This is a genomic window from Sphingomonas sp. PP-CE-3A-406, from assembly GCF_003688625.1.
GTDB lineage: Bacteria > Pseudomonadota > Alphaproteobacteria > Sphingomonadales > Sphingomonadaceae > Sphingomonas.
In genome coordinates, this window is sequence record NZ_RCWY01000001.1 from 115,343 (window position 1) to 172,615 (window position 57,273).

50 protein-coding genes and 3 pseudogenes (2 of these 53 only partly in view) are annotated in these 57,273 nt (G+C 65.0%); 24 read left to right on the forward strand and 29 right to left on the reverse strand.

Annotated elements, in window-relative coordinates:
- On the reverse strand, window positions 1–188 hold the start of the coding sequence (locus C8J44_RS00435) for a TonB-dependent receptor domain-containing protein (RefSeq protein WP_259466625.1). Its footprint begins 2,878 nt before the window's first position; the window shows 188 of its 3,066 coding nt (coding positions 1–188); it begins with the start codon at window positions 186–188; the stop codon falls past the left edge of the window.
- Window positions 185–1,228 (reverse strand): LacI family DNA-binding transcriptional regulator, encoded by a 1,044-nt coding sequence (locus C8J44_RS00440; RefSeq protein ID WP_121902934.1) that lies wholly within the window; start codon window positions 1,226–1,228, stop codon window positions 185–187. The genes C8J44_RS00435 and C8J44_RS00440 overlap by 4 nt, the downstream gene beginning before the upstream one ends.
- A gap of 167 nt (window positions 1,229–1,395) precedes the next feature.
- On the opposite strand from C8J44_RS00440, the gene C8J44_RS00445 reads away from it, so the two are divergent.
- Window positions 1,396–3,690, forward strand: coding sequence for a glycoside hydrolase family 3 N-terminal domain-containing protein (locus C8J44_RS00445; protein WP_056049808.1), 2,295 nt, complete (start codon window positions 1,396–1,398; stop codon window positions 3,688–3,690).
- Here C8J44_RS00445 and C8J44_RS00450 read toward each other — a convergent pair.
- The gene (locus C8J44_RS00450; RefSeq protein ID WP_259466626.1) at window positions 3,677–4,930 is read right to left on the reverse strand and encodes an MFS transporter; all 1,254 of its coding nucleotides are present in this window, start codon (window positions 4,928–4,930) and stop codon (window positions 3,677–3,679) included. The genes C8J44_RS00445 and C8J44_RS00450 overlap by 14 nt on opposite strands.
- A gap of 1,073 nt (window positions 4,931–6,003) precedes the next feature.
- Here C8J44_RS00450 and C8J44_RS18090 point away from each other — a divergent pair.
- The 4 genes from C8J44_RS18090 (at window position 6,004) to C8J44_RS00470 (ending at window position 14,818) form a co-directional block, all read left to right on the forward strand.
- A complete protein-coding gene (locus tag C8J44_RS18090; protein WP_147453101.1) occupies window positions 6,004–6,213 on the forward strand; it encodes a hypothetical protein in 210 nt (69 codons plus the stop codon).
- Window positions 6,214–6,375: 162 nt separating this feature from the next.
- The gene (locus C8J44_RS00460; protein ID WP_121903734.1) at window positions 6,376–8,460 is read left to right on the forward strand and encodes a beta-galactosidase; all 2,085 of its coding nucleotides are present in this window, start codon (window positions 6,376–6,378) and stop codon (window positions 8,458–8,460) included.
- Between the two features lie 39 nt (window positions 8,461–8,499).
- Window positions 8,500–11,166: a TIM-barrel domain-containing protein gene (locus C8J44_RS00465; RefSeq protein WP_220683064.1), complete on the forward strand. Its 2,667-nt coding sequence runs from the start codon at window positions 8,500–8,502 to the stop codon at window positions 11,164–11,166.
- A 424-nt stretch (window positions 11,167–11,590) separates the two neighbouring features.
- Window positions 11,591–14,818 (forward strand): family 43 glycosylhydrolase, encoded by a 3,228-nt coding sequence (locus C8J44_RS00470; RefSeq protein WP_220683065.1) that lies wholly within the window; start codon window positions 11,591–11,593, stop codon window positions 14,816–14,818.
- Window positions 14,819–15,301: 483 nt separating this feature from the next.
- Here C8J44_RS00470 and C8J44_RS00475 read toward each other — a convergent pair whose 3' ends face one another.
- Entirely contained in the window at window positions 15,302–15,772 is a 471-nt protein-coding gene (locus tag C8J44_RS00475) for a group 1 truncated hemoglobin (RefSeq protein ID WP_121902938.1), read from the reverse strand.
- Between the two features lie 12 nt (window positions 15,773–15,784).
- Window positions 15,785–16,669 carry a DUF3034 family protein gene (locus C8J44_RS00480; RefSeq protein WP_121903736.1) on the reverse strand — a complete coding sequence of 295 codons (885 nt, stop codon included), beginning with the start codon at window positions 16,667–16,669 and terminating at the stop codon, window positions 15,785–15,787.
- A 138-nt stretch (window positions 16,670–16,807) separates the two neighbouring features.
- Between C8J44_RS00480 and C8J44_RS00485 the strand changes: the two genes are divergently transcribed.
- Both C8J44_RS00485 and C8J44_RS00490 read left to right on the forward strand, forming a co-directional pair.
- Window positions 16,808–17,407 carry a methylamine utilization protein gene (locus tag C8J44_RS00485; RefSeq protein ID WP_259466627.1) on the forward strand — a complete coding sequence of 200 codons (600 nt, stop codon included), beginning with the start codon at window positions 16,808–16,810 and terminating at the stop codon, window positions 17,405–17,407.
- Window positions 17,407–19,746 (forward strand): bifunctional diguanylate cyclase/phosphodiesterase, encoded by a 2,340-nt coding sequence (locus tag C8J44_RS00490; protein WP_121902939.1) that lies wholly within the window; start codon window positions 17,407–17,409, stop codon window positions 19,744–19,746. The genes C8J44_RS00485 and C8J44_RS00490 overlap by 1 nt, the downstream gene beginning before the upstream one ends.
- On the opposite strand, the gene C8J44_RS00495 is transcribed toward C8J44_RS00490, so the two are convergent.
- The 8 genes and pseudogenes from C8J44_RS00495 to C8J44_RS00525 form a co-directional block, all read right to left on the reverse strand.
- The gene (locus C8J44_RS00495) at window positions 19,730–19,969 is read right to left on the reverse strand and encodes an ATP-binding cassette domain-containing protein (protein WP_259466628.1); all 240 of its coding nucleotides are present in this window, start codon (window positions 19,967–19,969) and stop codon (window positions 19,730–19,732) included. The two genes, C8J44_RS00490 and C8J44_RS00495, sit on opposite strands and share 17 nt — an antisense overlap.
- A 185-nt stretch (window positions 19,970–20,154) precedes the next feature.
- The gene (locus tag C8J44_RS00500; RefSeq protein ID WP_121902940.1) at window positions 20,155–20,544 is read right to left on the reverse strand and encodes a hypothetical protein; all 390 of its coding nucleotides are present in this window, start codon (window positions 20,542–20,544) and stop codon (window positions 20,155–20,157) included.
- Window positions 20,545–20,727: 183 nt separating this feature from the next.
- Window positions 20,728–21,300, reverse strand: coding sequence for a hypothetical protein (locus tag C8J44_RS00505; protein WP_121902941.1), 573 nt, complete (start codon window positions 21,298–21,300; stop codon window positions 20,728–20,730).
- A gap of 62 nt (window positions 21,301–21,362) precedes the next feature.
- A complete protein-coding gene (locus C8J44_RS00510; protein WP_121902942.1) occupies window positions 21,363–21,635 on the reverse strand; it encodes a PadR family transcriptional regulator in 273 nt (90 codons plus the stop codon).
- 310 nt (window positions 21,636–21,945) lie between these two features.
- Window positions 21,946–23,763, reverse strand: coding sequence for a TonB-dependent receptor (locus C8J44_RS00515; RefSeq protein WP_259466733.1), 1,818 nt, complete (start codon window positions 23,761–23,763; stop codon window positions 21,946–21,948).
- A gap of 9 nt (window positions 23,764–23,772) precedes the next feature.
- Window positions 23,773–23,982 (reverse strand): annotated as a pseudogene (locus C8J44_RS18660) (TonB-dependent receptor plug domain-containing protein); the annotation flags it as partial.
- Window positions 23,983–24,028: 46 nt separating this feature from the next.
- Window positions 24,029–24,514 carry a DUF4142 domain-containing protein gene (locus C8J44_RS00520; protein ID WP_259466629.1) on the reverse strand — a complete coding sequence of 162 codons (486 nt, stop codon included), beginning with the start codon at window positions 24,512–24,514 and terminating at the stop codon, window positions 24,029–24,031.
- Window positions 24,515–24,536: 22 nt separating this feature from the next.
- Window positions 24,537–25,625: an alpha/beta hydrolase gene (locus C8J44_RS00525; RefSeq protein WP_121902944.1), complete on the reverse strand. Its 1,089-nt coding sequence runs from the start codon at window positions 25,623–25,625 to the stop codon at window positions 24,537–24,539.
- A gap of 235 nt (window positions 25,626–25,860) precedes the next feature.
- Between C8J44_RS00525 and C8J44_RS00530 the strand changes: the two genes are divergently transcribed.
- From C8J44_RS00530 to C8J44_RS00545, 4 genes are read left to right on the forward strand one after another with little or no spacing between them, the layout of a single operon-like run.
- Window positions 25,861–26,745, forward strand: coding sequence for a ubiquinol oxidase subunit II (locus tag C8J44_RS00530; RefSeq protein WP_121902945.1), 885 nt, complete (start codon window positions 25,861–25,863; stop codon window positions 26,743–26,745).
- Window positions 26,742–28,841, forward strand: a complete 2,100-nt coding sequence (locus tag C8J44_RS00535; RefSeq protein ID WP_121902946.1) for a cbb3-type cytochrome c oxidase subunit I — start codon at window positions 26,742–26,744, stop codon at window positions 28,839–28,841. Before C8J44_RS00530 ends, C8J44_RS00535 begins: the two co-directional genes overlap by 4 nt.
- On the forward strand, window positions 28,838–29,464 hold the full coding sequence (locus C8J44_RS00540) for a cytochrome c oxidase subunit 3 (protein ID WP_121902947.1): 627 nt from the start codon (window positions 28,838–28,840) through the stop codon (window positions 29,462–29,464). Before C8J44_RS00535 ends, C8J44_RS00540 begins: the two co-directional genes overlap by 4 nt.
- On the forward strand, window positions 29,461–29,766 hold the full coding sequence (locus tag C8J44_RS00545) for a cytochrome o ubiquinol/quinol oxidase subunit IV (protein ID WP_121902948.1): 306 nt from the start codon (window positions 29,461–29,463) through the stop codon (window positions 29,764–29,766). The genes C8J44_RS00540 and C8J44_RS00545 overlap by 4 nt, the downstream gene beginning before the upstream one ends.
- 60 nt (window positions 29,767–29,826) lie before the next feature.
- On the opposite strand, the gene C8J44_RS00550 is transcribed toward C8J44_RS00545, so the two are convergent.
- The 5 genes from C8J44_RS00550 to C8J44_RS00570 form a co-directional block, all read right to left on the reverse strand.
- On the reverse strand, window positions 29,827–31,014 hold the full coding sequence (locus C8J44_RS00550) for a DUF2252 family protein (protein WP_121902949.1): 1,188 nt from the start codon (window positions 31,012–31,014) through the stop codon (window positions 29,827–29,829).
- Window positions 31,015–31,200: 186 nt separating this feature from the next.
- On the reverse strand, window positions 31,201–31,494 hold the full coding sequence (locus tag C8J44_RS00555) for a hypothetical protein (protein ID WP_121902950.1): 294 nt from the start codon (window positions 31,492–31,494) through the stop codon (window positions 31,201–31,203).
- A gap of 54 nt (window positions 31,495–31,548) precedes the next feature.
- A complete protein-coding gene (locus C8J44_RS00560; protein WP_121902951.1) occupies window positions 31,549–32,052 on the reverse strand; it encodes a ferritin-like domain-containing protein in 504 nt (167 codons plus the stop codon).
- Between the two features lie 83 nt (window positions 32,053–32,135).
- Complete coding sequence (locus tag C8J44_RS18360) at window positions 32,136–32,594, reverse strand: hypothetical protein (RefSeq protein WP_183128656.1); 459 nt, start codon at window positions 32,592–32,594, stop codon at window positions 32,136–32,138.
- A gap of 80 nt (window positions 32,595–32,674) precedes the next feature.
- A complete protein-coding gene (locus C8J44_RS00570; protein WP_056486803.1) occupies window positions 32,675–33,847 on the reverse strand; it encodes a zinc-dependent alcohol dehydrogenase in 1,173 nt (390 codons plus the stop codon).
- A gap of 547 nt (window positions 33,848–34,394) precedes the next feature.
- On the opposite strand from C8J44_RS00570, the gene C8J44_RS00575 reads away from it, so the two are divergent.
- From C8J44_RS00575 to C8J44_RS00605, 7 genes are all read left to right on the forward strand, one after another.
- Entirely contained in the window at window positions 34,395–35,060 is a 666-nt protein-coding gene (locus C8J44_RS00575; RefSeq protein WP_121902952.1) for an HAD family hydrolase, read from the forward strand.
- A gap of 5 nt (window positions 35,061–35,065) precedes the next feature.
- Window positions 35,066–36,079 (forward strand): SDR family oxidoreductase, encoded by a 1,014-nt coding sequence (locus C8J44_RS00580; protein ID WP_121902953.1) that lies wholly within the window; start codon window positions 35,066–35,068, stop codon window positions 36,077–36,079.
- A 309-nt stretch (window positions 36,080–36,388) separates the two neighbouring features.
- Entirely contained in the window at window positions 36,389–37,180 is a 792-nt protein-coding gene (locus C8J44_RS00585) for an RMD1 family protein (protein ID WP_259466630.1), read from the forward strand.
- Between the two features lie 251 nt (window positions 37,181–37,431).
- A complete protein-coding gene (locus tag C8J44_RS00590; protein ID WP_259466631.1) occupies window positions 37,432–37,839 on the forward strand; it encodes a DUF4126 domain-containing protein in 408 nt (135 codons plus the stop codon).
- The gene (locus C8J44_RS00595) at window positions 37,839–39,221 is read left to right on the forward strand and encodes an FAD-containing oxidoreductase (protein ID WP_121902956.1); all 1,383 of its coding nucleotides are present in this window, start codon (window positions 37,839–37,841) and stop codon (window positions 39,219–39,221) included. Before C8J44_RS00590 ends, C8J44_RS00595 begins: the two co-directional genes overlap by 1 nt.
- The gene (locus C8J44_RS00600) at window positions 39,218–40,873 is read left to right on the forward strand and encodes an FAD-dependent oxidoreductase (protein ID WP_121902957.1); all 1,656 of its coding nucleotides are present in this window, start codon (window positions 39,218–39,220) and stop codon (window positions 40,871–40,873) included. Before C8J44_RS00595 ends, C8J44_RS00600 begins: the two co-directional genes overlap by 4 nt.
- Window positions 40,873–41,178 carry a UBP-type zinc finger domain-containing protein gene (locus C8J44_RS00605; protein ID WP_121902958.1) on the forward strand — a complete coding sequence of 102 codons (306 nt, stop codon included), beginning with the start codon at window positions 40,873–40,875 and terminating at the stop codon, window positions 41,176–41,178. The genes C8J44_RS00600 and C8J44_RS00605 overlap by 1 nt, the downstream gene beginning before the upstream one ends.
- Here C8J44_RS00605 and C8J44_RS00610 read toward each other — a convergent pair.
- Window positions 41,169–42,392, reverse strand: a complete 1,224-nt coding sequence (locus tag C8J44_RS00610) for an MFS transporter (protein WP_121902959.1) — start codon at window positions 42,390–42,392, stop codon at window positions 41,169–41,171. The genes C8J44_RS00605 and C8J44_RS00610 overlap by 10 nt on opposite strands.
- A 10-nt stretch (window positions 42,393–42,402) precedes the next feature.
- Window positions 42,403–43,437: an aldo/keto reductase gene (locus C8J44_RS00615; protein WP_121902960.1), complete on the reverse strand. Its 1,035-nt coding sequence runs from the start codon at window positions 43,435–43,437 to the stop codon at window positions 42,403–42,405.
- 87 nt (window positions 43,438–43,524) lie between these two features.
- Here C8J44_RS00615 and C8J44_RS00620 point away from each other — a divergent pair, with 87 nt between their 5' ends.
- A complete protein-coding gene (locus C8J44_RS00620) occupies window positions 43,525–44,445 on the forward strand; it encodes a LysR family transcriptional regulator (protein WP_121902961.1) in 921 nt (306 codons plus the stop codon).
- Window positions 44,446–44,644: 199 nt separating this feature from the next.
- Here the strand turns inward: C8J44_RS00620 and C8J44_RS00625 are convergent, their stop codons facing one another.
- The 3 genes from C8J44_RS00625 to C8J44_RS00635 all read right to left on the reverse strand — a co-directional run bounded on the left by C8J44_RS00625 (window position 44,645) and on the right by C8J44_RS00635 (window position 46,652).
- A complete protein-coding gene (locus tag C8J44_RS00625; RefSeq protein ID WP_183128658.1) occupies window positions 44,645–45,223 on the reverse strand; it encodes a helix-turn-helix domain-containing protein in 579 nt (192 codons plus the stop codon).
- 116 nt (window positions 45,224–45,339) lie between these two features.
- Window positions 45,340–46,047, reverse strand: a complete 708-nt coding sequence (locus C8J44_RS00630; RefSeq protein ID WP_121902963.1) for a response regulator — start codon at window positions 46,045–46,047, stop codon at window positions 45,340–45,342.
- The gene (locus tag C8J44_RS00635; RefSeq protein ID WP_183128659.1) at window positions 46,047–46,652 is read right to left on the reverse strand and encodes a M17 family peptidase N-terminal domain-containing protein; all 606 of its coding nucleotides are present in this window, start codon (window positions 46,650–46,652) and stop codon (window positions 46,047–46,049) included. Before C8J44_RS00635 ends, C8J44_RS00630 begins: the two co-directional genes overlap by 1 nt.
- Before the next feature lie 205 nt (window positions 46,653–46,857).
- On the opposite strand from C8J44_RS00635, the gene C8J44_RS00640 reads away from it, so the two are divergent.
- Window positions 46,858–49,863 carry a sensor histidine kinase gene (locus C8J44_RS00640; protein WP_259466633.1) on the forward strand — a complete coding sequence of 1,002 codons (3,006 nt, stop codon included), beginning with the start codon at window positions 46,858–46,860 and terminating at the stop codon, window positions 49,861–49,863.
- 44 nt (window positions 49,864–49,907) lie between these two features.
- Here C8J44_RS00640 and C8J44_RS00645 read toward each other — a convergent pair whose 3' ends face one another.
- Together C8J44_RS00645 and C8J44_RS00650 are read right to left on the reverse strand one after the other, a co-directional pair.
- Window positions 49,908–50,750 (reverse strand): alpha/beta fold hydrolase, encoded by an 843-nt coding sequence (locus C8J44_RS00645; RefSeq protein ID WP_220683066.1) that lies wholly within the window; start codon window positions 50,748–50,750, stop codon window positions 49,908–49,910.
- A 179-nt stretch (window positions 50,751–50,929) separates the two neighbouring features.
- On the reverse strand, window positions 50,930–51,715 hold the full coding sequence (locus C8J44_RS00650; protein WP_121902966.1) for an alpha/beta fold hydrolase: 786 nt from the start codon (window positions 51,713–51,715) through the stop codon (window positions 50,930–50,932).
- Between the two features lie 179 nt (window positions 51,716–51,894).
- On the opposite strand from C8J44_RS00650, the gene C8J44_RS00655 reads away from it, so the two are divergent.
- On the forward strand, window positions 51,895–52,491 hold the full coding sequence (locus C8J44_RS00655; RefSeq protein WP_259466634.1) for a TMEM175 family protein: 597 nt from the start codon (window positions 51,895–51,897) through the stop codon (window positions 52,489–52,491).
- 46 nt (window positions 52,492–52,537) lie between these two features.
- Here the strand turns inward: C8J44_RS00655 and C8J44_RS00660 are convergent, their stop codons facing one another.
- Window positions 52,538–53,077 carry a TetR/AcrR family transcriptional regulator gene (locus C8J44_RS00660; RefSeq protein ID WP_259466635.1) on the reverse strand — a complete coding sequence of 180 codons (540 nt, stop codon included), beginning with the start codon at window positions 53,075–53,077 and terminating at the stop codon, window positions 52,538–52,540.
- A gap of 162 nt (window positions 53,078–53,239) precedes the next feature.
- On the opposite strand from C8J44_RS00660, the gene C8J44_RS00665 reads away from it, so the two are divergent.
- The gene (locus C8J44_RS00665; RefSeq protein WP_259466636.1) at window positions 53,240–54,442 is read left to right on the forward strand and encodes an MFS transporter; all 1,203 of its coding nucleotides are present in this window, start codon (window positions 53,240–53,242) and stop codon (window positions 54,440–54,442) included.
- A 34-nt stretch (window positions 54,443–54,476) separates the two neighbouring features.
- Window positions 54,477–55,490: an NAD(P)-dependent alcohol dehydrogenase gene (locus C8J44_RS00670; RefSeq protein ID WP_121902968.1), complete on the forward strand. Its 1,014-nt coding sequence runs from the start codon at window positions 54,477–54,479 to the stop codon at window positions 55,488–55,490.
- 121 nt (window positions 55,491–55,611) lie between these two features.
- On the opposite strand, the pseudogene C8J44_RS18900 reads toward C8J44_RS00670, so the two are convergent.
- Window positions 55,612–55,692, reverse strand: a pseudogene (locus tag C8J44_RS18900) (glutathione S-transferase family protein); the annotation flags it as partial.
- 648 nt (window positions 55,693–56,340) lie between these two features.
- Here C8J44_RS18900 and C8J44_RS00680 point away from each other — a divergent pair.
- Window positions 56,341–56,562, forward strand: coding sequence for a hypothetical protein (locus tag C8J44_RS00680; protein WP_121903742.1), 222 nt, complete (start codon window positions 56,341–56,343; stop codon window positions 56,560–56,562).
- 85 nt (window positions 56,563–56,647) lie between these two features.
- Here C8J44_RS00680 and C8J44_RS18665 read toward each other — a convergent pair.
- Window positions 56,648–56,818: pseudogene (locus tag C8J44_RS18665) on the reverse strand (hypothetical protein); the annotation flags it as partial.
- A gap of 127 nt (window positions 56,819–56,945) precedes the next feature.
- Window positions 56,946–57,273: the end of a tryptophan halogenase family protein gene (locus tag C8J44_RS00690; RefSeq protein WP_121902969.1), read on the reverse strand. It continues 1,178 nt past the right edge of the window; only the last 328 of its 1,506 coding nucleotides appear in the window; the start codon falls outside the window, past its right edge; its stop codon occupies window positions 56,946–56,948.

A 57,273-nucleotide genomic window follows, 5' to 3' on the forward strand; every position in this document is an offset into this window, starting at 1 on the left:
ACCCGGCGGATGCCGGTCGAAATCTCGACCGCGGCGACTTCGATCACCGGATTGTCGGCCGGCGCCGTGAGTGTGCCGCGCAACGACGCCTGGCCGACCTGTGCCGACGCGGGCGCGGGCGCGAACAGCAGCCCGCTGGACAGCGCCGTCAGCGATACCACCGCCGCACGCAACATCATCTTGTTCATCGTAGTTCCCCTTTTCCCGATTGTTCGGGTGTCTTGTTGTGGACATTGAAAAGCATTGGACCGGTCGACTCGCGGACGACCACGACCGGGACGCGGTGCTCGATCAGGCCGTCGTCTTCGCCCGCGATCGCCTTCACCAGCCGCGCGACGGCACCCGCTCCGAAACTGGCGATGTCGATGCTGGCGCTGGTCAGCGACGGCGAGATGAGGCGGGTCAGCGGAACGTCGTCGAAGCCGCAGATCGCCACCTGGTCGGGGACCGCGACGCCGGCGCGCTTCAGCGCCATCATCGCGCCGATCGCCATCATGTCGTTGGCCGCGAAGATCGCGTCGAATTCGGTGCCGTCGTCGAGCAGCGTCGCCACCGCGCTAGCCCCGGCGGGTTCGCGGAAATCACCCGGGAGGACGTGCAGCGCGAGTCCGGCGCGGGCGCAGGCATCGCGCGCGCCGCGCAGCCGCTCCTCGGCGTCGATGTTGCCCTCAGGGCCGGCGATGTGGACCAGCCGCCGCCGGCCGCCCGCGATCAGATGCTCGACCAGCGTGGTCGCGCCCGCGACATTGTCGATGCGCAGCTCCGAACGCCCGACTTGGCCGGGCGCGCAATTGACCAGGATGGCCGGCATGCCCTGCGGCAGGTGCGCGAGCAACTCGCCGGCTGATACCTGCGGCGCCATGACCACCAGCCCGTCGACCCGGCCACGCATCGCGTGCAATGCCGCGACGCCGCGCTGCGCATCGCCGTGCATGACCATCATCATGAGGTAGAGGCCGAGCTCCGACGCCTCGCGGTCCATGCCGCGCAACAGTTCGGAGAAGAATTCGCCATGCAGGTCGGGGACCACGACGCCGATCATCCCCGACCGCGCCGAACTCAGATGTCGGGCCGCGGCGTGAGGAACGTAGCCGAGTCGCGTGGCGACGCTTTCGATGTGCGCGCGGACTTCCGGACGGACGTTGCTGTGCCCGTTCAGCGCCCGCGACACGGTCGCCACCGACACCGCAGCTTCGCGGGCAATATCACGGACGGTGGCGTACGGCATGAAGCGTCAGGGTCCCCTCTGGCACCGGTCTTACGTGTTGCGACCGGCATCTTGTTCTTGATGTAACCGGTTACATGATCCAGAAACATGGATCAAGAACCTTGCGACGATTGCCGTTCCGACACGCCGGGACGGGATTGCAGCAGGCATAGGCAAGGGATGAGCGAATGACGGCAACAACGATTTCGCGACGTGCGATTCTGATGGGTGCAGGTGCGGTGGCAGCCTGGGCTGCGAGCCCAGCGCGCGCCCTGTTGCAGCAGACGAAGGCGGGTACGGCGGCGCTGCCCACCTCCGTCGAAGCGCTGATCGGGCGCATGACCGTGATGGAAAAGGCGGGGCAGTTGACGCTGATGGCCGCGGCTTGGGCGGGGGGCGCGGCGACGTCGCTCAATCCGGCCGGCGGCGCGGCGAGCTTCGACGGGCAATTGGCGGATGTCCGGGCCGGCAAGCTTGGGGGTGTGTTCAACGGCAATGGCGCGGTCATGGCCAAGCGGATGCAGACGGTCGCGATGCGCGAATCGCGGTTGAAGATCCCGCTGATCTTTGCCGCCGACGTGATCCACGGTCTGCGTACGGTGTTCCCGGTGCCGCTGGCCGAAGCGGCAAGCTTCGATCCCGAGCTGGCACGGCGGACCGCGCGAGCGGCAGGTGCCGAAGCCGCGGCGGCGGGAATCGACTGGACGTTCGCACCGATGGTCGACATCGCCCGCGACGCACGCTGGGGGCGCGGTGTCGAGGGATCGGGTGAGGACGTGCTGCTTGGCCGGATGATGGCGGCCGCGCGCGTTCGTGGTTTCCAAGGCGAGCGTGGGTTGGCCGCGGCCGATGCGGTCGCTGCCTGTGCCAAGCATTTCGCCGCCTATGGAGCGGCCGAAGCGGGGCTTGATTACAGCACGGTCGACATCTCCGAGCGGACGCTGCGCGAGACCTATTTCCCGCCGTTCGAGTCCGCCTTCGGGGCCGGCGCACCGACCGTGATGGCATCGTTCAACGAGATCAACGGCATCCCGGCGACCGCGAACGACTGGTTGCTGACCGATGTGTTGCGCCGCGAATGGGGGTTCGGCGGGCTGGTCGTCTCCGACTATACCGGCGACGAGGAACTGATCGCGCATGGTTTCGCCGCCGATGCGCGCGAGGCGACCAAGCTTGCCTTCATGGCCGGCGTCGACATGAGCATGCAGAGCGGTTTCTATATCGAGCATCTGCCCGATCTGGTCGCTGCGGGCGAGGTGCCGATGGCGCGGCTCGACGAGGCGGTGCGCCGCGTGCTGGCGCTGAAGGTGCAGCTTGGTCTGTTCGACGATCCGTTCCGCCGTATCGACCCGCGTCGCGAGCGGACGCGTATCCGCACGCGCGAGACGCTGGCGCTGGCGCGGGAGGCGGGCGCCAAATCGATCGTGATGCTCAAGAACGACGGCGGCCTGCTGCCGTTGCCGCGACAGGGTAAGGGAATCGCGCTGATCGGTCCGTTCGCGGCGGGGCAGCACGACCTGATCGGGCCGTGGAACGTGTACGGCACCGACGCCGAGGCGGTCGACCTCGCGACCGGCGTTCGCGCCACGGTCGCCGATCCGTCGCGCGTCAGCGTCACGCTCGGATCGGGTGTCGATGCGCCGCTGGCCGGTGGGATCGCTGCGGCGGTTGCCGCGGCGCGCGCGGCCGATGTGGTGGTGCTGGCGATCGGTGAGAGCCAGCGGATGTCGGGCGAGGCGCAGTCGCGCGTCGACATCGTCATGCCGCCCGCGCAGATCGCGCTGGTCGAGGCGGTCGCGGCGACCGGCAAGCCGATCGTCGTGTTGCTCCGCACCGGCCGCGCCCTGGTGCTGAGCGGCGCGGTGCTGGCCGCGCCCGCGATCCTCGTGACCTGGTTTCTCGGGTCGCAGGACGGCCTGGCGATCGCGGACGTGCTGTTCGGCAAGACCGGGCCCTCGGCGCGTTTGCCCGTCTCGTTCCCGCACGCGACGGGGCAGGAGCCGTATCATTACGATCACAAGAGCACGGGGCGTCCGAACCCGCCCGGACCGCTGCTCGAATACAAGGCGCATTACCGCGAGTTCGCCAACGAAGCGCTGTTCCCGTTCGGTCACGGGCTGACATACGGCACGATAGAGTATGCCAGGCTCGATCTCGGCACCGGACAGATCGCCGGGGACGGGGCACTGACGGTCCGCGCGACGATCGTTAATTCGGGCACGCGGGCCGCCGAGGAAACGGTGCAGCTCTACATCCACGATCTCGCCGCGAGCATCACGCGGCCGGTCCGCGAATTGAAGGTGTTCCGGAAGATCATGCTGAAGCCCGGCGAGCGACAGATCGTCTCGTTCACGCTGCGCAAGGCGGACCTTCTGTTTGTCGGGAGGGACCTGAAGCCGACGGTCGAGTCCGGCCGCTTCCGTATCTGGATCGCACCGTCCGCACAGGCCGAGGGGGTGTCGGGCGAGTTTATGCTCGCCTGAGGCTGGCCATCGTATCGCGGCGAAGCGGGATGGCGAGGACCGCCGCCAGCATTGCCGCGATCAGCAGCGCAGGGCCCGCCAGCATCAGCCAGCGGATCGCGTACAGGCTGGCCGAGCCCTGGACTGCACCGGCGACGAAGCCGTTCGCCTGATAGATCATGCCGATCGCGAAGCCCGTGCCCGCCAGCGCGATCTTCTGCATCAGAGCGTAGGTGCCGAACGCGAGCGCCTCGACCCGCTTGCCGCTCTGCGCTTCGCCCCAATCGACGGTATCGGGCAGCAGCGTCCAGGCGGCGAGCGCGAAGCCGACGAACGCCGCCTGCATCGACAGCAGGAACGCCGCCGTCGCCGTGCTGCCGGGCGAACCGGTTAGCGCGAACACAGCGGGCACGATCAGCGCGAGCACCCCGGCGCCCAACCATGCGGTGCGTGCGCCGCGGGTACGCGCGAGCGCCGTCCAGAGCGGTACCGCGACGAGGCTGCTGACCGCCATCGCCGCCAGAGCGCGGGGACCGCCCGGCGCGTCCTGCAGAACGTAGCGGAAGAAATAGAGCACCGACTGGCTGGTCAGCGCGGTCGCGGCCCCGCCGGCGGCCGACGCGACATTGAGCACGATGAAGGCCCGGTTGCGCGCCAGTACCGCCAGTCCGGACCAGATCGCGAGCCGCTCTGCCGGTGCGGCACTCGGTGTCGGCTCGGGCACGCGCCACGCCATGATCGCGAGCAGGGGCACCGCGACGACGGCGAGGATGGCGGAGGCCACGCCGTAGCTTCCGGTTCGCGCCACCAGCCAGGGCAGCAGCAGCGCGACGAGGGCTCCCGCTGCCGAGCCGAACCCCATGCGCAACCCGGCGACCAGCGAGCGATCCCGACTGGTCTGCGCCACGCGTGTCGTCCACGCCGCATAGGGGATGTTGGTGAATGCGTAGAGCGTGCGGAACATCATCTGCGTCGCCAGTGCGAAGGCGGCGGCGCCGGTCGGCACCGAGAACATCGCGACGAACGCCAGCCCGAGCGGCAGCGCACCCCATCCGACCAGCCGACGGTACGAAAGCCGCATCCGCTCCGCTGCCGCCCCGGCGAGGAAATCGGCGGCACCGTCCCAGATCGCGCCGATCATGAACACCAGCCCGGCGGTCGCGGGCGGCAACGCCAGCGCATCGATATAGTAGAATAACAGGTACAGGCTGATCGCCTGCCAATAGAGGTTGAACGCGAAATCGCCGGCGCTGAAGATCACCAGCGTGCCGTTCGCGCCTGCCCTATTGCCGCGCTCAGCGCGTATCGCAGATTTTCGCGTGGATATTCGGTTCATAGGCTGCGGAGTCGTGGTACTGGTTTTGACCACGAGTTTCGTGGCGGAGCGTGACTTGCTTGAGAACGTCGTAGACGCCCCGCAAGACGTCTACCAGCAGTTCGACCGCGCGGTGGCCAATCCTGCACTTGGGTTGGGCGATCGTTGTGAGCGGCGGCTTGAATGGCGCGCGGCCTCTTCGCCGCCGCGGAGGACTCTGGCGCTATATGTCTGGAGTAATCATATCCGACGTACTCATTTATGTTACAGACCAGCGGCATGGGACAGCGAACGCCGCCCGCTACGTGACAGGGCTGGGCCGAGTCCAGTCGGGGATGCCGGCACCGCAGCCCCAGAAGTGGGTGGGTACGGGTTTGCCTCGGTGCTGTGGCGGGAATGGCCAGTTTATGAGCGCTTGCGCTGCGACCGAGCATCGACGGCCTGGCATGCAGTTGATCTGGGTCCGGGCGATGAGACCGGCGTCACTTTCCCAGGAATACAGCGTCGCCTCGCCGCGAAGCTCAAATCCTTCGAAGTTCCAGTCCCCGCGGCATCGTTTGACGAAGCTCGCAATCATGCGTTCGCGCCCGAGTTCCGGCCACGGCGTCGAGGCGGCCGCGCTCGCTAGCGAGGCGCTGGGTACGTAGCGAGGGGTTAGGTAGCCAATGATTATCAAAGGCGCGAGCAGCGGAAGGCCAAACATCCCGGCGAAGAAAGAGACCCTGCCCATCCTTCGCACACTACGAGCAGGAGCTTGGCAATCGCTTAACGCGGAACGGATCGACTGCTAATATGCTTTTCTCCTTGTTGGCAGGAATGTCGGCCGACCTCTCCCTTCACGACATTCATGACGTACGAACAGGCGCCAAAAGCGGTCAGCGCGGCAATGAACGAGTGTTTGAAGTCGGGAAGCGGGGAAGGGGGCGCGAATGGCCGACTATGGATATCTGGCGAAACGCGTCGTCGTCGATGCCATCCCGCATTGACGGCATCCGGTTTCTAAGACCATCGCGTCGTCCATGACCAAAAGCAAAGGACGCACCGGTGCACACGCGCGCGCCAATATCCAACCTGCTCCGACAGCCACCGAGCTCGATGCCGCCAAGCGAGAGGCTGCGCAGATCGAAGGGCGGCTTGCCGGCCTGGCTTCGGGGCACCCATCGGTTAAAATATGGAAGGCCCGTCTTCGTTCGGCCCAAGCGGTGATCGCTCGCGCGCCACGCGATTGAAAGATGGGCGGCTCGGCCATCGCGATTGATCACCGGTGCATGGCGGTCACGGTGCCGCTCCCGTATCGACCGCTTGCGCTCGCCTGCCGAGCCGGCGAGGATCGCGCCGATAGCGTGGAAACGATACGGCTTGGGGAGGACTTGGCGATGGGAGGCAGGAACATGCAACGGTTCGTGAAAATACTCGCATTGGCCACGGTGGCGCTGCCGACGGTTACACAAGCGCAGGTGCCCGATACCATCCTTTACGGCGTCGCCTATTACGACGAGTACACCCCGGTCGACCGCGTCGACGAGGACGCGCGGATGATGAAGGCGGCGGGGATCAGTGTCGTCCGCATCGCGGAGTCGACTTGGGGCACGCTGGAACCGCATCCCGGGGTGTTCGATTTCAGCCATGTCGATCGCATGCTCGCCGCGATGCACAAGCAAGGCATCAAGGTGATCGTCGGAACCCCGACCTATGCGATACCGACCTGGCTCGCGCGCCAGCATCCCAATGTCCTCGTCGTCGGTCGGGACGGCGTACGTGCGCAATACGGCACCCGGCAGAACATGGACATCACCGATCCCGACTACCGGGCGGCGGCCGAGCGGGTGATCGTGGCGCTGGTGGACCATGTGAAGGATCATCCCGCGGTGATCGGCTATCAGCTCGACAACGAGACCAAGCCTTATGACACCAGCGGTCCTGCGGTGCAGGCGGGGTTTGTTCGGTCGTTGAGGACGAAATGGCCGAGCCTCGATGCGCTGAACCAGGCGTGGGGTCTGAATTACTGGTCGAACCGCATCAACCGGTGGGAGGACTTCCCGTCGACCACCGGCTCGATCAACGCCAGCATGTCCAACGCCTTCGCCGCCTACCAGCGCAGCCTCGTCACCGATTTCCTCGCGTGGCAGGCCAAGCTTGTGCGCGCCCATGCCCGGCCGCGCCAGTTCATGACGCAGAACTTCGATCTGGGCTGGCGTGATGGCTCCTACGGCATCCAGCCGGAAGTCGACCATTGGAAGGCGGCAAGGTCGCTCGATATCGCCGGCATCGACATCTATCATCCAACGCAGGACAAACTGACCGGCGCGGAGATCGCCTTTGGTGGCGACGAAGCCCGCTCGATCCGCAACGGACAGAATTATCTGGTGCTGGAAACCGAGGCGCAGGGCTTCCCGCAATGGACGCCCTATCCGGGCCAGCTTCGCCTGCAGGCGTTCAGCCATCTCGCCTCGGGCGCGCAGATGGTCGAATATTGGCACTGGGCGACCACCGCCAACGCGGTCGAGACCTATTGGCGCGGGCTGCTGTCGCAGGACTACAAGCCCAATGCGGAGTATGCGGCGGCAAAGGTGATCGGTGCCGAGATCGCGCGGCTCGGTCCGAAGCTGGCAGGCATGACGAAGCACAATCAGGTCGCCGTCTATGTCAGCAACGCCGCCCAGACCGCGTTCAATTCGTTCAAGCCGACGGGCATCGAGTATAACCAGGTGATGCGGCCCTTCTACGATGCGCTCTACCGGATGAACGTCGAGGCCGACATCGTGTCGCCCGACAGCACGCGGAAGCTCGATGATTACAAGCTCATCGTCGTGCCGGCGCTTTACGCGGCGAGTGACGCCGAGATCGCGCGGCTGAACGACTATGCCAAGCGCGGTGGACATCTGCTCTACACGTTCAAGAGCGGGTTTTCGGACGAGAACACGAAGGTCCGCTATGCGTCACAGCCGGGTGCGATCGCCGAAGCGGCTGGCGTCACCTACCAGGAGTTCACTATCCCCGAGGGGGTCACGCTGGCGGGCAATCCGTTCGGGGTTTCCGATGCCGACAACGCGCCGCGCTGGTGGATGGAGATGTTGAAGCCCACCACCGCCAAGGTCGTGGCACGCTATCAGCATCCGTCATGGCCGGCCGCCGCCGCGATGACCCGCAACCGCTGGGGCAAGGGCGAGGTCAGCTATGTCGGCTTCATGCCGAGCGACGGGCTGGTCGAGAAGATCGTCGCCGCCGAGGTTGCGCGTGCAGGCGTCGTGCCATCGGTCGCGGGCGTGCGTTTCCCGCTGATCGTGCGCGGCGGCATTTTGAAGAACGGCCATACCGTTCGTTACGTGCTCAACTATTCGGCGGTGCCACAGCACATGGCGGCCCCGGCTGCGGGCATCGAACTGTTGCAGGGGCGCAAGGTGAAGCGTGGCGGACCGATCGAGCTTGCCGCGTGGGACGTGGCCATCATCGAGGAAGATGGACGATCCGAATGACGGCCGCGTCATGCGGAAACAAAGCAGGGGGGAGGTTGCGTGACCGATCAGAAAACGCCGCGTAGCGCCGCCATCAGCCGGCGCGCGCTGCTGGGAAGCGGCGCGGGGGCGGCGATGGTGTCGAGCGGCCTGCTACACGCCGCGACCAGAAGTGCTTCCACCGATTTCGTGATCCGCACCGGCGACCTGTCGATTGCCGTCACCGCCCTGAGCGATCGTGCGTTCCGCGTCCGTGTCGCACCCGTGGGAGCGCCGCCGGCCGTGCCAGGCGAAATGCTGGCGCCCATCGCGAAGCCGCCGATCCTCAAGAGGACAAGGGAGGGCCGCCGAACGCGGCTGACGCTCCCGCAGGCACAATGCGTATGGGATGAAGCGACCGGATGCCTGTCATTCCATGACGGCGCCGGCAACCTGCTCCTCAGCGAAACCTCTGGATCGCGCCATGTCGCGCAATCGACGATCGGAAACGAGCCGACCCTGGCCGTAGCGCAAGGCTTCGCCAGCCCGGCCGACGAACGCCTCTTCGGCACGGGCTGCTTTCAGGACGGCCATCTCGATATTCGGGGCCTGCCGCGACGCCTGACGCAGGTGAACACGCAGATCAGTCAGCCGTTCGTGCTGTCGAGCAAAGGCTATGGCCTGCTGTGGCATAATCCCGGGATGGCGGAGCTGAACCAGCCGGACCGGCCTATCGTGCTAACCCGGCAGGCGGCAGCGGGCGACGCGCGCATGGCCGATGTCACCACATCCACCGGTAATGCCCGCGTCGAGCGCCGCGATGCCGTGTTCACGGGCACGTTCACGGTCCCGCAGGGCGCGCGCTATGCGTTCCTGCTCGATCTCGGTCGCAGGATGTCGTCGCGCCATTATGTCGAGATCGACGGCAAGCCCATGACGGATCACACCAATCTATGGCTGCCGCCGACCGCCAGCTTCATCGGCGAGCTCGCCGCCGGAGAGCACAGCGTGCTGGTGCGGGCGGGTGACGAGGACATGCCGGTGCTCCACTTCGCACCGGTCGAAGATCGCACGACCTGGTCGTCGCCCGTATCCGAAGGGATCGATTATGTCGTGATCGCCGGGCCGAACGCGGCGGACGTCATGGCCGGCTATCACGCGTTGCTGGGGCCGCAGCCGATGATGCCGCTATGGGCGCTCGGCTACATCCATTGCCGCGAGCGGTTTCACTCGTCGGACGAGATCATGGCGACGGCACGCGAATTTCGCGCGCGAAAACTTCCTTGCGACATGATGGTGCAGGATTGGCAATATTGGGGACAATACGGCTGGAACGCCATGCGTTTCGACGAGGAGCATTATCCCGACCCCGCAGGCCTCGTTCGCGATCTGCATGCGACGGACATGCGCCTGATGCTGTCGGTCTGGTCCAAGGTCGGCAAGGAAACGGCGCTGGGCAAGGACGTAGCCGCGAAGGGCTTCTACATTCCGGGCACCGAGTGGATCGATTTCTTCAATCCGGTCGCCGCGCGCTTTTATGCCCGGCAGCAGAACCAGAAGCTCGCCTCGCTCGGTATCGACGCTTGGTGGCAGGACGCGACAGAGCCAGAGAATGACGATCTCGTCGGACGGCCGATCTATGCGGCACCGGGCAGGACCCAGCCCGGCGAGAAGCGCCGTAACCTCTATCCGCTGCAAGTCAGCCGAACGGTGTATGAGGAGCAGCGGCGCGCCTATCCGGACAAACGAGTGATGATCCTCACCCGATCGGCCGCACCGGGCCAGCAACGCTATGGTGCCGCGACATGGTCGGGTGACATCGGCCACGACTGGGAGACGCTTAAACGGCAGATCCCGGCCGGACTCAACATGGCGGCGGCGGGCCAAGCTTGGTGGACCGTCGATGCAGGCGGCTTCTTCCGGCCGGGCAAGGGGCAATATACGGACCCTGCCTATCAGGAACGGTTCCTCCGCTGGTTCCAGTTCGCGACGTTCCTGCCGTTGACGCGCGTCCACGGCTACATGACCGATACCGAGTTCTGGCGATATGGTGAGACGGTGGAGCGCATCGCCCGCTTGTACCTCGAACTCCGCTATCGCTTGCTGCCCTACACCTATGCTCTGGCAGCCGAGGCGTCGGCGGCTGGCATGCCGCTCATCCGACCGCTGGTGTTCGACTTTTCACACGACCCGAAGGCGCTCGATCAGGTTCATGCGTACATGTTCGGTAGCGCGATTCATGTCGCGCCGGTGCTGGCGGCCGGCGTGAGGACCTGGGACGTCTACTTGCCGGTTTCGGAGGGCGGCTGGCACGATTTCTGGACAGGCGAGCATCGTGAGGGTGGGCGGACGCACACCGTTCCGGTGACATTGGACCATATTCCGCTTCACGTGCGGGCGGGTAGCATTTTGCCGCTGGGGCCGGTTGGCCAGTCGACGGCCGGGCTGCTTGGCGGGGCGCTCGATCTCCTGGTTTATCCGGGTCGGAACGGCACCGCGTCGTTGTACGAGGATGACGGGCTTACCTATCGCTACGAGCAAGGCGCCGCGGCGCGGACGCCGCTGGAGTGGAAGCAGGCAACGGGTGTGCTCACCTTGGGGGCGCGGCGGGGCACGTATCACGGCATGACGAACAGTCGGGTGATCCGCGCTCACCTGATGCGCCCTGGGATCTCTGCGCTGTCAGTAAGCCCGGGCGTGGCAGTCGATTATGCCGGACGGGCTGAGCAAATGATCCTTGGCGCTTAGGCTATCATGAGAACCGGTTTGTTTCACAGGGTCCGCCCCTTTCTGCGGGATCTGGTCGTCGCAATGACTGCTAATGGCTGGACAACCTCGCCGGGAACGGTTGTCGGTCGGGAGGCGGCGGCTGATTAGAAGTACACGAGGCCCATGCTGCGCGCCCGGCCTTCCACAAGTCGAGATATTCACCCAATTCAACCAAGCTTCTCTTGCTGCAATAGGCCGAGGAGCGACGCTCCTCACTTCGGCTTTAGTGAAGCAGGGGACAGGACGGGAACGCGCCACCACGGCAAGGACGATGCTTTCCGATTAACCTTGCGGCCGGTTAATTGTCGGACATATTATGGTTGGTAAGGGAACCTGCAAACTCGCCGGCCCGGTGGTGATTGGGGGGACCCGAATGAATCAGGCACTTCGTTTCTTACTGCTCATGATTGCGGGTACTCCCCTGATCGGCGCCGCGCTCGCCCCGCTGCCGCCGCTATCGGCCTATGTCTTCGTCTACTTCACCGGCAATACGATCGACGGCGAGAAGCTGCGCTTCGCGATCTCCGATGGCAACAATGCCTTGCAGTGGAAGACGTTGAACGATGCCCAGCCGATCCTCGAATCGACCAAGGGCACACGGGGCCTGCGCGACCCGTTCATCATGCGCTCGGCAGAGGGTGACCGATTCTTCCTGCTCGCTACCGATCTTTCGACCGGCCGCACCGGCTGGGGCGGGGCGACCAACCACGGCAGCCGCCATCTGGAAATCTGGGAAACGACCGACCTGATCCACTGGGGCAAGCAGCGCCACGTTCGCGTGAACGTGCCTGCCGCGGGCATGACCTGGGCGCCCGAGGCCACCTATGATCCCACCATTGGCGCCTACGTCGTCTATTGGACGTCGACGCTCTATAAGGATGCAGCGCACAAGCGCGAGGACGGCAACGGGCCGCAGATCCTGACTGCGATGACCCGGGATTTTAGAACGTTCACCGCCCCGAAGCCGTGGTTCAAGGCCGCCGACGTTCCGGGAGCGGTCAAGGCGAAGGGCATGATCGACGCTACCGTCATGAAAGTTGGCGATCAATATTATCGCTTCACCAAAGTCAGCGACGCCAGCGGCTGCCAGTCGAGCGATATCCTGGCTCAGGTCTCCCCATCGCTGCGCGCGTCCGGTGCCTCGGGCGCGTGGAAGATCGTCGACCGCTGCGTCGGCCGGCGCTCCGGCACACCGGAGGTGGAGGGGCCGAGCGCGTTCGTCGCCAATCCGGGTGACACCAGCGGATTCAAATACTTCTTGTGGGTCGATGACTATGGTGGCGTCGGCTACATTCCGCTGGCGACGAATGATCTCAGCGGCAAGATCGCCTGGACTTACCCGCGCGCGTTCAGCCTGCCGGCATCGCCGCGGCACGGTACGGTCATGGCGATCACCGCGTCGGAACGCGATAGGCTCGTCGCGCACTGGAACCGCCCCGCGCCCGCGCCCGCGCCCGCCGCCGATAGCTGGGTGGTTCCTCCCGTGCTGGCATCCGGTACGCGCCTGCCGGTACCAGACGGCCATCTCGTCACATGGCGCGTCGACGGTCGCGCGCTGCCCGACGGTGTTCTCCTCAACCGTGACGCGATGGCGCGCGTCGTCCATCTTGACGGAACCCTGAAGCGTTTGGACGGAACGACGCTCGCCAAGTACTTCACCGTCCGCCTGCTCGGCACTGCGTCGCGCCGCCTCAAGTCCTATGCGCGCGTTCCAACGACCGCGCACGACGCGAACCAGTCGACCGTGGCACGGAGCGTTCACCTCGCGCTTACCGGCACTGACGGCGGCACCGTCCCTCTGAACGACGATTACGGCGTCCTATTCGCGCGCGGCAAGTATGTTGGGGTGGATCGCGTCGCGCTACGCGGGGTTGCCGACCCGTCGTTGTTCTACTTCGTCGACGGGGCGCTCGGCGTTATCGCGACGCGTGTCGACATGGCCGGCACGCCAGACCCCGATCCTACCGCGACGATCGTCTTCCGCAGCGGTTTGAAGCACCCGGGCGACTTCGTCGAACTGGGCTCTCTTGACCTGCACACCGCCGACGGCGTCGCGAAGCCGCACGCGCGCTACGATTCCGCCGCCCGCCGCTACGTCCTGTCGTGGACCGATCGCTTCGGGCAGCCGCGCTGGACGACAGCCGCCGATCTGACGCGCACCGAATGGCGCGATACGCCCTTCGAGCCTGGCGGTCGTCGCCAGCAGATCGTCTCTGCCGGCAACGTCGGCGACGCCCGCAACGGCCGCATCGTTACCACCGACGACGATACGCTCCCGATCGACGCCACCCTAGCCACCGTGCTCACCCAACGCTTTGGCCGCACCGTCAACACCACCGCCGCGGTGGCGCCGCAGGTGATCGCCGCTCACCAAGCCGCTACGCTGCGCGACGCACGTGTGACTCTTGGGTATTCGGACGGCTCCACTGCCACCCGCGCCGTCGACTGGGACGCCGCCGATCTCGCGCGCCTTACCCATCGAGGCCGCTACGTCGTCCACGGCACCGTCCGTCAGCGCAGCTATCCGACAATCTTCGCCTATAATCGCGCCGACCCCGATATCTATTGCTGGGAGCACAATGGCCAAGTCCGCTACCTCTTCGTCGCGACCGACGACACGAACAACGACAATGTCGGCTCCGCGCACCTGCCCATCCGGGTCGCCGGCACGATCGCTGACCTCGCCGACGACAATGGCGGCCGCGCGCGCGAGGTCGACTTGCTCAACCGCCGCACCCGCCGCGACCGCACCGCGGAGGGCCGCGTCATCGCCGGCTGCTATTGGGCGCCGGAGCTGCACGAGATTGGCGGCAAGCTTTCGATCCTGTTTGCGCCCTGCTTCAACCCGACGGACACGACGGCGAACGAGGGCGGTGCATGGTTCACGGTCGAATCGCACATCATGCAACTGCGCGACGATGGCGACCCCGCCAACCCTGCCGACTGGTCGAGACCAGCGGCGATCCGCAAGGCCGACGGCGCACCGCTCGGCCGCGCCGAGATGCCGAGCAACATCAGTCTCGATATGTCCTATGTCGAAGTCGCTGGTCAGAGTTATTACATGTGGTCGCAACGCTATCTGCCGACCGCTGGCGCGCTGGGCGACCCGCTGACGTGGATCGCCAAGGTCGACCCTACGCATCCGACGCGCCTTGCGAGCAAACCAGCCCCGATCATCGCGCCCGAGACCTCGGTCGAAGAGAACCTTGCCGAAGGCGCGTTCGCACTCCAACACGATGGACGGCTGACGCTCGTCTATTCCAGCTCCGGTGTCAGTCCGACCTATGTCGTCAACGGCATCTCCGCGCCGCTGGACGCCGATTTGACGAGGGCGAGTTCGTGGCGCAAATGGTCGGCACCGCTCCAGAAAAGCGTGCCGATGCCCGCAATGGTCACCGATTATCGCCGCTACGAACAGGGGCCGGGCCACGGTGCCTTCACCACTGACGAGGACGGCAATGACCTCTACGTCTACCACAGCTGGGGCAATGGTGTCGGCGGTGACGGCCGAGACGCGCGCGTGCGCCGCACGCACTGGAGCGCGGACGGCCGACCACTGCTCGACATGACCGCCAACGAGGAAGTCGCCCCCGTCAACCGCCGCGTCACAATGAAGGTCACAATCCGCTGACGCTTGAGCGTGAATACAACGCGGCGATAACCCCGATGGCGAACCATCTCGCGGGGCCGAAAGTCGCTTGTCCGCTACCTTCCTGCTGAAGCCTAACGAACATTGGATCAACGCGTCGCTACCGGCGTGGCGATGATTATGGCATGTCTGCCCCGTTGGCGGTGTCGCTTGCCGCTTGGGCGTACATGTGCGCATGCCGGGTTAGGATCGATGTCCGTCCGCTGTTTGTGCAGACCGCACGGTATGCTTATCAACGCATTGGGTTGTACCTGACATTCGGAAAACGCGATCCTTTGTGGCAAAAGCAGCAGCCCCGGAATGTCGGCTATTGCCACCCGCCTTATCGATAGCCGTCCTCCGCTTTCCTGTCCTTTCAAGCCGTCCAGACAACGGATCGGTCGTCGAGCGCTACCCTCCGGCCCGACGAACGAATGGCTGAAGATGGAGGCGGGGAAGGGCCCCGAACTTCCGCTTGTGGGTCTTCTAACGGGTGACCACGTACGGCTTCATAGCGGCAAGCTTGCCGAGGAACGCGTTTTGAGCTGGAAACGTCACACCCTCGCTACGCATGGCGGCCTGGAGGTTTTCGACCAGCGCGTTCATGTCCTTGGCCTGGATGCCGAGGTTCCTGTGCGTGGTCGCCATGTCGCGGCCGGTGTAGTGGCAGCCGCCGTTCAACAGAACGCAGAACTGCTCCTTCAGCGTGCGGCGGAGGCGGACCATGTCCTGCCCCTTGAAGATGTCACCGATCCGCGGATCGGCCTGGCTTGTCGTCACCAGATCGTCGACGATCCGGCCGATGCCGGCCACGCCGTGAAACGCCTCGAGCATGGCAACGCCCTTGAACGGACCGCCGCCGGCATTGGCATCGCTCATCGCATAGGGCGCGACCGGGTCCTCGCCCGGCGGCGCGGGCGCGGTCTGGAGGAGGACGAGCAAGGCGAGCACGAGCATCAGAAACGTCCCCTAAAAGGCAGTCTGGAGCGACAGAAAGCCGCCGCGCTGGCGCTTGGCCGTCGCGATCGATCCCAGGTCGACATAGGCTGCGGTCGCGGTCAGATTCTTGTTGATCGCATAGGCGGCATAGGCGGACTTCCAGTCATTTTCCTTGGCGAACCCGAGATTGTCGGGCTTCGACCGGTATTCGCCGCCGACGACCAAATGGCGCGAGATCTGATAGCCGAGCGTGCTCTCGACCTGGACGGTGCGAGGTGCGCCGCGATCGCCGCCGAACCCGAGCAGGCCGTTCTGGTTGGCCTTGGTGTAGCGGATCGTGGCGCCGAGCAGGATGCTCTGCCGCAGCAGGAGCTTGGTGGCAGCCACGTAGATATCGGTACCGCTGGCGTGGCGGCCACCGACCGCAGCGACGATCTGCGGATCGAGATTGTGCTTGTACTGCACGCCGATCGCGATCTGCGGCAGGTAGGTGCTGTCATAGACGGCATCACCGGCAACCCGCAGCTTGGCACCGAACACGTCCTGGTTGAGCGTATAACCGCGCCCGATACCGAGCTTTGCACCGACGTCGCGCGTGTCGAGATTCTGTCGGGCGTAGCTCAGTTCCAGTCGGTCGTGGACCCCGATAGCTACGCCGTGGCTTTCCCATCGATAGTCCGGCAGCAGGATAACCGAGACATGCCCGGACCCGCCGATCCCGTCGACGGTCTCGTTGCCGGCAATCAGCGCCCAGGTGGAGATCCCGCCGCCCGAACTGCCCTCGATCGTGGTAACGCCGTTGGTCAGCATCAGCTTACCGCCTGCGCGACCCTCGCGCGCTGCGGCGGGAGACGCTGTCACGACGGTGATCGCCACCACGAAGTTGGCGATGCATCCGGCGACGGTCGATGGCATGCGAATCATCCGGTATCTCATGGAGACCATTGGTTAAATCTCGGTTTCCCTAGCCCGGCTTTCCACGCGGAGCCGGGGCGAAAAAGACATGAGCGGCATTTACGGGTTGGCAATCTTCCGACCGTTAGAAGTCGCTCTATGTCCGCATCCGTCCTCCGCCTGAGTTCGATGATCGTCGCGTTTGCGCTGCCCATGGCCGCGCATGCCGCCACGGTGGCGATCGATGTCCGCGGCTTCGACGGCAAGCCACTGCCGGGCGCGGTGGTCACGATCGAGACGCCCAGGGCGCCGGGGGTGACGGTGCGCGGGCCGTACATGATCGAACAGCGCGACATCGCGTTTCAGCCACACGTGCTGATCGTCCCGGTCGGCGCGACGGTCGGCTTCCCCAATCGCGACCGGGTGCGTCACCACGTCTATTCGTTTTCGAAGGTCAAGAAGTTCGACCTGAAACTCTACGGGCAGGAGGATGCGCGGACCGTCCTGTTCGACCGTCCGGGCGTGGTCCCGCTCGGCTGCAACATCCATGACTCGATGAGCGGGTTCGTGTTCGTGACTGCCACTCCGTTTGCCGCGCTGACCGACCAGGCGGGGCATGTCAGCATCACCGGCGTGCCGGCAGGGACAGGTACGGTCCGCGTCTGGCACCCCTCGATCCGCGCGCCCGGCAGCACCGCCTCGCAGCCGATCGATGTCGCCGCCACCGGCTTTGCCACGACCTTCGTGCTGCACCGGTGATGCGTCTCCGCACGCCGCGATTCCGCCATCTCCGGACCAAGCTGTCGGTGCTGTACGCGAGCCTGTTCGCGGTAACGATGGTGCTGCTCGCGATCGTCGCGCAGGCGATGATCTGGACGCACGCGCGCGAGTCCGTGCGCCAGGAGCTTATCGCCAGCGGCAGCGTCTACGACCGGGTCTGGACGCTCAGGTCGCAGTCGCTGATCGCGTCGGCCGACCTGCTGTCGCGAGATTTCGGATTCCGCGCTGCGGTGGCCAGTGGGGATCGGCCGACGATCACATCCGCGCTCGCCAATATCAGCCACCGGGCCGAGGTTACCGCCGCGTTCGTGGTCGATCAGGACGGCCGGGTCACCGGCCCCTCGGGCGCGCTTGCGGCGACGGTCGCTCGGTTTCCCTTCGCGGTTCCGGACGATCGGCGCGACGCGGTCGTGGTGGTGGCTGGGCAGGTATACCGACTGATCCTGTCGCCGGTGATGGCGCCGGCACAGGTCGGCTGGGTGGTCTTTGCTGTACGTCTCGACGGCACGGAGATGCATGCGCTTGAGCGCCTGTCCGCGATCCCGCTGATCGCGACGATCATGCGCAGCGACGACGCAGGCCGCTGGCATGTGGCGGACCGGTCGATCGGATCGGATCCCGACGTCGATCGCCTGGTCGGCGCATCGCAGTCGACCCGGACGCTCGCCATGTTAAATCTCTCGACCGGCCGCGCTTTCGCGATCGCCAAGCCGCTGGCCGGTCTGACGCGTCGACCGCAGGCGGCGATCCTGATCCGCTATCCGCTCAACGCTGCACTGACACCGTATCTGCCATTGCAGGCGGGCATCGCGCTCGCCGGGCTTGCGGGACTGATCCTCGTTGTGCTGGGCAGCCGGCGGCTGGCGCTGGGGATCGCCGGACCGCTCGCGGCGCTGGACGCCGCAGCGCGAGCGCTGGAGGAGGGGAGCCGCGCGCATATCGTCGTGAAGGGGCGCGACGAGATCAGCAGGCTCGCCGCCAGTTTCGACCGGATGTCGGCCGGCATTCTCGAACGCGAGAACCGGATCACCCATCTCGCGTTCCACGATGTCCTAACCGGCCTGCCGAACCGCACCTTTTTTCGCCAGTCGCTCGACCAGGCAATCCTCCAGGTGGGGCGCACCGGCGGGGCGATCGCGGTGCTGTGTCTCGATCTCGATCGCTTCAAGAGCGTGAACGACACGCTTGGCCATCCGGTCGGCGATGCGTTGCTGAAAGCGATCGGCACGATGCTGAGCGAGGTCGCACCCGATGGGCTGGTCTCGCGGCTCGGCGGCGACGAATATGCGGTGATCCTGTCGGGGCAGTTCGATGCCGATCGCCCGCGCGTCCTCGCACAGAGCATCCTCGATATGATGCGCCAGCCGGTCGTGGCCGATGGCCACCACATCGCGACCGCGGTCAGCATCGGCATCGCGATCGGCCCGATCGACGGCGAGGACGCCGACGAACTGCTCAAGAATGCCGATCTCGCTCTGTATCTTGCGAAGGAAGACGGTCGCGGGGTGTTCCGGTTTTTCGAACCCGCGCTCGACGCCGCGGCACGCTGGCGGCGGCAGGTCGAACTCGACCTTCGCGAGGCGATCCAGGCAGGCCAGTTCGTGCTCAACTACCAGCCGGTGTTCGACCTGAAGGCGGACCGGATCGGCGGGTTCGAAGCGCTGGTGCGCTGGCATCACCCGGAGCGCGGCATCGTTCCACCGGCCGAATTCATCCCAATCGCCGAGGATACCGGGCTGATCATCGCGATCGGCGAATGGGTGATGCAGGAGGCCTGTCGACAGGCGATGCACTGGCCCGAGCATATCCGCGTCGCGGTCAATGTTTCGCCGCTGCAGTTCCGCAACAGCGGGTTGCAGGCGATCATTCTCCAGGCGCTCGCACATAGTGGCTTGGCGCCCGACAGGCTCGAGATCGAGATCACGGAATCGGTCTTTCTCGACGGCGAGGGCCCGGTCATCGCATTGCTCCACACGCTGCGCGCGATGGGCATCCGCGTCGCGCTCGACGATTTCGGCACCGGCTATTCGTCGCTCAGCTACCTGCGCAGCTTCCCGTTCGACAAGATCAAGATCGACCGCTCGTTCATCACCAGCATCGCCACCGATCCAAGCGCCGCAGCGATCGTCCGCGCAATCGTCGACCTGGCGACCGCGCTGAACATGGAAACGACCGCCGAGGGCGTCGAGGATACCGGGCAGCTCGACCTGCTGCGCGGTGAGGGCTGCGGTAACATTCAGGGCTATCTATTCAGTCGCCCCGTCGAGAGTGGCCGTATCGCCGGGTTGCTCGATAATAAATTCAGCCAGGCAGCCTAGCGGGTGGAAGAGGGAGCATCGCGTCCGGGCGGTGCACGACAAGGGTCGGATAGACGCCAAATTCCTGCGGCAGATAGCCGAGTGTCCAGCGCAGCGCCCCCGGTTTTTCGAGGACATCGGTACCTTCGAACGCAACGCTGCCGCACGTGGGCAATTGCAGGGTCGAGACGATCCTCATCAGCGTCGACTTGACCGCCTCGTTGGGGCCCAGGAGGCCGAACATGCCCGCAGGGATGAGAGGGGCACGCGATCGAGCGCGCGCGTGCGGTTGGCGTAGACATGGCTCAGGTCTGTGATCGGGAGCATAGCCGTCTCCTCTAGGCAGGCATTACGACATCTGTAGATTTAAGAGTCAATTGACGGTGGCTCTGACCAGATCACTCAAGCTGATGAACCCTCGCTTCGAGATTAGTTGCGAAGATGTGGCGTCAGCCTTTTGAAGACATAGGGGGTCAAGCCCTCATGTAACGTAAGCTTTGTCGCTGAAGGTAGCCTGTCGAGGCGCAGCTTGCGCACCGAGCGGGTTCCATCTACGTCGAGCCCCTGATCGGATACGACGCCGACGTCAAAGCGGGGCAGGATGTACGGCCCATCTGCATCTCTAGCGACAATGTAGGCGATGGACTGCTTATCGTTGAGCAGCATCTCGCCGTCCGCGAGCTTTACCGTGCCGCAGCAGTCGTTGGCGAATAGGCCGTTCGCACCGGCGTCAACGACAGGCTTACGCAGGAAGACGAGAAAAGCGATGAGCAAAACAGCGCCGGCCGCAACGACGCCTATGCCGATAATACGCCGCATCTTCGTTCCCCTTCGCCAAGTCGGACGCTGTTCCCCCTCGGCCCGCAGTCGCCTCGCCGGCGTTCGTCGACCTTCAGCGTTGAACCTCGCCACCCTCATCTCAAAAATAGAACAACATATGTAGATTTAAAAGTCAAGTAGATCGCAAAGCTTCAGTCGGTCGCCTGGATCATTGAAGTGCGCCTAGAAGCACCGGGCAGGCATTTCGGGCGAGGCGTTTAAAAAAAACCGAATATGCCACCGCGAGATGAGTACCACGGCTGCAAATTCGATCGCCAGCTCCGCGACTTGCGCCCTCAATGGCGACAAATTGAGCATCAATACGCCCATGAACAGCGACAACGTGATCATTGCCGCCCCAATCAGCGTGCCGCACTTTACGATGCGTGGCCAATCCCCCTCGACGAGCATCCACGCAAGACAAAGGTGCGCCATGCCGAGCAGAAGCCACGTGATCAGCAATATCGGGATGGCGCTATTCTGAGACCAGATCAGGTAGAGATTCGGTCCGGCGCCTGTCATGTCGAAAGGCGGACCTTCTGCCGAGGATAGGAAGCCGGCCGCCTGCTGGAATTGCAGAGCTGCCATCGGGATAAGTAACCCTAGTGCGAGCGCGTAGTTCGCAAGGATCAGGCGTCCTTCGCTGTGCTTCCCGATCTCGCGCCACGCTGCGAACAGGCAGCCGAGAGCGAAGAGGAATGGACGCCGATCTTCGACTGCCTCTTCGAACTCCGCTTCCATGGCCATCGCCCACATTCGGCGATCCGGGCCGAGAGACCGACTGGCCAATGACAGCAAAGCCCGCGACACAGCAGCTGTCATGCGAAGGAGGCCTTGGTGAAGGTGATCGGACCGGAAGGTATCGCCGCCCGCGCAAATGCCACACCAGCATTCGTTAAACGGTACGCATGGCGCGCAGGGCGGCCGGGGTGTTCCGGCTCGCGCCACTCGGCCTCGACGAGCCCTTGGTCGGTCATGCGGATCAGTAACGGGTACAGCGTCCCCGACAGGAGCCCGGTTTCTTTCATCAGATCGTAGCCGTGGCGCCATTGCTGGGTGCGCGCAGACAGCGCCTCCAACAGGAGGAGCATCTGCTTCGATGGTCGACGATTACGGCCCATGCTCCGACTCAACCTAAGTAGAGTTATCTGTCAACTGCGGAGCAAGTAGTATCCCCGTGCTATCCGCCTTTTCGACTTTGGTGCCGCCTACCGGCGGTCAGCGAGCGCGAGGGGCCTGTGGACCGGACTTCACGCAACGCCCAAGTCCGGGACGGCCGAAGTTGGGAGACGGGCAGCGCACGATAAATGACCGATAGGGGGTCTCATCCTTCGGCCGACGGAGTGAACAATCGGTCTGCAACTATAGACGGAACGCCTCCGAACCAAAAAGTGCTGCAAGTCAGAAGTTGACTCGCAGCGTAGCACCTGCGGTGCGCGGCGAACCCAATTGTCCGGCATAGGCGAACGGCGATGCACCGACGATCGCGGTCGTGCTCAGGTTCTGGAAATACTGTTTGTCGAACGCGTTGTTGATCCAGGCGGAGAGGTCGTAGCGTCCGTTGCCGAGCACCGCGCCGATCCGGAAATTGGCCAGCGCGTAAGCTTCAATGCGGCTATAGGGTCCGGCATCGGCGGTACCGAAAACGCTCGAGCGATAGCTGATTTGCGCGAGCGCGTATGGGCGTGTGCCGTTTCCCAGATCGACATGGTAATCGACCGTGCCGTTGCCGATCCATCGGGGCGCCTGAAACAGCGGTCGGCCGGTCAGGTCGCAGACGCCGCTCACGCCGACAGGGCAGGGCGCGTTTGCGTAGCGCTTATAGACCGCGTCGTTGTACGATCCGTTGCCGCTGAGGGTCAGCGTGTCGGTGACGCGAAGAAAGGCGTCGAACTCGACACCGCGAGACCGAACGTCGCCGACGTTTGCGAGATACGAGCGGTTGCCGTTCGTCGGGACGATGTTCGCCTGCAGGCCGGACAGGTCGGTCGCGAACGCGCTGAGATTGATCGTGACACGACAATCGAAGAACTGGCTCTTCAAACCGAGTTCCCAATTCTTCACCTTCTCGGGCGACAGGACCAGCGGAGTCCCAGCGGACACCGCGGAGTTCAGGTTCAAGCCCGATCCCTTATACCCGGTCGAATACGAGGCATAGGCGAGCACGTCGTCGGCCAGCTTGTACGATGCGCTCGCGAGGTAGGAGACATTGTCGTCCTTCACCGACACGTTGTAGTGAAAGGGGATCGACGTCGCCGCGTAGGGCGTGCCGACGATCGAGGTGTCCGACACCCCCGAGCGCTTGTCGCGGGTATAGCGGATGCCGCCCGTGACCGTCAGCCGCTCCGTGATATCGAAGTTCGCCTGCCCGAACGCGGCGACACTGTCGACGCTGGTATCGACATCGTCGAGATATTGCGATCCCGGCGCGATCACCACGGCTGCCGCAGCCGGATTGGCGAGGCGCAGATAGGTCGTGTAGAACGCGCTCGCATCGGTACCGAACTGGTTGAGGATGAAGTGATCCTTCAGCCGCTGGTGAAACAGGTAGGCGCCGACCTGCCAGTTGAACCGCCCCGGCCGCGACGCGAGCCTGAATTCCTGTGAATATTGATCGTCCTTGGTCTGCGCGACGTTGACCTGGATGACGTCGAGCGGCGTGCCATCGCTGTCCTGCAAGGGATTGAAATGCCAATAGCGCCAGGCGGAAATCGACGTGGCGGTCGCAAAGCCGAGATCCCAGTCGACCTGCAGCGATACCCCTTTCTGGTCGGTCTTCATGTTCTGCGGCGAATTGTTCTGCGTGAAGTCGAGACTGCGTTGCGGCACATAGCCGAGCGACGCGAGCGCGCGGAGCGTCCGGCTTGTCGTTGCGCTGAGTGATGCTGGCAGCACGAGCTTCGTGGCGCTGACGCAGCACGTGTCGTCTTCCTGCGAATAATCACCCGACAGGCGGATCGTCAGGTTGCTCGCGGGGGTGGCGAGCAACTGGACCCGGCCGCCGCTGCGCCCGACGCTGTTGGCGTCGATCCCGGTCTTGATGTTGTCGAGTACGCCGTTCCGGTGGGTGTTGAACCCGGTGACGCGGAACGCGAGCAGGCCGTCGATAACCGGGCCGGTCACGCTGATCCGCTCCTGATTGTAACCATAGGTGCCGAGCGAAACTTCGGCGGTGCCGCCGAACGTGAATTCGGGTTTGCGGGTCGTGATGTTGAGCACGCCGGCCGAGTTGTTGCGTCCGAACAACGTACCTTGCGGCCCTCGCAACACCTCGACGCGATCGACGTCGATCAGATCCGCCAACGCCATGCCGGGGCGCCCGAGATAGACGTTGTCGATATAGACGCCGACCGACGTATCCAGCCCGTCGGAGGCCGAAGACACGCCGATCCCGCGGATGCCGATCGAGCTGTTGCGCGGGTTCGAGTTGAACGCGGTGAGGCTGGGCGTCTGAGGGTGGCTCGTTTGCCCTGATTACCCCGGCTTACATCGCCTTCAGCATCATGATGTGATGCTCGACGACCGGTACGATCGCGGCGGCCGTGGTCTTCAGCGCAGGCGCGGTGCCCTCCGTCGCGTACGCCTTTTGCACGGCGAGTGCCTGACCATGCGCTGCCTTCTGCTGCGCGACATAGGCCGCATCGCGCGCGGTGCCCTTCTCGGCGCGGAGTTCGGTGACGAGTTCCTGCTGGAGCGGGGTGAGCTTGGGCGGCGCGACCTTGACGCGCGACTTCAACGCCGCAGCCTTCACGTCGGCGGTGCTCTTGGTGTGTTGCGTCACCATCGTCTGCGCAAAGTCGCGCAACGCCGGGTTCTGCGTCGTCTCGAGCACAACCTTGCTCGACGTGATCTCGTACAGATCGCTTGCGCCCGCGGTCGTGACGTATTCGCTCGGGGTCATGACCTGCGCCATCGCAGGGGTGGCCAGGATCGCTGCGCCGAATGCTGCGGATATCATCAGAGTCTTCATGGGAATTGTCCTTTATGGTGGGTTAGTTGCGGATGCCGAACGCGGCCTTGAGACGGACGATGGCATATTGGTTGGCGTCGTAGGCGCCGCGAACGACCGCCCCCATGGCGAACATCTCGTGCGTCACGCCGGGAAAGGTGCGCTGCTCGACCTTGTCGCCCGCCGACTTCATCGCGGCCGCCAGGGTCTCACCGTCGGAGCGCAGCGGATCGATCTGCGCATTGACGATCGTGGTCGGTGGCAGGCCGCGCAGGTTTGCGCGGACGAGGTTCAGACGCGGGTCCTGCATGTCCGCCATCGACGAGGTATAGTAGTTGCCGAACCACTTGAGCATCGCGGTGTTGAGCGGCTTGGCGTTCGCCGAATCCTTCCGCGACGGCAGGTCCATGCTGCTGTTCGCGATCGGATAGACCGACAGGATATGCACCGGAGCGGTCAGCTTGTTGTCGCGTGCAAAGATTGCCGTCGCGACGGCGAGATTGCCGCCCGCGCTCTCGCCGGCGAGCGCGATCTTGCTGGTGTCGCCGCCCCAGGACTGTGCGTTCTGCAGGACCCAGCGATACGTGGCGAAGGCATCGTCATGTTGCGCCGGGAACTTGAATTCCGGGGCATGGCGGTATTCGACCGACACGACGATCGCATTCAGTTGCTTGGAAAGCAGGCGCGGCGCGGCGTCGTACGTGTTGACGTCGGCGATCACCCAGCCGCCGCCATGATAATAGACGATGACCGGCATCGGCGCGCTGGTCGCGGCAGCGGGTTTGTAGATGCGCGCGAACTGCATCGGATCGCTGCCATAGGGCAGGTCCTGCGTCGTGACCGCCGGATCGGGCGCGGTCGAGAGGCCCTTCTGGCGCATCACCGCGTGCGTCGCATCGGCGGCGGATGGCTGGATCCGTGCCTTGACCGGCGTCAGCGTCTCGATCGGTTTGGCACCGAGCATCGGCAACTGATCGAGGACCATCTGCATGTCCGAAGCCGCCACTGGTGGTTGCGTCGCGATGCGGGGTGGAGTCGGCGGCGGCGGTGCGTTGGTGGACGTGGTGGATTGCGCGATCGCCGCACCGGATGTCCCGATCAGCGCGGCCGCGACCAGAAGCTTCAACGTCATGATTATTTACCCTGTTTATGGTTGAAACCTCAACAGGAGCGTCGGCGGATCGTTCCGCGAATGCGGCCTTAGATTCATCCAACTTAATCGAAGTCAAACAACTAGTTGGCGGCGGCCTGCAACTTTGCCGTGGAGAGCCTTTAAGAGAAGGACGCAACCGCCGGTCGCTGCTACGGAGATGGGCTGCGCGATCATGTCGGCGCTAGGGCGGCGAGATGCTCAGGAGTTCGGAAGAGTGAAACGGAAAAGGCGGCATCTGGTCTCACTCCCGGTCCTGCTGGCCTGTCTGGGCGGCTGCACGGCGCTGTCGCACGGGTTCCTCAATCCGCAGGGGCCTGTCGCCGGGCACGAGCGCGACCTTTTCTTCACCGTGTCGATCGTGCTGCTGTTCGTCGCGGGGCCGGTGCTGCTGCTGACGCCGCTGTTCGCGTGGCATTATCGGCTGTCCAATCGTAGCGATGCGTACCGCCCGAAGTGGAATTTCTCGTGGTGGGTCGAGGCGCTGATATGGATTCCGCCAGCGGGGATCGTCATCGGCCTTGCGGTACTGTTGTGGCACTGGACGCAGATCGACGATCCGTATCGGCGGTTGCCGGGCGCGGCGCCGGTCGAGGTGCAGGCGATCGCGCTCGATTGGAAATGGGTGTTCGTCTATCCCGACCTCGGCGTCGCGTCGGTCGATCGGCTGACCATTCCCGCCGGGCGCCCGGTCCATATCAAGCTGACCAGCGGCACGGTGATGCAGTCGATGCTGATCCCGCAACTCGCCGGGCAGATCTATACGATGGGCGGCATGACGACCGAGCTGAACATCCAGGCGCACCGGCCGGGACGGTTCCGCGGCGAGAACACGCAGTATAACGGCGCCGGCTTCCAGCATCAGAAGTTCGACGTCGTTGCGGTGTCGCCGGCGGAATACGATCGCTGGGCGGCGGCTGCACGTCGTGGCAAACGCACACTGGATGCGCAGACGTGGCGGCGGCTGTCCGCGCGGTCGATCATCACGCACCCCGTCGAGTTCGCCCACGTCACGCCGAACCTGTTCGACCACGTTGTCGCCGCGACCGGCGGCATGACCCATGCTCCCGCGCCCCATTCTTCTCCGAAAGCCGTTCGATGACTGTTTCCGTTCCCCTCTGGCCCGCCGTGCTCGGCCGGTTCGGCTGGCAGGACCTGCCGTTCGTGCGCGCATGGGAGAACCCGACGATCAGCGAGATCATCGGTGCGTTCGCGGGTGCGCTGGTGGTCGTCGGCGCGATCGTCGTCGCGGCGCTGCTGACGCGCTATGGCAAGTGGCGGTATCTGTGGACCGAGTGGCTCACCAGCCTCGATCACAAGAAGATCGGCATCATGTATATCGTCGTCGCGTTCGTGATGCTGTCGCGCGCGCTGGTCGAGGCGGTGCTGATGCGGATGCAGCAGGCGGTGGCGATCGAGAACCCCGGCTTCCTGTCGCCCGATCATTTCGGCCAGCTGTTCTCGACGCATGGCTCGATCATGATCTTCTTCATGGCGATGCCGTTCCTGACGGGGATGATCAACTATGTCCTGCCGCTCCAGATCGGCGCGCGCGACATGGCGTTTCCCTGGGCCAATTCGATCGCGTTGTGGCTGACGATCGGTGCGGCGGGGCTGATGATGGCGTCGCTGGTGGTCGGCGAATTCTCGACCGGCGGATGGAGTGGCTACCCGCCCTATACCGAGCGCGCGTTCAGCCCCGGCGTCGGCGTCGACTATTGGATCTGGGCGGTGACATTGGGGTCGATCGGCTCGACGATGGCGGGGATCAACATCGCCTGCACCGTCTATAAGCTGCGCGCGCCGGGGATGCGGTTCATGCGGATGCAGATGTTTTCGTGGACCAGCCTGTGCACGTCGATCCTGATGATCTTCGCGATGCCGCCGCTGACCGTCGCGACGCTGCTGCTCGCGCTCGACCGCTATCTGGGGTTCCATTTCTTCACCAACGACCTCGGTGGCAACATGATGAACTACGCCAACATGTTCTGGCTGTTCGGTCATCCCGAGGTCTACATCCTGATCCTGCCCGCATTCGGCGTGTATTCGGAGGTCGTCTCGACCTTCTCGACCAAAGACCTGTACGGCTACACCTCGCTGGTGATCGCGACGATGGCGATCGCGGTGCTGAGCTTCACCGTGTGGGTCCATCATTTCTTCACGATGGGGCAGTCAGCCAACGTCAATGCGGCGTTCGGGATCGCGACGATGACGATCGGCGTGCCGACGGGCGTGAAGATCTACGACTGGATCTGGACGATGTTTCGCGGCGAGGTGCGCTTCACCGTGCCGATGCTCTACGCGCTCGCGTTCATGATGACGTTCGTGCTGGGCGGCTTCACCGGCATCATCCTGGCGATGCCGCCGCTCGATTACCTCGTCCACAACACGTTGTTCCTGGTCGCGCATTTCCACAACATGCTGATCCCGGGGCTGCTCTACGGGATGCTCGCGGGCTATCATTACTGGTTCCCCAAGGCGTTCGGGTTCCGCCTCGACGAGCGTTGGGGCCGGATCGCGTTCACCTGCTGGGTGGTCGGCTTCTACCTCGCCTTCTTCCCGCTGTACGTGCTCGGCGCGAGCGGGATGGCGCGGCGGACGCAGGCGATCTTCGAACCGTCGTTCCGGCCGTGGCTGTACGTCGCCGGCGTCGGCGCGTTCGTCCTGCTGGCGGCGCTGACGTCGCTCGGCATCCAGTTGTGGGTGAGCATCCGCGACCGTGCCAAGACGCAGGTCGAGGCGGGCGACCCATGGGATGGCCGTGGACTCGAATGGTCGGTCAGCGCACCGCCGCCCGAGTATAATTTTGCGGTCCTGCCGCTGATCGACGGCCGCAACCCGTTCTACGATCACAAGCATGACGAGGGCCAACCGGACCCGTACGCCTCACCAGCGTCTTACGAGGACATCGTCGTGCCGAAGGGCAGCGCGACCAGCGTCGTGATCGGGCTCGCCGCCGCAGTCGCCGCGTTCGGACTGATCTGGGAGATCTGGGGGCTGACCATCGTCGCTCTCCAGGTGATCGTCGCGGCGGTCGTGCTGCGCAGCTTCGGTCGCGACCAGCATCGGACCATTCCCGCCGCCGAAGTCGCGCGCGAGCATGAGGCCTGGCTCACGCGCGTCCGGGCCTCGCCCGCGATCCCGCGCCAGCTGGAGACCGCGGCAGTCAATCGTGGCCTTGCGGAGATCGTGGCGTGAGCGAACCAGAACTGGCGCATGCCGGTCTCAACCTCGGCGACACCGGCGCGCTGACGCAGGACCAGACGGAGAACGCGATCTTCGGCTTCTGGATATTCCTGATGAGCGACGCGGTGATCTTCGCGCTGCTGTTCGCGACCTACGGCACGATGATCGCCAGCACCGTCGGCGGTCCGACGCCCGCCTCCGAGTTCAAGCTGTTGCCCGCGTTCGTCGAGACGCTGCTGTTGCTGACAAGCAGCGCGACGTTCGGCCGCGCGACGATCGCGATGAAGTACGACGAACCGCGCCGCGTGCTGTTCGGCTGGCTCGGTGCGACGCTGGGTCTCGGCCTCGTCTTCCTCGCGCTCGAGGCGAACGACTTCGCGACGATGTTCGCCCGCGGCGCCTATCCGATGCGCAGCGGCTTCCTGTCGTCGTTCTTCGCGCTGGTCGGGCTGCACGGACTCCACGTCGCGGTCGCGTGCTTCTGGCTGGTTGTGATGGTCGCCCAGGTGTGGGCCTACGGCCTCGATGCGCGCGCGAGGATCAACCTGTTGCGGCTGGGGCTGTTCTGGCACTTGCTCGACATCGTCTGGATCGCGATCTTCTCGGTCGTCTACCTGCAAGGGAACATCGGATGAGCGACCGGACCCGCGAACTGCGCACCTATGCGGTAGGCTACGGCCTGTCGCTCGTGCTGACCGTGGCCGCGTTCGCGATAGTCCGTTGGCCATCGTTCGGCGCGCGCGCGATCTTCGGCACCGTGCTGGCGCTTGGCCTCGTGCAGATGGCGGTGCAGTTCCGCTGCTTCCTCCACATCAGTCTCAAGCGCTCGTCGCGCCACGACCTGCAACTGATCCTCTTCTCCGCGCTCATCATCGCGCTGATGGTATCGGGTACGTTGGTGATCCTGTTCAACCTGCGCGGGCGGATGATGGAGTAAGCGCATCACCGGCCCGACCGCATCACGATCACGCTATGTCATGAGTGAATAGCGCCGACCTCACCCATGCGCGCCGAAGCGGCGGCAGTGTTCGAGATAGCCAACTTCATGTGCTCCGGCCATCGCGACGATGGCTTGCCATAGCCAAGACGGTGCATCGAGTTTCTCGTCGCGGGCGGTCAGTGTGTCGCGCCATGCCAATCTCGCGTCGTCGCTGAGTTGTCGGGCGTGCGCCTGACCCACGACGAACGACAGATACGACGCGGCGGCGACCGCTTCCTTGCGACTGAATTGTTCGACCTCGATCTTGAGGTCCTGCGGCGCCAGTTCGCGCAGGAAGACAGGCTTGCCCATCAGGTGCGCCGCGACCATTCGCTGGCCTAGGTTCGGCGACAGCGCGTTGGCCCCTGCGAGCACGCGCTCGCCCGCGTCGCGCGGCATCGTCGTCTCATCCGTTACCGGTACGACGGAGGCCACGGCCTCCTTGATATCGACCAGCGCCAGTCGTTCATCCTTTGCCTTGCCGTGCGAGATGCCGATCAGCACCGCGAAACGAAGGTGCCCGAGCGAACTGCACCCCTTCCGCCAATAGGCGGCGTCGACCACCCGAAGTTTCCCGTCGCCGACAACACCGGCCAGCTCCATGCATCGCGCGCGAACCGAATCCTCGCCAAACAGCGCGACGATCTCGCTCTTTTCCGCGCGCGAAAGCTTCCAGAAGCGTTTGTTGTGCGGAATGTTAGGCTCGACGTCCTCGAGACGGTCCTTCGCGAGATGGCGCCACCGTCTACCGATCGCCTCGCGCCTTACCGACCGGACGACGTCGGGTTCGCGCGGATCGTCTTCGATGGTCGGGGTCAGCGCCCGGCAATACCCGTCGACCATCGCCTCGATCATCCGTGCGGTGGTGACGCCCGGCAGATCCGAACTGCGTGCCGCGGTTTCGAGCGACAGGCCAAGCCGGATGAGGTCGTAGGCGGGATTGGCGATGACGGTCTGGTCCAGATCGCGTATCTGGATGTCGACGCGATGATCGGCATCGGCCACCGGCCCGAGATTGCCAAGATGACAGTCGCCGCAAATCCAGACTGCCGGACCTTCCGGAATGCCGGCGGCGACGGGCGATTCTTCAAGCCATTGATAGAACTGCGCCGTGTTTCCGCGGACATAGGCGTGGACCGACCGTGCCATCTTGAGGGCGCGGGTTCGTTCGAGCACGGCCGAGCGTTCGTCGGGAGCCACGGCCATGAGTTCGCTTTCTAGAGAGTAACGAGGGATCGGCGCCTGCCTCCCCGGCGGTCATCGTGACTACGAAGACTGGGGTCAGGCAACCGCCGAATTGGCAGGGTGATGAGAAGTGACGGTCAGCCACCGTCCTGGCTGGCCGTCGCCGATAGCAATTCATCGCCCGGCATCGCAACACCCATCTGCACGTTACAGATCGGCGCTCTTAACCGCGGCTATCTCCGTGTTCGAAAGGCCTGGGGTTTCTTCCCGGAGAAACCGTAAAAGCTCGCTGATGTCCCGGGGGCCGAACTTGAGGTCGATGTCATCCATCTGGATGATGACCGATTTTTGCTCGTCCGCGGAAAGATCGGCGACAATATCCACGCACTCTTCCAGCGTTCCTTGTCCGACCGATTCTGACGTCGCATCGCCGGATGGTTCCGCGGCATAGATCGTAGCCGGTTCGCTCAAAGGGTAGGTCGTCATCGTCGTCGCTTCCATCGTCTACGTGGACCGGGTCGTGGCCCGCCGGATTGGTGCCGGCGGGCGATCATCTCATTCGTCTTCGGCGTCGACGTTGACGGTCGTCTCGGCGAGCTTCGTCATATATTCGTCGCCACCGTAGATGTCCTTGGTGGCCGCGCTGAGCTTCTTGTGGTCGTCCTTGAGCCCCAGCGCCTTGGCGTACGCCGTCGCGGTGCCGAACCCGGCGATCCCGTAATGCGTCATCCGCTGATACTGCGCGATGATCATCACATCGAGCAGCGGACCCTTCTCGGGACCTTCCTCGAGAACATGCTTGGTGGCTTCGGCGACGAGGCCTTCCATGCCCTTGCAATGTTCCTTCGAGACCTTCTCGTCGTTCGACGCGATCAGGTCCTTGAGCAGGTCGGTATGCGTCTCGATATCCGCTTGCGACTTGGTCAGCATATCCTTCAGCGACGCATCGCTCGCCTTCGACGTGATCTTCTTCAGGACCTTCTTCATCTGGTCGTTCGCGGACCACAGGTCCTTCAATTCGTCGGTGTAGATTTCCTGGAGATCTTCGGGTGCAGACATGGGATCATCCTTGTGGGCTCACCGGCGGAATGCGCGGCGACTGGTTTTGAAACTTAGGAAATGCGGATCGAAGCGTGGCGACCTCAGCCGGCGCCGGGCTGCTTCTGCTCGTCCTCGTAGTCGGCATCGGTCCCAATCTTGCCGTTGGCCTCGGCTTCGGCGACGCCCGATGTCTCGACGACCTCGATCGTGCGTTCTTCGGCAGCGATCGCATGCGGCTCGCGGTCCGCATCCGGGTCGGCAGCGATCGTCGTACCGCCACCGCCACCCGAGCCAGCAACGCCGTTCGCCGCGCTGCCACCGTCTTCGCCGGCCTGACCACCGCCGTGATAGGCGATGTCGGTCTGGCCGCCATGCGCCATGAAACCGGTGTTCGTCTCGGTCTTGCCGGCGTGCGGGTTGGGATAGGACCCACCACCGCTTTCGCCGCCTTCGCTGCGGCCGTGAACGTCATCGTTGCCGCGCGGCGAGTCCGAGACGCCGTCGGGTGCGCCCTTGCTCGCAGAGTTGCCGGGAACGGGGGTATGAACCTTGTCACTCATCGGTATGTCCTTCTGAATGTAGCGGATCAAAACGAACCGAGCCGGTCCGCTCGACGGGAGCGAGCCGGCTCGGGACGGGGTTACGGCCGGAGCACGACCTTGATGACGCCGTCCTGCTTGTCGCGGAACTTCTGGTACATCTCGGGCGCGTCCTCGAGGCTCGCCGGGTGCGTCACGACGAAGCTCGGGTCGATATCGCCCGCCTCGATCCGCGCGAGCAGCGGCTTGGTATAGGCCTGGACGTGCGTCTGGCCGGTCTTGATCGTCAGCCCCTTGTTCATCATCGCGCCGATCGGGATCTTGTCGCCCATCCCGACATAGACGCCGGGGATCGACACCGTGCCGCCCATCCGACAGCTCATGATCGCCTCGCGCAGCACATGCACGCGGTCGGTGGCGAGGAACGTAGCCGCCTTCACCTTGTCGATCACCGCATCCATTGCGCCATGCCCCGAAGCCTCTGCGCCGACCGCGTCGATGCAGCTGTCGGGACCGCGGCCCTTGGTACGGAACTGCAACTCGTCATAGACGCTGTCGACCTCGGCGAAGTTGATCGTCTCCGCGCCGCCGGCCTCGGCCATCGCTAGACGCTCGGGGACCTCGTCGATCGCGATCACGCGGCCCGCGCCCAGCATCAGCGCCGAGCGGATCGCGAACTGGCCGACCGGGCCGCAGCCCCAGATCGCGACGGTGTCGCCCGGCTCGATCTGCGCATTCTCGGCGGCCATGTAGCCGGTCGGGAAGATGTCGGAGAGGAACAGCGCCTGCTCGTCGGTGACGCTGTCGGGCACCTTGATCGGACCGATATCCGCCATCGGCACGCGCAGATACTCGGCTTGGCCACCGCAATAGCCGCCCAACATGTGGCTGAACCCGAACAGGCCGGCGGGCGAATGGCCCATCGCCTTGATCGCCATCTCGGCGTTCGGATTGGTCCGCTCGCACGCCGAGAACAGTCCCTTGCGACAGAAGAAGCAATCGCCGCAGCTGATCGTGAACGGCACGACGACGCGGTCGCCGATCTTCAGGTTGGTGACTTCCGAGCCGAGCGCGACGACGACGCCCATGTTCTCGTGCCCGAGAATGTCGCCGGCCTGCATCGTCGGCTGGTAGCCGTCGAGCAGATGAAGATCGGATCCGCAGATCGCGCAGGCCGTGACCTTGATGATCGCGTCGCGCGGATGCTTGATCTCGGGATCTGCAACAGTATCGACGCGTACGTCGCCTTTTCCATGCCAAACCAGTGCGCGCATCAGAAAGTCTCCGTGATAGAATTACAGTATTTCTCTCACGCACGACATGGCATCTCGTCAGACATGACTCGGCGTTGGCGCAAATGCCGCCCGATCATCATCAACACTATGCACTATCGCCACTAAGGTCCGGCCTCCACGCATATGCGTCGTTGCCGTCAGCGTGAGCGTATCCTGGGGCGTATAGCGATCAACGTGGCGTCATCGTTCCTGCTTCACGCCAATATCCGCCATTTATATTTCATATTGATTGGTATCAGTATTGGTCCGCCTAAATCAAATTGTGCTGATAAGGCGAAAATCTCATACATCGTAATGACTTGGCGAGCTTGATTGTTACGCGATGTCGTTGCGGCTGCGACATGGATGCTTTGGATCATCATCCTGATCGGAGATCGCATCGCCAAGTTCGCCGGAGCGTGGGTCAATTCGGAGCGCGAGCCGTTAGGACGCTATCGCACTCTGTCGAAGCCGTTCGACCGCCACCCCTGCAATCGGGCTGCGCCGTTCCGACGGGCGGGTGCACGAACCAGATTTGGGATGACCTATGCAAATCAAAGCCATTCTCTTCGATATCGACGGTACGCTGGTCGACACCAACGACATGCACGTCCTCGCCTGGGAGGAGGCGTTCGCGACCGTCGACGCGTCGTTCGACCGCCAGGTGATCCACGACCAGATCGGCAAGGGGACCGATATGCTCGTGCCGACGCTGTTGCCTGATGCGGACGAGGATGAGCAGGAAAAGCTCGGCGACGCGCATGGTGCGATCTTCAAGGCGAAATACCTGGAGACCGCCAAGCCGTTCGCGCACGCGCACGACCTGCTGGTACACGCGCATGGCCTGGGGCAACGCGTCGTCCTGGCCTCGTCGGCCTCCGAGGCAGAACTCGACCATTACATAGACCTGCTGGACGCACGCGACCTGATCGCCGCGACGACGAGCAGCGACGACGTCGAGAAGACCAAGCCCGCACCCGACATTTTCGCGACCGCGCTCAAGAAGCTGTCGGGGATCGACCGCACCGAGGTGATCGTGGTCGGCGACACGCCTTATGACATCGAGGCGGCGGCCAAGTGCGGGATCGGCGCGGTCGCGGTCCGTTCGGGCAAGTTCAAGGACGAGCAACTGCACGCGGCAGGCGCGATCGCGATCTACGACGACGTTGCGGCCCTGCTCGCCGGCTATGCAACCTCGCCGCTGGGACGCTGATCGACATGGGCCTCACACTTAAACCCCTGCACGATCAGGTCATCGTCGTCACAGGTGCAACCAGCGGGAATGGACTCGCCATAGTCGAGGACGCCGTGCGCCGCGGTGCCGCGGTCGTCGCGACTGCGCGTAACGAAGCGGCACTGGAGGAACTCCGCGATCGCCTGTCGGCGAACGGCGGACGTATCGCGATCTGCGTCGGGGACGTCAGCGACATGGCGGCGGTTGAGCGTGTCGCCGCGGTTGCGGTCGAGGCGTTCGGCGGGTTCGACAGCTGGGTCAACAATGCCGGCACAGGGACATACGGCACACTGGAGCAAGTGCCCGTTGCCGATCACCGCCGTGTGTTCGACGTCAATTATTTCGGCGTGCTGCACGGATCGCTGATCGCCGCGCGGCACCTGCGCGGCCGCGGCGGGGCGATCATCAATGTCGGTTCGATCCTCAGCGACCGCGCGATCGTCGAGCAGGGGCCGTATTGCGCGACCAAGCATGCGGTGCAGGCGCTGACCGATACGTTGCGGATGGAACTGGAGCAGGAGGGGGCCGGCATCTCGGTGACGTTGATCAAGCCAGGCGCGATCGACACGCCGTTCCCCGAGCATGCGCGCAACTTCATGGACCAGCCACCCCGCCTGCCGCCGCCGCTCTACGCGCCTTCGGTCGTCGCCGACGCGGTGCTGTTCGCGTGCGAGACGCCGCGGCGGACGCTGTATGCCGGGGGCGGGGGGCTGCTGTCCTCGCTGCTCTCGCGCGCCGCGCCAAGATTGAGCGACAAGATCATGGAGTTGGTCGGCACCATAGCGCAGCAGAAACCCGAAGATCCCGGCGACCCGGCGCGCCGCGACAACCTCTACGCCCCGCGCGTCGATGCATTGCGCGGCAGCCAGGACGTCCACGCACGCAAATCGAGCACGGTATTGCAGGCGCAAAAAATCCACCCCGTCGTTCTGTTGCTCGGTGTCGTCGGAGCCGGGATCGCGGTTGCACTGAGCCGGCCGAAGGATACCAGCCGGTAACGCCAGACGCCGAATGCACGGAGGCCGCGCGACTTCGATGCCGTGCTCGTCCTCACCGGCGGCAACGCGCTCGGCCTTCGAAGCGGTCGTCTACGAAGCGTTGCACGAGCACGGGTTCCAACCCGACTGGATCATCGCCGCATCCTTGGCGGTGGGGGGATTGTCTCAAGCCCTTAATGGGTCGGCTCCGTCGCTGTTTTTAGCGGTTATTGGCGGGTCGGCTTTGAACGGGTAGGGCTTGCCCCATGATTGTGACGCGACATGGTTGATGGCGGGTCCCTGCGAACGGTAAGCGTCGGGATCAGGGAAGTGCTGGGTGCCGCGCTGCCGGGCGAACCAAGCAGGGGCGACGTGCGAGCGCTTCTGCTCGGTACGCGGGTCGACACCCGCAATCTGCGAGACTTTGTCGAACCCGAAACCCTGGACCTCTCAGGCGTTGGGGCCGCATTCGTCTTTCGCTATGGCGTTCTCGTGTTGATCGGGGCATCGGCCGAGACCGAGCGCCGGCTTATCGACCATCTTTCCAACCATATCATCGAACCTCTCGCTACGCCGGAAACGGAAACCGCCTGGATAGAAATCTGCGCCGACCGCGAAGAATCCGTGAGTGCCGACGGGCACATCCGACTGAAAGAGGCGTCGCGTGAAAGGCTGTTGCTGACGGCCACCGTGGTCGCCCGAAGCGTCGTCCTCGCGCGCGACGAAGGCCGCATCGCGGAAGCCTTCGATCGCGTCGAACCGCTCATCAACGAACTGCGCATCCATGGCCGCGCGGTCATGCCGATCCGGCGGGTCATGCAGAGCATCGGCGACGTTCTCGCGGCGCAACATCGCGTGGTCGGCCGTGCGCAGATCATGGAGAAGCCGGACCTGCTCTGGGATCACCCCGAACTCGACCGGCTTTATGGACGCCTCGAAGCCGAGTTCGAACTCGGCGACCGCGCGCGTGCGATGGAACGCAAGCTCGAAGTCATCGGCGACGCCGCCGAGTGGCTGCTCGACCTGGTGCAGGACAAGCGCTCGTTGCGTCTAGAGCTTGCCGTGATCGGGTTGATCGCGTTCGAGGTCGTCCTCAATATCTACGAGCTATGGCGTCACTGAAGGCGTTTTGCACGAACAGGTCAATTTTTGGCGCTCCAAACGGTCTGCGAAGATCGTGGCGTGGGTCTCATCTGAAAGCGTCGTCTGCTGGCGGTGTCGCCCGACATGACCACGGCGGATCGGCGATGGCGTCGCGGCCGGAAGATCGTTACGGTAGTGGTACTATGGGCCGCCGGGATGCGCGGTGCCGAGGGAGACGTCTCATGATGCTCGCGGCCTTGGTAATCGGAATAGTGGCGGGATTGCGAGCGATGATGCCGCTTGCCGCCGTCGCATGGGCAGCCAAGCTCAGGATTCTCGACCTCGACGGTAGCTGGCTCGCGATACTCGGCTGGCGCTTCACGGCCCCGGTGATCACGTTGCTCGCGATCGGTGAACTCGTCACCGATCAGCTTCCGTCGACGCCCAGCCGCAAGGCCCCCGTGCAGTTCGGCGCGCGGCTCGTCACCGGCGGCGTAGCGGGCGCGGCGCTCGGGATGGCGACCGGCGCGGTCGTCATCGGAGCGATCCTCGGCGTGATCGGAGCGGTGATCGGCACGCTCGGAGGCGCGGCGGTTCGCGCCCGCCTCGCAACCTTGTTCGGCAGCGACCGTCCGGCAGCGCTGATCGAGGACGTTATCGCGATCGGCGGCGCGCTGCTGGCGGTGGCGCTCGTCTGATGCGCAGTTTCGATGCGATCATCGTCGGGGCAGGGCAGGCCGGACCGCCGCTTGCCGGACGGCTCACCGCCAAGGGCTGGCAGGTCGCCCTGATCGAGCGCCATCTGGTTGGCGGCACCTGCGTCAATACCGGCTGCATGCCCACCAAGACGCTCGTCGCTAGCGCGTACGCGGCACACCTTGCCCGGCGGGGCGCGGATTTCGGGATACGGACAGGTGAGGTCGAGGTCGACATGCCTGCTGTCGCAGCGCGGGCGGCACGCGTCGTCGAGGACGCACGCGGCGGCAACGAACGATGGCTCTCGTCGATGGAGCGGCTGACGTTCCTGCGCGGCCATGCGCGATTTACCGGCGCCAAGACGATGATGGTCGGCGAAGAGGCGATCACCGCGCCTCGCATCTTCCTCAACGTCGGCGGGCGCGCGAACGTCCCGGCGATGCCGGGCGTCGGCGATGTGCCGCATCTCGACAATACCGACATGGTCGCGCTCGACGCGGTCCCGCCGCATCTCGTCGTCGTCGGCGGCAGCTATGTCGGGCTCGAATTCGCGCAGATGTACCGCCGTTTCGGCGCCCAAGTGACGATCGTCGAGCGTGGCGATCGATTGGTCTCGCATGAGGACGTTGACGTGTCCGACGCGATCCGTAGCCTGCTCGAAGACGAAGGTATCGTGGTCCGCACGGGAGCGGACTGTATCGGGTTTTCCCGCCACGCAGAGGGCGTCGCGGTGTCCGTGTCGTGCAAAACGGGTGAGCCTTCGGTCATCGGCAGCCACGTCCTGCTGGCGATCGGGCGTCGTCCCAACACCGACGATCTTGGTCTGGAACACGCCGGCGTCGCGACCGACGTGCGCGGCTTCATCACGGTCGACGATCGATTGGAAACCAACGTCGCGGGTATCTGGGCACTGGGCGATTGCAACGGTCGCGGCGCCTTCACGCATACCGCGTATAATGATTTCGAGATCGTCGCGGCAAACCTGCTGGATGGCGACGATCGCCGCGTATCGCAGCGTATCCCGGGCTACGCGCTCTACATCGATCCACCCCTCGGCCGCGTCGGCATGACGCAGGCGCAGGCGATCGCCTCCGGCCGGAAAGTGCTCGTCTCGAAGCGGGCGATGACGCGGGTCGGTCGGGCGGTGGAGAAGGGCGAGACCAAGGGATTCATGAAAATCGTCGCCGACGCGGAGACCCAGCGCATCCTCGGTGCGGCGATTCTCGGCACCGGAGGCGACGAGGCGATCCACGGCATCCTCGACATGATGAGCGCCGACCAGCCGATCTCGGCGCTGCGCTGGGCGGTGCCGATCCACCCGACGGTGTCCGAACTGATCCCGACGGTGCTGCTCGATCTCCAGCCACCAGAGGCCATGCCATGAGCGTCGTCGACGATCGCCGGCAGCAGATGTTTCCGACGCTCGACACCGCGCAGCTCGAGACCGCGAAGAGGTTCGCCAGTGGTCCAGCGCGGACCTTCGCCGCAGACGAACCCGTCTACGCGATTGGAGAACTCGGCGCCCCCGCGTGGCTGATACTCGCCGGCGCGATCGATGTCGTCCGCCGCGACGGGTTGAGCCACGAGGCGCCGATTACGACGCATGGTCCAGGCCAGCTGACGGGAGAAGTAAGCCAGCTTTCGGGCCGGCCTTCGATCGCAGCGGGTCGTGCAGGCGCCGAAGGCTGCACGGCGCTACCGTTCGATGCGGCGCATCTGCGCGCCTTGATGGTCGGGTCGGCGGACGTCGGCGAGGTCATCATGCGTGCGCTGATCCTGCGACGGGTCGGACTGATCGAGGAGGGTGGCGCAGGATCGATTCTGATCGGCGTGCCGGGTAGCGCCGACATCGTCCGTATCCAGGGGTTCCTGACACGTAGCGGCTACCCGAACCTCGTGCTCGATGCCTCTGCCGATGAGGAAGGGCGCGCCTTGGTCGAACGAACCGGGGTGCTACCAGGTGAACTGCCGCTGATGGTGTGCCCGAATGGCACCATCCTCAAGCGCCCGTCCGATGCAGAGGTGGCGACCTGCCTTGGCATGATCCCCGACCTCGATCCCGCGACGGTGTATGACGTCGCGATCGTCGGCGCCGGTCCTGCGGGATTGGCGGCGGCGGTCTACGCCGCGTCCGAAGGACTGTCGGTCCTCGTGGCGGACGAGCGGGCGATGGGCGGGCAGGCCGGCGCCTCCGCCCGGATCGAGAATTATCTCGGCTTTCCCGCCGGCATTTCAGGGCAGGCGCTGGCCGGGCGGGCGTTCAACCAGGCGTTGAAGTTTGGTGCGGAGATGGTGATCCCGCTCGAGACGCTGCGCCTCGAATGCGCCGCCGACCCTGCCGGTCGCGATCCGCTGACACTCGAACTGTCGGGTGATCGGCGCGTCCGATCGCGGACCGTTATCATCGCGTCGGGTGCGCGCTACCGCCGTCCCGATATCCCCGATCTGGCAATGTTCGAAGGCCAGGGCATTTCCTATTGGGCCTCCCCGATCGAGGCGAAGCTCTGCGCGGGCGAGGAGGTGGCACTCGTCGGCGGCGGGAACTCGGCGGGACAGGCGGTGGTGTTTCTCGCTGCCCGCGTATCGCACCTTCACCTGATCGTCCGTCGGCCGATCGTCGAGACCATGTCGCGCTATCTGGTCGATCGGATCGCCGCGCTCGCCAATGTGACGCTCCATGTCGGCGTCGAGATCATCGGTTTGGAAGGCGACGCAGCGCACGGTTTGTCTGCCGCGAGCTTTCGCAACCGAACGGACGGATCGATCAGCCGGTGTGCAATGCGGCACCTATTCCTGTTCATCGGCGCGGATCCCAATGCCGGATGGCTGCACGGATGCGTCGCTACGGATGACAAGGGTTTCGTCGTGACCGGTGGCAATGGCCTGCCGTTGGAAACGAGCATGTCGAGCGTGTTCGCCATCGGCGACGTGCGTGCGGGCTCGACCAAGCGGGTTGCCGCCGCCGTCGGCGAGGGTGCTGCCGTCGTCGCGCAGATCCACACCAAGCTCGCCGAACGCAGCAAGGGAGAAACCTGATGGCCGAGCGTTGCGAGCATACGGGAACGATCCGGGCCGTCACGCCCAGTGCCCGCGGGTGTGAGGAATGCCTCGCCATCGGAAGCCCGTGGGTGCATCTTCGTCTGTGTCGCGACTGTGGTCACGTCGGCTGCTGTGACGATTCCCCACACCGCCATGCCACCGCGCATTTCCACGCGACGCAGCACCCGATCATCGAGGGCTATGATCCCCCCGAGGGCTGGGGCTGGTGCTACATCGACGAGATCGAGGTTTCCCTACCGAACCAGACCGCCCAGATAGGGCCCATCCCGCGCTACGTCTGATCGACGACGATCGTTTCGGCGGTGGCGGCATTTTTTGGATAAGGCCGGCCAAGTGCCGCGGGACGCGTCCGCGATTGCAAGCGAACGCTGACGATCACGGCGACGAGCCCCAGCGCCGCCGACCCCGCGCCGGCCAGCGCGACCGCGGGGAACCCCAGCCCCGCCGCGATCACGCCGCCGCCCAGCGCGGCGCCGATCGCATTGCCGAGGTTGAACGCACCGATGTTCATCGCCGAAGCGAGGTTCGGCGCATCCGCCGCCGCGTGCATGACGCGGATCTGGAGCGGCGGGACCAGCGCGAAGCTCGCGATGCCCCACAGGAAGATCAGGATCGCAGCGGGAACCTTCAGCGGCATGAACACCGCGAATGCGACCAGGATCACCGCCAGCGAGGCAAGCGTCACGATCAGCGTCCGATCGACCGAGCGATCGGCGAACCGCCCGCCGAGCCAGTTGCCGCCCGTGAGCCCGACGCCGTACGTCACCAGCATTGCCGTGACGAAGCCAAGCGAGGCATGCGTCGCCTCGCGCAGGATCGGCGTGATATAGGTAAAGACGGTGAACATCGCGCTTGCACCCACCACTGTCAGGCCGAGCGCGCCGAGCACAGGGCCCCGGGCCAGCACCCGCAGTTCGGCTCTAGCGTCGCTACCCGCCGGTGCCGGCAAGCGCGGCAGGGTCAGGCGCAACGCCGCCATCGTCGCGACGCCGAGCGCGGCAATGCCCCAGAACGATGCGCGCCAGCCGAGATGCTCGCCCGCCCACGTCGCGAGCGGCACGCCGACGACATTGGCGATCGTCAGCCCCATGAACATCGCCGCGACCGCGCCGGCGCGCCGGTCCGCCGGCACCAGGCTGGCCGCGACGATCGAGCCGACACCGAAGAACGCGCCGTGGTTGAGCGAGGTCAGGATTCGCGCGACCATCAACATGCCGTAGCCGGTCGACACCGCCGCCAGCAGGTTGCCCGCGGTGAAGATGCCGGCAAGCACGATGAGCAATGTCCGCCGCGGCACCCGCCCGGTCGTCAGCGTCATCAGCGGCGCACCGATCACCACCCCCAGCGCATAGGCGCTGATCAGCAACCCGGCGGTCGGGATCGACACGCCGAGATCATGGGCGATGACGGGCAGCAGGCCCATCGGCGCAAATTCGGTCACGCCGATGCCGAACGCACCGACGGACAGGGCCAGCACGGCGGGATTGAATTTCATCACGTGATCCTCAGACCAGCGCCGGGTTCAGGCGGGCGAAACCCTCCTGCTGGCTGTACGGGGTATGCGGGTAGGGCGGCAGCACATCGCTCGCCGCGTCGAGCGCGGCCACGTGATCGACCGACAAGGTCCAGCCGACCGCGCCGAGATTGTCGCGCAACTGCGCTTCGTTGCGCGCACCGATGATCACCGACGCGACGGTCGGGCGACGCAGCAGCCAGTTGATCGCGACCTGCGGCACGGTCTTGCCCGTGTCCGCGGCGACCGCCTCCAACGCGTCGATCACGCGGTAGAGATGCTCGGCCTCGACCGGCGGCGCGAACTGCTCCGTGTCGTGGAGGCGGCTGCCCGCGGGGATCGGCCGGTCGCGGCCGATCCTGCCGGTCAGTCGACCCCAGCCAAGCGGGCTCCATATTAGCGCACCGACGCCTTGGTCGGCGCCCATCGGCATCAGGTCCGCCTCGTAAGCGCGGCCGATCAGCGAATAATAGACTTGATGCGCGACGAGGCGCGGCCAGCCGTGCCGGTCTGCAATCCCCTGCGCCTTCGTCACCTGCCAGCCCGGATAGTTGGACACCCCGGCATAGCGGATCTTCCCCGCGGCGATCAGCGTATCGAGCGTTCCCATCAGTTCCTCGGTCGGGGTGGATGCATCGAACGCATGAAGCTGGAGCAGATCGACATGATCGGTGCCGAGCCGTCGCAGCGAGTCCTCGACCGCGCGGACGAGACGCGCGCGCGACGCGCCCCAGTCCTGCGGTCCGTCGCCCATCGGCAGCCCGGTCTTGGTCGAGATCAGCACCTGCTCGCGCCGCCCCTTGATTGCCGCGCCGAGCACGGTTTCCGATGCGCCGTTCGAATAGACATCGGCGGTGTCGAACAACGTTACACCCGCATCGAGGCAGACGTCGACCAACCGCCGCGCCTCGGTCTCGTCGCTGCGACCCCATGCGCTAAACAGCGGACCGGTGCCGCCGAACGTCCCGGTGCCAAAGCTGAGCACGGGCACGCGAAGCCCCGATGATCCCAATTGCCGATAATCCATGTGCGTGTTCCCGATTGCGCTGTAGACGCATAGATGGCCGGTTGCGTTCGCTTTGATTAGCTGCCGGTGCGGCGAAGGATCTGTGATATGGACGCAAAGGCTGAAACATCGATGGGCGTGGGAGCCGATCGCGCCCGATCGCTGGAGGTCTTCGCCGCGGTGATGCGCGCGGGCAGTTTTTCGGGTGCCGGCCGCGCGCTGGGGCTGACGCCGTCCGCGGTTGCGCGGTCGATCGATCGGATCGAGGCACGGCTCGGCGTCAGGCTGCTCCTGCGCTCGACCCGCGCGCTGACGCCGACCGCGGAGGGACAGGCTTATTTCCAGAGCGCGCGCCGGATTCTCGCCGACCTCGACGACGCCGAACAGCAGATTGCCGACCAGGGCGCGCCGCGTGGTCGGTTGCGGGTCAGCGCTGCGCTGTCGCACGGACGCTTGTGCGTCGTCCCGCTGCTCGGCGAATTCGTCCGCCGCTATCCGCACATCGTGCTCGATTTCGCGCTGAGCGATTCGATCGTCGATGTCGCGGCGGGGCAGGCTGACGTCGCGGTCCGGTTCGGCCCGTTGGCGGACAGCCTGCTCACCGCGCGCAAGCTGGGCGAAAGCGGCCGCGTGATCGTCGCGTCACCCGCCTATCTTGCGCGCTGCGGCATGCCGCCCACGCCCGAAGACCTGCGCGATCATAACTGCTTCAATTTCAATTTCCGCCGGATCGAGCCGGTCTGGCCGTTCCGGCGCGACGGCCACGACATCGCGCTGTCGGTAAAGGGCAATATCGAGGCCAATAACGGCGAGACGGTCGCCCAACTCGCCGTCGCCGGGGTCGGGATCGCGCGTGTCGGCACGTTCAGCGTCGCCGACGATATCGCCGCGGGCCGGCTGGTCCCCCTTTTCGAGGACCTCAACCCTGGCGACGTCGAACTCATCCACGCAGTCTTCGTCGGTGGCGTCAACATGCCCGCGCGCGTCCGCGTGTTCGTCGATTTCCTCGCCGCGCGCTTGGCGGCATAGCGCGGGCAACGCTTCCTCGTGCCGTCCGCCGCCTTGTCATGCGCAAACCGTTTCAGATTTTTACGAATGCTTCCGCCGTTTCCGGCCTAAGGTAGACGCTATTTCGGGCACGGTTGCCAGCATGAGACAGGTTGGCTTGGCGGTGTGCCAGTATATCTGCAGGTCTATATGCTCGGCCTGACGTTCGCGTTGACGAGCATCAGGTCGGACATGATCGGTCTCCGGTTCGGTGATCTCGCTGAACATCGGCGTGCGAGCGTTGCCAGGTCCGTCGCCAGACGAGCGGGGTCACGCCGACCACGCGGCGGAACAGCCGGGTCAGGTGCGCCTGATCGGTCAGCCCGCAGGCATAGGCGATCTGGCTAAGCGTCTCGTCGGTCCGCAACATCAGCGTCTGCGCGCGACGCACGCGCTGACGGATCAGGAACCCGTGCGGGGTTTCGCCCGTCGTCACCTTGAAGGCGCGACAGAAATGCCCGGTGCTGAGCCGTGCGACTTCGGCCAGCGCGTCGAGACCGACCGTCGATCCCAGCCACCGCTCGATATGCTGGACGACGCCGCGCAACTGCCACGCAGCGAGTCCGCCCTTGACCGGCCCGGTTTTTCGGATCGGCTGCGGATCGTCCTCGACGAACATTGCCGCAAGCCGCTCGAGGTAATGGCGTGCGACGTGCGGATTGTGATCGAGCGTGCTGACCGCGTTTGCCAGCAGACCCGCCGCAACGGATGGTGCGAACGCGCGAGGCAGGACCGTCGCCGTTGGGGCAGTGTGCAGCATCGTCTGATCTCCCTCGCAACCTGTGCGGAGGACCATAACGGATGTGTATCGATCGGCTGCGCCCCGGCCGGGGTGGCGATCGCCCCCTCTTTAGTGGGGCGCGGTACCGCCCAGGATCAGAGCTCGATGATCCCGCGCTTGGCCGCGATCGTCACCGCGTGCGTGCGATCCGAGGCGCCGAGTTTAGCGAAGATCAGCTTCATATGGCCCTTCACGGTTTCCTCCGTGACGGCCAGCCTTGCCGCGATCTGCTTGTTGGAATTGCCCGACGCGGCGAGCGACAACACGCCGATCTCGCGCTCGGTCAGCGCATCCTCGATGACGTGGAAGGCGATGCTCGACGCGACCTGCGCGTTGAGATGCTTGCCACCGGCATGGACCGAGCGGATCGTATCGAGCAGTTCCTTGCGGAGCGTGTTCTTGAGCAGATAGCCGGCGGCCCCGGCGCGCAACGCGCGCAACGCCTGCGCATCGCCGGAATAGGTCGTCAGCACGATGATACGCGCCTGCGGCCAGTGGCTGCGCATCGCGGCGATGGTGTCGACGCCGCCGATCCCCGGCATCTGCAGGTCCATCAGGACGATGTCGGGCAGATGCGTCGGGTATAGCGCGAGCGCCTGTTCGCCGGACTCGGCCTCCGCGACGAGCGCGAGATCCGTTTGCGTTTCGATCACGGCTCTTACCCCCTCGCGGAGGAAGGGGTGATCGTCAACGATCATGATGCGGATCTGCGGCGATGACGACACGGCGAACTCATGAGGTTGGGAACTGTGAAGCGGAAACCCTGCGCCGTGTCCGATGGACGTGGCAAGCCGCCGATTCATCAGCGCACGGCCAACCGGTCGAAGGAGTCGCGGAAGACCTCCGCCACCGCTTCGAACCGTGCTGCTCCGACACAGAATAGCCAACGCGACAATGTCCCAGGTCGAGCCGGGTGTCGATCGTCGGGGAGCGCATCGAACAGCCCCGCCAGCATCGCCTCCGGTGTTCCAGCTAGACCGTCGGGGTGGAGGCCGCTGTCGAGGAGGCTTGGCGCGAACGCGGCGGACTCGGCGTCGAGGCGGATCGTTTCGCGCGCTGCCGTCGCGACCGCCTGGCGCATCACGGCCGGCGTCCACGCCGCCGGGTTGCCGAGTCCGATTGCAAGGACGGTGGTCGCCTGGATCGGTCGCGCCGGCGCCGACAGCGTCAGGACCTCGCCCGGCTCGGCACGGAATATTCCGTCGGCGCGCAACCGCGTGATCGCGCCGCCCAGTGCCGCATCGAGATTACCCAAGCCACCGCCGGGCTTGTTCCGTCCGATCTCGTAAGAGAACACCCCTGCGATCGCCACTGCGACTTCCGCGCTCACCGCATCGCGCGGCGCGACATCGATGCGAACGCCCCGCCATCTCCCAATCGCCACCGCGTCGTCTGCACGGCCATCCATCGGCGGCATCCTGTTCTCCCGTGGGTCCGATCCGGGACCTTTCCCATCGCCTAGCATAGTGACACGCAAGGATCGTGGATCGGGCTGACGGAATTTGGATAATCATGACGTTCGCTGGCGAAGCGGTCGGCATCGAAAGTCGCGTATAATCGCAACGCTTGCTTTTGGTTGTTTCGTCAGCGTAACGTAGATCATCGTCGCGGGGGTGGACATCGTCATACTATCTGCACGATCTGGCTATCTGCGCACGATCGGGCGTCGGGCAATCATCCGCCTGCTGGTGGGGATCGCCTGCTTCCTGACGCTGACGACTGGCGCATCGGCACTCGATCCCGCGCGGACGATCGCCCAACTGCGCCATTCGCGCTGGACGCTGGGCGATGGTGCGCCCGGCAATATTCGTGCGATCGCTCAAGGGCGCGATGGTTATCTCTGGCTCGGCACCGCAACCGGTCTCTACCGGTTCGACGGACTAGTTTTCGAGCGGATCGTCCCCGTCGACGCGGAGACCTATCGCTCGCCCCAGATCACCGCGTTGCTGGCTGCCCGCAACGGAGACATCTGGGTCGGCTATGACTTTGGCGGTGTCGCGGTGGTCCGCGGCGGTATCCTCAAAGGCGCCAACCCGTCGCCCCCCATCGGCGGCGTCAACCGGATCGTCGAGGGGCGCGACGGCGCGATCTGGTTCGCGGTGGAATCGAAGGGCAGGTTGGTCCTCAGCCGATTGTCGGACGGGCGCTGGTCCCGGTTCGGGGCGCGGCAGGGCATACCCGACACCGCGATCGGCGATATCCTGAGTACGTCCAGGGGGATCTATGTGTCGGCTCGTCCCCGGATGCTGCTGCTCAAACCCGGGGGCACGCGGTTCATCGACGCCGGGATCCCGATCGACACCTATACCGCGCTTGCCGAAAGTCCGGGCGGTCGCCTTTGGCAATGGAATGGCGACCGGATCCGGCCGGTGACGGGCGGGGGCAGCACGTTTCGATCGGGGCCTGTCACGACGCCCTTCGTATTCCCCAAGCCGGTGTTCGACCGTGACGGCAATCTCTGGCTGCTGGGGCAGGACACCGGGCTGGGACGACTGCCAGCCGGATCGCTCGATCGTCCCGCAAACCGCGATCCTATCCAGATGTTCACCGAGACGCAGGGGCTGACGGCATCGCTGACGCTGTCGATGCTGGAGGACCGCGAGGGCAATATCTGGGTTGGTACCGAGTCCGGGCTCGACCGCTTCTCGCCAAGCAATATCGTCCAGCCGGGGAACACCGAGGCCCTCGTATCGGGATTCGTCGGACCGACCGGCAGCGGGCCTGTCTTCGTCGCGGGGCTGTCCGGCGTGTACCGAATTGCCCGGGACGGCAAACCCGTGATGATCTTCCGGGTGGCGGATATCGGCGTGCTGTGCGGCGACAGTCGCCACGTGCTGGTTGTCAGCATGCGCGGCAAATGGCTGCTCGACATCGACCGATCGGGCAACCCTCGCAAGGTGACGTCAGTCCGCGGTCCGCTATCGATGACCTGCGCGCTGGATACCAATGGCCAGTTCTGGACGGGGGCGGACCGGGTCTACCGGGTCGCCGGTGACAGTCTCCAGCCGGTCGGTGGCGCGGCAGGCACCGCCGGCTCCACCATATCCCGGCTCCGCAGCGATGGCGCGGGCGGGGTCGTGTTCGCGCGTGTTTTCCACGGGTTTTCGCGGCTCAAGGACGGCATCGAGACCCGGCTCTGGCGGCGCGAGGATCACGTCGTCGGCTCCACCCGGACGATGGTGCCCAGCCGCCGCGGCCTGCTGATCGTCGGCGACCAGGGGCTGGCCCGCTATGACGGCCATCGACTCGCATCGCTGACCGATCGCACGTACCCGTTCCTCGTCGGGCTGACCGGCTTGATCCAGACCGCGGACGGATCGACCTGGGTGATCGGGACGACCGGAATCGTCCGGATGGCGACCGTCGCGCTGGATGCGGCGTTGGCGCATCCCGGCACGCCGCTCCCCTTCGAACGCTTCGGGTATCAGGAGGATTTTCGCGCACGCTCGAACCTGGTCGATGCGAACGACATCGCCGAGGACGCGGCGGGGCGATTGTGGTTCGCGACCAACAAGGGCCTGGCGATGATCGAACCCCGCCACGTGTCGCGCAACCGTTTGCCGCCGACCGTCCAGATCCGTTCGCTCGATTCCGGGGGCGCCGCGCTGGCGCCCGGAACGCGGCCGGTCGTGTTTCCCGCCGGCACCAATCATGTCAGGATCCGCTACACCGCGCTGAGCCTGACCAACGCGACCGCGAACCGCTTCCGGTACCGGATCGAGGGGATCGATCGCGACTGGGTCGACGCCGTCGAAGCCCGTGAAGCGCTGTATACCAATCTCGGCCCCGGCACGTATCGCTTCCGGGTGATCGCCGCCAACAATGACGGCGTCTGGAACCGCGACGGCGCGGTGATGGCCTTCACGATCGCGCCGCGTTTCTATCAGACCTACGCGTTCGTCGCGCTGTGCGTCGCCGCCATCCTGATGCTGGGGTGGCTGCTGTATCGCCGCCGGGTTCGCGCGATCGCCGATCGCACGCGTGGCCGGTTCGAGGTCCAGCTGGCGGAGCGCGAACGCATCGCTCGCGAGCTTCACGACACGCTGTTGCAGGGGTTCCAGGGGCTGATGCTGCGCTTCCAGTCGGTCGTCGAACTGTTGCCGCGCGGCGACCGTGCGCGGACCAGCCTGGAGGGCGTGCTGGAGCGGGCCGACGACGTGCTGCTCGACGGCCGGGACCGGGTCCGGTTCCTGCGCGACAATATGGAACCGGTGGTGCTGCCTGCGTTGCTGACCGCGATTACCGAAGACATCGTCGCGCCGCCGCTGACCTGGGACCTGGACGTGGAGGGCGTCCAGCGACCGGTCTGTGCACCGGTCGCCGACGAGATTGCGCAGATCGTCCGCGAAGCGCTCGCCAATGCGGTGCGTCATGCCAAGGCGGATCGCATCGGTGTCGCCATCCGATCGGGTTCCGACAAGCTTGTCATCACCGTGACGGACGACGGTGTCGGCCTTCCGTCCGGCGTTCTCGAAAAGGGGCATAGACCCGGCCATTATGGCCTGATCGGCATGCGTGAACGTGCCGTCGCGATGGGCGGAATGCTTGCGGTCCGGTCCGACCCCAAATCCGGTACGGAGATCAGCGTGACGATCCCGGCGCGGATCGCCTATCGATGAGCGGGAAGGCGACGATCGTCACCCTCCCGCCGATCGCGTAGCGCTCAGCTCTTCACGAACGCGAGCAGATCCGGGTTGATGACGTCGGCATGCGTCGTCAGCATCCCATGCGGAAAACCCTTGTAGATCTTGAGCGTCGCGTTCTGGAGCAGTTTGGCCTGGAGCACGGCGGCATTGGCGAACGGCACGATCTGGTCGTCGTCGCCCTGCAGCACGAGGGTGGGGACCGTGATCGCCTTGAGGTCGGCGGTCTGGTCGGTCTCGGAGAACGCCTTGATCCCCTCGTAATGCGCGAGCGCGCCGCCCATCATGCCCTGGCGCCACCAATTGTCGACGACCCCCTGCGACAGCTTTTCGGTCGGCCGGTTGAAGCCGTAGAACGGCCCCGACGCGAGATCGATGTAGAATTGCGCGCGATTGTCCGCGAGCGCTTTGCGCAGGCCATCGAACACCGACATCGGCAGGCCGCCGGGATTGCTCGCGGTCTTGAGCATCATCGGCGGCACCGAGCTGACCAACACGGCCTTGGCGACGCGGCCCTGCGGCTGGCCGAACTTCGCGACATAGCGCGCGACTTCGCCGCCGCCGGTCGAGTGACCGATATGCACCGCGCGCTTCAGGTCGAGATGCTCGACGACCGCGGAAGCGTCCGCCGCGTAATGGTCCATATCGTTGCCGGTATCGACCTGCGACGACCGGCCGTGCCCGCGGCGATCATGCGCGACGACGCGGTAGCCCTCGGCCAGGAAGAACAGCATCTGCGTGTCCCAGTCGTCCGACGACAGCGGCCAGCCGTGATGGAACACGATCGGCTGCGCCTCCTTCGGACCCCAGTCCTTGTAGAAGATGTCGGTGCCGTCCTTGGTCTTGATGAATCCGCTGCTCATTTTCGTAACTCCGTTCGATCGAGGGGGAAGGGGGGAGGCGAAGGTCATCGTCGGCAGAAGGGTCGCCGCGACCGCGGATGCGGAGGCGATGACGACCGAGCGTCTCGACAACTCGCGAAGGGTTTCCGGCATGGGCATGTCCTCTGGTCGCGACACAACGATGTCGCCGGTTCGCGAGCTTATGGCGCGATCGCTGCGGCTTCGATCAGCGCGGCGACGGCCTTCGGGTTGGACGTCATCACCACGTGTGACGCGCCTGGAATCACGATCGTTTTTCTGGCGCCGGCGCGCTTTGCCATGAAGGCATGCGCGGCGGGGGGAATGTTCAGGTCGGCGCTGCCGTAGATGAACCAGGACGGGATCGTCTTCCACGATGCCGTGAGCGCGCGCTCGTTCAGTGCAGCCTCGGCGACCGGGCGCTGCGTCGCCGCCATCAGCGCGGCCGGCGCTGCCGGAACATCCGCGGCGAACTGTTTCGCGAACTTGTCCTGCTCGATGTACAGATCCTTCGTGCCATCGGGCAGCACGACGGGCGGGGCGAGCGCCGCGCCGAGCGTGGCGCCGGGGAACTTGCCGGTCAGTGCGAACGCGCTCTCCCCGACATCCCCGGCGAAGGCGGCGACATATACGAGTGCCTTGACGTTCGACGCATGCGCAGCCGCTTCGCCGATGACCGGTCCGCCATACGAGTGGCCAACGAGTACGACTGGGGTCTTCACAGCATTGACGACGCCCGCAACCGACGCCGCGTCACTCGCTACACCGCGCAACGGATTCGACACGGCGATGACGGTATAGCCGTCGCGTCGAAGCAGTTCGATGACGCCGTTCCACGATCCGGACTCCGCGAACGCGCCGTGGACGAGGATGATGGTCGGGCGCTGGCCCTTCGGCTGCGCCTGTGCGCCGGCCAACGGCGCGAGCATCGCGGTGGCGACTGCCAAAACGGCGATCCAGTGTTTCATAGCGTCTAGCTCCCGAGACAGGCTTCCACACCTGCCATGCCCCGCCGCCTCGCAATGTTCTTGGCAAATTCTGACGTATTTTGCGCAGGACCGACATATTGCGATTGCAGCGAGGGCGGCCTGCTGTGATCGTCGGCGACGACCTGATACCGCTAGCGGAGTTGGAACAGGGAGTGCCTATGACCGAGCGTCGCATGGGACCGGAGCGGGTCGCCGCGTTCACCGATGGCGTCATCGCGATCATCATCACGATCATGGTGCTGGAACTCAAGGTTCCCGAAAGCGGTGATCTAGGGGCGCTCGCCGGAAGCGCTCCCATTCTGCTCGCCTATGCGCTGAGTTTCGTGAACGTCGGGCTGTACTGGAACAACCATCACCACATGTTCTCGGTCGTCGAACGGATCGATGGACGTGTTTTGTGGGCCAATCTGTTCCTGCTGTTCTGGCTCAGCCTGGTGCCGTTCGTGATCCGCTGGCTCGACGAAACGCAGTTCGCAGCAGGGGCCACCGCCGCCTACGGGATCGTGCTCGGACTGGCGGCAATCGGATATTCGCTCACCGAGCGCGCCATCATCGCCTGCAATGGCAAACAGTCGGCCGTTGCGCGAGCGATCGGCTCGGACTGGAAAGGCTGGGGTAGTATCGCGCTCTACGCCATAGCGGTGCCGCTAGCGTTCGCGAGCCGCTGGGCCGCGATCGCGCTATACTGTGCCGTCATCGGCTTGTGGCTTATCCCTGACCGCAGGATCATCCGAGCGTTCAACACTCAGGGTTAATATATAAATGTTGCGGCCAACGAAATCCATTGCACGGACCGTCGCGTCAATCTCGCCAAGCTGCCATCGCGTGCTTGATCCCGGCTCGGATCGCGCTCGCTGGCACCTCATCTCGAGCTTGGATCGAAATGCCCAGCAAAAGACCATCGTACAATGCGACCAACCCTGCGATATCCGCGGTTGGGGCGAGATCACCCGCGCTCGCGCCGGCACTGATACACCGGTGCAGCGCGTTTCGCGTAACGTCGCGTTCGGATCGAGTCAGCGCCCGGATTTGTGCGCTTAGCTCTGACGAGATCGTTGCTGACAGCGTGACCATGCAGCCCTGCGGATGCGCTAGATCGGTCTGCACTGCGACCGAGCCCATCAGCGCCTGTTCGAGCCGCGCGCGGGGCGGCAGTCGTTCGTCGTTGAGTGCGTCGACGATGCTGCCATGCCGGGCCAAATATCGCGCCAGCGTTTCCCGATACAGCGCTTCCTTCGAGCCGAACGCCGCGTAGAAACTCGCCGACGAGATGTCGCCCATCGCGTAGCGCAGCGTCAGCAGCGATGCACCTTCATACCCGTGCTCCCAGAACAGGTGCATTGCGCTGTCCAGCGCTGCATCCCGGTCGAACCCACGCGGTCGTCCGCTCCGTGCCATAAGTCTCCGCTCCTGAGGTTGTGGATTAATCGATCCATTATTCGTTGACAAGCCGCGTTCGGTGGTCGACTGCACTGGATCAGTCGATCCAGAAGTGAGTATTGCGTGCGTCCAAACCCTATTCCGACCGACGTCGGCGCGAGCGAGACGCTGCCGATTTCAGCCCTGCTGGCGCTGGCAATGACAGGCTTCACGGCGATCCTGACCGAGACGCTGCCCGCCGGACTTTTGCCGCACATGGCCGCGGGGCTCGACGTATCGGAGTCGCTCGCCGGGCAGACGGTGACGGTCTACGCGGTTGGGTCGCTACTCGCGGCGATCCCGTTGACGCTGTACACGCAAGGCTGGCGTCGCAAGCCGACGCTGCTGGTCGCGATTTTCGGTTTCCTGATCTTCAACTGCGTGACCGCGGTGTCGACCTCCTACGCGCTGACGCTGGTCGTGCGGTTCATGGGCGGGGTCGCGGCCGGGCTCGGCTGGGGGATCATCGCCGGCTATGCACGACGCATGGTCGTCGCGCCGTTGCGCGGCAAGGCGCTTGCGATCGCGATGGTCGGTACGCCGCTGGCGCTGTCGATCGGCGTTCCGCTGGGGGCGATGCTGGGCACCACGCTCGGCTGGCGCCTGGCGTTCGGGCTGATGTCGATCACAACGTTGGTCCTGATCGGCTGGGTTCTGTGGCAAGTGCCGGATTTCCCCGGACAGCCGGTGGAACAGCGACTGTCGATCACGCGCGTGTTTCGCACGCCCGGCGTGCGCACCGTGCTTGTCACGCTGTTCGCGTGGATCACGGCGCACAACATTCTCTATACTTATATCGCGCCGGTCGCCGCGTTGTCGGGTGTGCAAGGCCGCCTCGATCTCGTCCTGCTCGGGTTCGGCGTTGCGGCGCTGGTCGGGATCTGGGTGACGGGCGTGCTGATCGACCGGGCGTTGCGGCCACTCGTGCTCGTTAGCCTGACGGCGTTCGCGGCGGTGTCGCTGGCGTTCGGGCTGTTTGCGACTAGCCCCATTGTGACGATCGTCGCGACGATCCTGTGGGGCCTCTCGTTCGGCGGCGCCGCGACGCAACTCCAGACCGCGCTGGCCGACGCCGCGGGGGAGGGCGTCGATCTGGCGAACGCGATGCTGACGACGACGTGGAACGGCGCGATCGCCGCGGGCGGGATCGTCGGCGGCGTGATGCTCGACTATCTTGGTGCAGGTTCGCTCGCCTGGGCCGTGCTGGCGCCGACGCTGCTGGCGCTCGTAATCGCATCACGCGCCCACCGCCACGCCTTCAAGCCCGGCCCAAGGGCATTCGATTGATGCGCTGATGGTGCGCCTAACTCAGGAGATTTAGATGAAAGCCTATCAAATCGGCGCGCAGGACGGCATCGACGCGCTCGTCGCGACCACCCGGCCCGAGCCCGTCACCGGCCCCGGCGAGGCGCTGGTCGCACCGCGTCTCGTCGGGCTGATCAGCCGCGACGTACAACTGTTGCGCGGCACCTATGGCCCCCGCCAGCCCGAGACCCGCATCCCGATGTCCGAAGGCGTCGGCGAGGTCGTCGCGATCGGGGAGGGCGTGACCGAAGTCGCAATCGGCGACCGCGTCGTTTGTGGCCATTTCGCGAGCTGGCTCGACGGCGCGTTCCGGTCGAACGTCTTCGCGCACGATATCGGCATCACGCATGACGGCTGGCTGGCCGAGCGCATCGTCCTGCCAGCGGCGGCGTTGATCCGGGTGCCTGATGCGCTGGCCGATGCCGATGTCGCCGGGCTTGCGTCCGCAGCGCTGACGGCCTGGAACGCGTTGGTCGAGATATGTCACGTGAAGGCTGGCGACACCGTTCTGTGCCTTGGCACCGGCAGCGTCTCGCTCGCCGCGCTGAAGATCGCCAAGGCACGCAGCGCTCGGGTTGCGATGACCTCGTCCCACGATGCGAAACTCGAGACCGCACGCGCGCTCGGCGCGGACATCACGGTCAACTACCGGACCTCCCCCGATTGGGCGGCCGAGGTGATCGCGAAGACGCACGGCAAGGGTGCCGACTTCGTGATCGAAACCGGCGGCGTCGATACTTTGGGCCAGTCGATCGCTGCGGCCGCGGCCAACGCTCGGATCGTCGTCGTCGGGGTGTCGCCAGGCGAGGGGCCGGCGATCCCGGATTATCTGTCGCTGATCATCAAGAACGTGACGATCCGCGGGATCGCCAATGGCAGTCGCGCGATGTTCGTCGACCTGCTCGACGCGATGGTGGCGAACGGCATGACAACGGTCGTTGACCGGACCTTTGACTTCGACGACGCTCCGCAAGCCGTCCGCTACTTCGCCGCTGCCGGCCATCTCGGCAAGGTGATGATCGCGTTCTGATCGCATGCGCCCGAGGGTATGCGAATGCTGGCGCACGCGTCCCCTGTCCGTTCGACCACGTGCGCCCGAGCCGCCGCGGATCGGCGGGCAGCAGAGTATCACCGTGCGTGTTGGCGATATGATAGACGATCGCGCCGGATTCGAGGAGCAGCATGTCGCCTTCGTCATAGGTTGGGACCTGACCGAAAGGCTGACGCCTCCGGTGCGGCGCCTTCTCTTGCTCGCCCTAATCCAGGTAGATCATGCCATAGGGTCGGCCGACCTCTTGGAGCGCCAGCAGACATCCGGGTCACGGACCTGTCCCTTCGCAAAATCGGGAACCTAGCCTCATGCGGCGATGGTGCGACGCCTCGGAAAACTCCCGTTGCGCTTCTGACCGGCTCATCGCTGCGACGCCGATAGTCGAGCTAAACTGAACCGCGCTCCCTCGCTGACGCTATGGGTTCAAGCCGCGCTCATTGATCGCGCGCCGAGCAGAAATAACGCGATCACCATACAGCATTGCCAAGGATCGATGGACGGCTTTGGCGCACAGGTCCTTCGCCAGGGCCGACGCCTGCCGCTCGGCTTGTTCGCGCTTCTTGCTGTACTCGAGATCGTAATCTGGAACGTTAGGCATGGCAGGCACTCGGCACTGCGGGCGGAAGCTGATCCCAGCTCTCTATCGTCACCGTGCTCGCGGCAAGGGTGATGGCGATGCCGCAGCATACGCTTATGCGGCTCGGGGAGATACCCCGTTCGTGCCGTCCGGCTCGTGGAGTGTTCCGTCTGGCGCGTAACAGGTCGAAGGCCATGTCGGTGAAGCCTGCGGCCCTTATGTCAGAGCTCAGCCCAAATGAGGTGTGTCAGCATGTCACGATCGACCAGCCCCTTGTTCGTGGATGCCGTGATCGATTGCATGGGCGAGGGTAGGGCGCCCAACCCTGAGGAAATGATGATCGTCGCGCAGCGCATCTGGTCCGACGGCGCGGCTTCCCGCTCTGCATTCTCGTGGAACACCTTGTCGGTATCTTCGCCCGATCGCCTCTGCTCCATGCTGGCGGCCGGCCTCGCCTTGCACGGCTCGCGGTGACTCGGCGATGGCCGCAGACGTCATCTTCCAGCGTGACCTGCACCGCTTCGTCGAGATCAACCGTCCCGCCGATTTGGCCACACGGATTGGCGAGATGGTTCTGCTTGTCGATCGATGCGCCTTCAACCTGCAGAAGATGCCCTTTGCTTCGTTCTTGAGCAGAGCGGTCGCTTTGCGCGGCATCGCCGGGAGGTCGGGAACTGTGCAATCCGTCGACCCAGTTGTCGTTAAAATTGATCGCGTTGAGCTGGATCACCCGCTCGGGACATTTATCAGGCTGGTCGCCGATAGGACGAGGTCAGGGTCTCTGGTCGCAAACACTGCCGCCGCGTAGCGGGCGAGGCCGCAGCGTTGATACGGTCGTACCCGCGCTTCGCGTTGACCTATCGGATGCCGGACGCAGCGGCGGTCGGTGTCACAAGGTAGCGATCCAGGAACTGCTGGTGCGTGGGCATACCCGCGACCGCGTCCGCGATGGTACTGCGGATGTTGGTCAGCACGCTGGCGAGTTGCGGGCCGCCCATGATGTTGCCGAGGCGGTGATGATCGCGTGGCGTGAGACGCTGGCCGAGCATCACCTGCACCCAACTGGCGACGCGGAACAGATCCTCGCCGCCCTGATACGCCTGCGCGCCTTCGGTGAAGAGCGCGATGCGCTCCACGAGTGTGTCCGGGATAGGCATGTCCCGGCGCGCCGCCCAGAACGGCTCG

Excerpts from the sequence above, each read along its gene's own strand:
- C8J44_RS00680 (WP_121903742.1), top strand. The coding sequence starts at position 56,341 with ATGTCACGATCGACCAGCCCCTTGTTCGTGGATGCCGTGATCGATTGC.
- C8J44_RS00535 (WP_121902946.1), top strand. The coding sequence starts at position 26,742 with ATGACTGTTTCCGTTCCCCTCTGGCCCGCCGTGCTCGGCCGGTTCGGC.
- C8J44_RS00655 (WP_259466634.1), top strand. The coding sequence starts at position 51,895 with ATGACCGAGCGTCGCATGGGACCGGAGCGGGTCGCCGCGTTCACCGAT.
- C8J44_RS00650 (WP_121902966.1), bottom strand. The coding sequence starts at position 51,715 with ATGAAACACTGGATCGCCGTTTTGGCAGTCGCCACCGCGATGCTCGCG.
- C8J44_RS00570 (WP_056486803.1), bottom strand. The coding sequence starts at position 33,847 with ATGCGCGCACTGGTTTGGCATGGAAAAGGCGACGTACGCGTCGATACT.
- C8J44_RS00460 (WP_121903734.1), top strand. The coding sequence starts at position 6,376 with ATGCAACGGTTCGTGAAAATACTCGCATTGGCCACGGTGGCGCTGCCG.
- C8J44_RS00445 (WP_056049808.1), top strand. The coding sequence starts at position 1,396 with ATGACGGCAACAACGATTTCGCGACGTGCGATTCTGATGGGTGCAGGT.
- C8J44_RS00670 (WP_121902968.1), top strand. The coding sequence starts at position 54,477 with ATGAAAGCCTATCAAATCGGCGCGCAGGACGGCATCGACGCGCTCGTC.
- C8J44_RS00545 (WP_121902948.1), top strand. The coding sequence starts at position 29,461 with ATGAGCGACCGGACCCGCGAACTGCGCACCTATGCGGTAGGCTACGGC.
- C8J44_RS00660 (WP_259466635.1), bottom strand. The coding sequence starts at position 53,077 with ATGCACCTGTTCTGGGAGCACGGGTATGAAGGTGCATCGCTGCTGACG.
- C8J44_RS00600 (WP_121902957.1), top strand. The coding sequence starts at position 39,218 with ATGAGCGTCGTCGACGATCGCCGGCAGCAGATGTTTCCGACGCTCGAC.
- C8J44_RS00625 (WP_183128658.1), bottom strand. The coding sequence starts at position 45,223 with ATGCTGCACACTGCCCCAACGGCGACGGTCCTGCCTCGCGCGTTCGCA.
- C8J44_RS00550 (WP_121902949.1), bottom strand. The coding sequence starts at position 31,014 with ATGGCCGTGGCTCCCGACGAACGCTCGGCCGTGCTCGAACGAACCCGC.
- C8J44_RS00595 (WP_121902956.1), top strand. The coding sequence starts at position 37,839 with ATGCGCAGTTTCGATGCGATCATCGTCGGGGCAGGGCAGGCCGGACCG.
- C8J44_RS00615 (WP_121902960.1), bottom strand. The coding sequence starts at position 43,437 with ATGGATTATCGGCAATTGGGATCATCGGGGCTTCGCGTGCCCGTGCTC.
- C8J44_RS00440 (WP_121902934.1), bottom strand. The coding sequence starts at position 1,228 with ATGCCGTACGCCACCGTCCGTGATATTGCCCGCGAAGCTGCGGTGTCG.
- C8J44_RS00590 (WP_259466631.1), top strand. The coding sequence starts at position 37,432 with ATGATGCCGCTTGCCGCCGTCGCATGGGCAGCCAAGCTCAGGATTCTC.
- C8J44_RS00520 (WP_259466629.1), bottom strand. The coding sequence starts at position 24,514 with ATGAAGACTCTGATGATATCCGCAGCATTCGGCGCAGCGATCCTGGCC.
- C8J44_RS00635 (WP_183128659.1), bottom strand. The coding sequence starts at position 46,652 with ATGGATGGCCGTGCAGACGACGCGGTGGCGATTGGGAGATGGCGGGGC.
- C8J44_RS00525 (WP_121902944.1), bottom strand. The coding sequence starts at position 25,625 with ATGACGTTGAAGCTTCTGGTCGCGGCCGCGCTGATCGGGACATCCGGT.
- C8J44_RS00480 (WP_121903736.1), bottom strand. The coding sequence starts at position 16,669 with ATGCCATCGACCGTCGCCGGATGCATCGCCAACTTCGTGGTGGCGATC.
- C8J44_RS00605 (WP_121902958.1), top strand. The coding sequence starts at position 40,873 with ATGGCCGAGCGTTGCGAGCATACGGGAACGATCCGGGCCGTCACGCCC.
- C8J44_RS00495 (WP_259466628.1), bottom strand. The coding sequence starts at position 19,969 with ATGTTCGGCCTCCTGGGCCCCAACGAGGCGGTCAAGTCGACGCTGATG.
- C8J44_RS00630 (WP_121902963.1), bottom strand. The coding sequence starts at position 46,047 with ATGAATCGGCGGCTTGCCACGTCCATCGGACACGGCGCAGGGTTTCCG.
- C8J44_RS00555 (WP_121902950.1), bottom strand. The coding sequence starts at position 31,494 with ATGGAAGCGACGACGATGACGACCTACCCTTTGAGCGAACCGGCTACG.
- C8J44_RS00610 (WP_121902959.1), bottom strand. The coding sequence starts at position 42,392 with ATGAAATTCAATCCCGCCGTGCTGGCCCTGTCCGTCGGTGCGTTCGGC.
- C8J44_RS00575 (WP_121902952.1), top strand. The coding sequence starts at position 34,395 with ATGCAAATCAAAGCCATTCTCTTCGATATCGACGGTACGCTGGTCGAC.
- C8J44_RS00485 (WP_259466627.1), top strand. The coding sequence starts at position 16,808 with ATGTCCGCATCCGTCCTCCGCCTGAGTTCGATGATCGTCGCGTTTGCG.
- C8J44_RS00560 (WP_121902951.1), bottom strand. The coding sequence starts at position 32,052 with ATGTCTGCACCCGAAGATCTCCAGGAAATCTACACCGACGAATTGAAG.
- C8J44_RS00475 (WP_121902938.1), bottom strand. The coding sequence starts at position 15,772 with ATGCTCGTGCTCGCCTTGCTCGTCCTCCTCCAGACCGCGCCCGCGCCG.
- C8J44_RS00500 (WP_121902940.1), bottom strand. The coding sequence starts at position 20,544 with ATGCGGCGTATTATCGGCATAGGCGTCGTTGCGGCCGGCGCTGTTTTG.
- C8J44_RS00580 (WP_121902953.1), top strand. The coding sequence starts at position 35,066 with ATGGGCCTCACACTTAAACCCCTGCACGATCAGGTCATCGTCGTCACA.
- C8J44_RS18090 (WP_147453101.1), top strand. The coding sequence starts at position 6,004 with ATGACCAAAAGCAAAGGACGCACCGGTGCACACGCGCGCGCCAATATC.
- C8J44_RS00505 (WP_121902941.1), bottom strand. The coding sequence starts at position 21,300 with ATGTGGGCGATGGCCATGGAAGCGGAGTTCGAAGAGGCAGTCGAAGAT.
- C8J44_RS18360 (WP_183128656.1), bottom strand. The coding sequence starts at position 32,594 with ATGAGTGACAAGGTTCATACCCCCGTTCCCGGCAACTCTGCGAGCAAG.
- C8J44_RS00490 (WP_121902939.1), top strand. The coding sequence starts at position 17,407 with ATGCGTCTCCGCACGCCGCGATTCCGCCATCTCCGGACCAAGCTGTCG.
- C8J44_RS00470 (WP_220683065.1), top strand. The coding sequence starts at position 11,591 with ATGATTGCGGGTACTCCCCTGATCGGCGCCGCGCTCGCCCCGCTGCCG.
- C8J44_RS00620 (WP_121902961.1), top strand. The coding sequence starts at position 43,525 with ATGGACGCAAAGGCTGAAACATCGATGGGCGTGGGAGCCGATCGCGCC.
- C8J44_RS00510 (WP_121902942.1), bottom strand. The coding sequence starts at position 21,635 with ATGCTCCTCCTGTTGGAGGCGCTGTCTGCGCGCACCCAGCAATGGCGC.
- C8J44_RS00645 (WP_220683066.1), bottom strand. The coding sequence starts at position 50,750 with ATGAGCAGCGGATTCATCAAGACCAAGGACGGCACCGACATCTTCTAC.